Genomic DNA, 57,671 nt, shown 5'->3' on the forward strand with positions numbered 1-57,671 from the left:
TGCGAAGGCACGGCCGATGAAACCCTTGTGATAAGTTGTGGTTGCCATCGTCTTGCTCGCTTTCGTTTTCTCTTCGATGAGCAAAAGATGGGGTCTGCAAGGGTATATTGCAATGCACAATCGGGCACGCCAGCCATGCAACGAATGCAGGCCCGGCCGGTCATCAACCGGCCGGGCCTGCGGATAGGCCTTGGGAGGAGGCGCTATTAGTCCTCGTTCGCCGCCAGCTGCGACAGAACTTCGCCACGACCGCGTGCACGCAGGATCAGGGGCACGATCAGGGCCGCTGCCGCAATCACCAGCAGTACGGCTGCGATCGGCGAGGTGAACAGCACCGAGATGTCACCCTGGCTGATGGCAAGGGCACGACGGAGCTGCTGCTCGGCAAGCGGTCCAAGGATCAGGCCGACGACGACGGGGGCGATCGGATAGCCGAAGACACGCATCGCGTAGCCAAGCAGGCCGAAGGCGAGCAGCATGCCGAGCTCGTAGACCGACGGGTTGGCGCCGATGGTGCCGAGCGTCGCGAACAGCAGGATGCCGGCATAGAGCCAGGGCTTCGGGATCGTCAGAAGTTTCACCCAGAGCCCGATCAGCGGCAGGTTGAGAACCAGCAGCATGAAGTTGGCAATCAGCAGGCTGGCGATCAGACCCCAGACGAGCTGCGGATTGGTGGCAAACAGCAGCGGGCCGGGTTGCAGGCCATATTGCTGGAAGCCGGCGAGCATGATCGCAGCCGTTGCCGTCGTCGGCAGGCCGAGCGTCAGAAGCGGTACGAGCGTGCCGGCGGCCGAAGCATTGTTGGCCGCTTCCGGACCGGCAACGCCTTCGATGGCGCCGTGGCCGAACTCTTCCGGGTGCTTTGCAAGCTTCTTTTCAGCCGCATAGGACAGGAAGGTGCCGATCTCGGCGCCGCCGGCCGGCATCGCGCCGATCGGGAAGCCGATGAACGTGCCGCGAAGCCAGGGCTTCCAGGAGCGGGCCCAGTCGAGCTTGCTCATCCAGACCGAGCCGCGCACGGCCTCGACCTTGTCGGGGCCTTTTTCGCCCTGGGCGGCGATAAACAGCGTCTCGCCGATGGCAAACATCGCAACGGCAAGCGTGGTGACCTCGATGCCGTCGAGCAGTTCGGGAACACCGAAGGAGAGGCGCGCCTGACCGGTCAGCTGGTCGATGCCGACAACGGAAAGCGCCAGTCCGACGAAGAGCGCCGTCAGGCCACGAAGGGTGCTGTCGCCGAAAGCCGAAGATACGGTGACGAAGGCGAGAACCATCAGTGCGAAGTATTCGCGCGGACCGAAGACCAGGGCCAGCTTGACGATGTAGGGAGCGATGAAGGCAAGGCCCAGCGTCGCGATCAGGCCGGCAACGAACGAGCCGATGGCGGCGGTGGCAAGGGCCGGTCCGCCACGTCCGGCGCGCGCCATCTTGTTGCCTTCAAGCGCGGTGACGATCGAGGCGCTTTCGCCTGGTGTGTTGAGAAGGATCGAGGTGGTCGAGCCGCCATACATGCCACCATAATAGATGCCGGCGAACATGATCAGCGATCCGGCCGGATCGAGCTGGTAGGTAACGGGCAAAAGAAGGGCCACGGTCAGAGCCGGGCCGATGCCGGGAAGAACGCCGACGGCCGTGCCGAGCGTCACGCCGATCAGCGCGTAGAGCAGGTTCATCGGCTGGGCAGCAACCCACAATCCCTGCAACAGGAAATCAAAAGTAGCCATGGTCGACGGCCCTCTTAGAAGAACAGGTGTTCAAGCGGCCCTGCGGGCAGCGACAACTGCAGAAGCTTGGCGAAAATCACCCACACGGCGAAACAGAGCGCGATGCCGACTGGCAGGGAGAGCCAGAGCTTGCGCTTGCCAAAGCCACGCGCGGTGAGCGCAAAGAGAATGCCGGTGGCGATCGAGAAGCCTGCGACCTTCAAGAGCAGCATCTGCGCTGCAAGGCCCGCCACGATCCAGATGACCGGTGCGACCTCCTGGCGCTCGCGCTCTGGAAAATCGTTGCGGAACGCAGCGAAGATGGTCCAGACGGCGAGGGCCGCGAGACAGCAGGCAATCGCATAGGGGACCGTCGTCGGTCCGACCTGGGAGTAGCCGGCGGCACCTGCAAGGCGCGACACATCCCAGAAAATGAGTCCAGCGATAGCGGCGAGTACGGCCGCGATGAAGAGCGCCGCCCGATCCGGGCGACGCGTTGAAGTTGAAGGGTTATGCCCCGTGGTCATTTCACCAGTCCAATGTCCTTGAGAACACCTTCGGTCGCCGCAACATCCTTGTCGAGCTGGGCGTTGAAGGCGTCACCTGCGAGATAGCTGTCCTGCCAACCCTTGGTCTTCAGAACTTCCTGCCAGCCGGCGGACTTGGCAAGCTTCTCGATGTCGGCCGAAACGGCGGCCTTCTGCTCGTCCGAGAGGCCCGGAGCGGCAGCGACCATGCGCCAGTTTTCGACGACCACGTCGAGACCGGATTCCTTCAGCGTCGGAGCATCGATGCCGGCGACGCGCTCAGGACCGGATACGGCGAGCAGGCGAAGCGTGCCGGCCTTGACCTGCGATTCGAATTCGCCATAGCCCGAAATGCCGGCCGTGACCTGGCTGCCGAGGATTGCGGCAAGTGCTTCGCCGCCGCCCGAGTATGCGATGTAGTTGATCTTGGTCGGGTCGACACCGGCCGCCTTGGCGATCAGGCCAACGGCAATGTGGTCTGTACCGCCGGCCGAGCCGCCAGCCCAGGACACCGCGCCCGGATCCTTCTTCAGCGCTGCAACGAGGTCAGCCATCGTCTTGATCTCGGACGCTGCCGGAACGACGATCGCTTCGTATTCGCCGGTGAGGCGGGCGATCGGGGTGACGTCCTTGAGCGTGACCGGCGACTTGTTGGTGAGGATCGCGCCGACCATGACGTAGCCGCCGACGATCAGGGCGTTGGCGTTGCCCTTCTGCTGGCTTGCGAACTGGGCAAGGCCGATCGTGCCGCCGGCGCCTGGAACGTTCTGGACCTGAACGTTGCCGGAGATGCCTTCCTGCTGCAGCACCGTCTGGAGCGAGCGGGCCGTCTGGTCCCAGCCACCGCCCGGGTTTGCCGGAGCGATGATCGTGTAGTCAGCGGCAACAGCCGGCAGCGACATGGCGCCGGCGAGAATCGTTGCGAGGAAAAAGTGTTTCAAGGTCAGTCCTCCGTGAGGCGCGTTTTCACCGCGCACGTTGTTTCTGCGTGCGAACGGGAAGACGGCGACGGGATCTTGTGTCCCTTATCGCTTGACCGGATTGGTGGCTTCCTCCCAGTACGCAACCGGCTGCCCGCCTCCACGGGGGCCAGTGACCCTAAGGCAACATAGAAAGCTGACATTTAGCTGACATCAAGTCCCGAATGCGCTTTTCAGGCCGTGGGGTTCACGAAATCTTAGGTTCTTGCCGCCGCCGAGCGCGAGGTCGAGCCTTCGGGTCCCCGGGAAGTGCCCGCCGAAAGCCGCCCCAAACCCTGAGGCGCGGCGAATCGCATGCGACATTTGCCAATCTCCAGCCGGTTCCCGTTCCAAAAGCGGGAGCCGGCGCTATCTCCTTCATCAATCCATGCGCAGGCGGCCGAGCGTCGTCATCAAAGCCACCCGGGAGATGACAGCCATGGCGAAAGCAACGACGGCGGACAAGACGGGCAGTGCGCCGAAAGGGGGCGTCTCGCCTTCCGATCTGATCGACGCGAGAATAGCAGAGCTCGGCGACTGGCGCGGTCCGATGCTTTCGCGCGTGCGGAAGCTGATCAGGCAGGCCGACCCGGATGTCAGCGAGGAATGGAAGTGGCGCGGTGTCCCGGTCTGGGAACATGCCGGCATCATCTGTACCGGCGAGACCTACAGGGCCGTGGTGAAGCTGACTTTTGCGAAGGGCGCGTCGCTTGATGATCCCTCGGGTCTCTTCAACGCCAGTCTCGACGGCAATGTCCGCCGGGCAATCGATTTTCATGACGGCGACACCGTCGACGAGGAGGCGTTGATGGCGCTGATACGCTCTGCCGTCGATCTCAATCTTGGGGCCCGGGCGAAAAAGAAGAGCTAACCCGCTGAAGCAACGCAAAATTCCGTCAGGCGATCTGCGAGACGATTATCAGTGAAGCCGCAGGACCTCGTTCCACTTGGCGATCAGCCGTGACCGCTTCACCTGGTCGAGATAGACCATCAGGCCGGGGCTGACGGGCACGGGCCGCAACTGGCCGCCGAGCATTTCCTGCATCGTGTTGGCGGTGTTTTCGCCGGCGACCTCGGGGCTGACGGCCGGGATCTGCAGCTCGCGCGCCATGATCGTCTGCCCTTCCTTCGACATGAAGAACTCGAGATAGCGCCGGCCGAGATCCGGCGATGCGGAGGCCTGCGGCACAAGGCCGATCCGTGACATGACGACGGTGTAGTCCTTGGGCAGCACGATGCCGACATCCGGGTGCCGAGACGCCCAGTCGGCCGCGTAAGAACCGAGGATATTGTAGCCGAGAACGAAGCGGCCATCGGCAACGCGCTCAAGGATCGCTTCGCTGGTGGAGTAGAGCTTGACGCCGGCAGCTCCCATCGCCTGGATCACATCCCAGATGTCGCCGAACTGTTCCTGGTCGCGCGACATGAACAGGAAGCCGACACCTGATCGTTCGATGTCGTAGGTTCCGATCCGGCCAAACACATGTGAGCCCTGGTGCTTGAGATAATCGACAAATTCGGCCCGCGTCGACGGCGGCTTCTCCTTGGTAAAACTCGGCTTGTGATAGACGAAAACCGCCGGCTCGAAGGTCAGTGCATAGGCCGTGTTGCGCCAGTTGGCCCAGGCAGGCCAGCGGTCGCTCATCGGCAGGTCGCTGCGCTGGGCATAGCCGTCGTTGCTGAGCTTGACTTGCAGGTCCATGGCGGAGGAAAAGGCGAAATCTGCCGTCTTCATTCCCGCGTCGGTCTCCTTGATGATCCGGTCGTAGATCTCGCCTGTCAGCATGTCCTCGTAGCGCACGGCAACGTCAGGATTGGCCCTCTGGAAGCCGACGATCATCGGCTTTGCGAGCGGCTCGTCGAGCGACGAATAGACGACCAGCGTGCGCGCCTCCGGCTTGCCGGAAAGGGCCGGGAATATGATCGGAGCCGCAAGCAGCAGCTGGGGCCAAAGGGCGAAAAAAAGAAAAGAAATCAAGAACCGCATGAATCCACAATGCCTCAGTGTCGCACCGTTCACAAGCAAGGCGCCGCCGGATAAGGTGACGCGGGGAGTGACCATATTTGCGTATTTTGCTTGTTGAGGACAATCAGGACCTGGCCGAGGGGCTCTCGGCCATTTTGCGCGGCAGCGGCTATGCCGTCGACGTCGTGAGCGACGGCGCGTCGGCGCACGCGGTCGCAGCCACCGAGACCTTCGATCTCGTCATTCTCGATCTCAATCTGCCGGAAATGGACGGGCTCGATGTGCTCCGCGCCATGCGCGCCCGGCAGAATAGGGCGGCGGTGCTGATCCTGACGGCAAGGGGCGCACCTGAGGAGAAGATCAAGGGGCTCGATCTTGGCGCCGACGACTACATGATCAAGCCGTTCGACGTCGGCGAGCTAGAAGCGCGCGTGCGCGTGCTACTGCGCCGGCAGGCGGGCTTACGCGCATCGACCGTCAGCTACGGCAATGTTTCTCTCGACCTCAACACGCGCAGCTTTTCGTCAGGCGGTACGCCGATCGAGATTCCGGCACGGGAGCTCGGACTGCTCGAGCTCCTGTTCATGCGGGCGGGAAAGGTGGTCGCAAAGGATGCGATCATGCAGTCGCTGACCGGTTTCGACGACGATCTGAGCCCGAATGCGATCGAGCAATATGTCAGCCGGTTGCGCAAGCGGCTTGCGCCGCACGGGCTGACGGTGCGCACGGCGCGCGGCATCGGCTATTATCTCGACAAGTCGGCCGGGGCGGAATGAGGACGACGGTCTACTCCCTCCGCCGGCGACTGCTCGGCTGGCTGCTGATCTCCACCTTGGTCATTGGCGTCATCGCGTTGACCGACACCTATCGCGAGGCGGTGACCACCGCCAATGTCGTCTCCGACCGCGTGCTTGCCGGCTCCGCCTTGGCGATTGCAGAACGCGTGGTGGTGGCGGAGGACGGGTCGCTTGAGGTCGACATACCCTATGTCGCGCTGGAGATGCTGACCTCGGCCGCACAGGACCGGGTTTTCTACCGGGTCGACGGGCCGCCCGGCCAGTTCATCACCGGTTACCAGACGTTGCCGTCACTGGCGGAAGAGCCGGGCGCTTCGACCACTTTTGCCGATAGTGTCTTTCGCGGCGAACCGATCCGCATCGCGGCGCTCAGGCGTTCCGCCTCCACGGGCATCAATTCGGTGCCTTTCGTCGTGACGGTCGCCGAGACGACAATCGCGCGACGACAGCTGGCGCAGACCATCCTTGTTCGATCCGCCCTGCGGCTGGGCATGATGATCGCCGGTGCTGCGGTGATCGTCTGGATTGCGGTTACCTTTTCGCTGCGTCCACTCTATCGCCTAGGGGACGCGATATCGGAGCGCAGCCCCGATGATCTGCATCCGATCGGCGAGCGGGTGCCGAACGAGGTGCAGGGACTGGTCGATACGGTCAATTCGTTCATGGGACGGCTGGAGTCGGCGCTCGATGCCCTGCGCAATTTTACCGGCAATGCCAGCCATCAGTTGCGCACGCCGCTTGCGATCATCCGCACGCAGCTTGCACTCGCGCAACGCGCCGGCTCGATCGATGAGACGCGCAGTGCGGTCAAGAAGGCGGACGAAGCCGTTGCCAACGCCGAGCGTATCCTGGGTCAGTTGCTGCTGATGGCGAAGATCGACGCGGCTGGCAAAGACGAAACCCGTTTGCTGGAGCGCATCGACCTCGTCGAACTCGTGCGCGAGATTACGGCCGAACACGTGCCTGCGGCTGGGGACGCCGATATCGATCTTGGCTTTGATGGCGACGGCGAGGCTTTCGTTCGGGCCGAGCCGTTGCTGATCGGCGAACTGCTCAAGAACCTGATCGGCAACGCCCTGCTTTATGCCGGACGCGGCGCGGAGGTAACGAGCCGCGTTGTCGTTGGGGACGAAACGGTGTTGCTGGAGGTCGAGGACAACGGGCCCGGCATTCGCCCCGATCTGCGCGAAACCGTGTTTCGCCGCTTCGAGCGCGGCGGCAGCGAAGCGCCCGGCTCAGGCCTCGGCCTGCCGATCGTGGAGGAAATTGCCGAGCTCTACGGTGCGACGACCCGCCTGAGCGAAGGGGCGGACGGTCGCGGCCTGAAAGTGACCATCCGCTTTCCGGCTGCGTGATCAAGGCCGTTGCGTTCTTGCAGGCCTCGACGACAAAGGGCCGTCCTGTCTTCCTGAAGCGCTGCAGCGCCAATGCCCCATCCGGCGCTCCGACGTGGAGACCAGATGAGGGAAGCCGCAGCGGTGACGATCTCGCCGTTCCGCCGCGCAGGCTAAAGCAATCTGGGAGTTTCGCGCGTTTACCGGCCGCGCTGGCCGAAGAGGGTAGCTGTTTCGCGGGTCTGTACCCGCAGCATCGCGCTCCAGAGCTGGAAAACGAAACGCGGCTGAAACTGGCTCGCAAGCTTGCGCTGCGACAACATGGGAAGTCTCCAATAGTTTTGAACGGCTGCCATATAGTACATCGCAAAAGAAATTGCCAGAGCGTGGGCGAGGGGGCAGCCCTGCGCGCCGAGCATATGTGGAAAGTGCTCTGCGGGCCGCGAAATACCCCCACGAGCGAAAACAAAATGCCGGGATGATTTTCGTCATCCCGGCCAGTTGGCTTCACTGGGAGGAGAATTCTTCTTTGGGAAGTCAGGCCTTCTTGCGGTTCTTCTGTCGGTAGACGTCGATGACAACCGCGGCGACGATGATCAGGCCCTTGACGATTTCCTGATAGTAGGCGTCGACCCGAAGGAAGGTGAAGCCCTAGGTCATGACGCCGAGGATGATCGTGCCGATCACCGTGCCGGTGATGCGCCCGACGCCACCTGTCAGCGACGTGCCGCCGATGACAGTCGCGGCAATCGCGTCGAGTTCATACATCACACCCATGCCTGCCTGTGCCGTCTGGGCGCGGGCGGCGGTGACGACACCGGAGGAGTTCGCAATGCTTACCGAAGATGCCCTGCCCCGAGAACGCGACCCAAAATCCAGCCGATCGAGAGAGAGGCCGAAACAACGACTGAGCTTGTTGCAGCATCAGATCTGTTCTAAGGCAACGTAATGCCGTACTTGGCGCCTTCTAGGGCCAATTATCGCTTTGAAGGGATCCTGAAAGCGTATTTCACCTTCTATAAGGAGCCAGATAGATGGTGATTCTGCCGATGAAATTCTGAGGGTTACATTAAGTGAGCGTGCACTTTACAGACATCGTCGACGGGGGGATCCAACTCAGGCATTCGTCCACCCCTTTGTCCCGGTTAGGCCTACCAGAGCTTCGCGAAGTTATTCATGAGCTTAACCTCGTTTCTGATCGGCTAGGATGCGTCGCGTTCGAGGGGGACGGTTCCAGTCAGAATGATCTTGTAATATTTGCAGGAAATTTAGAGAGATTCTCTATGTTGTCCGCCGCTAGAGGCGTTGCATCACGCGTTTTTTATTTTCAAGATACTTCTAGTTGGTGGTACGGCGGGTCAAATCTTCTGCCAAATATTGAGGGAATACAGAAATTTCTTGTTCGGCATGTTGCCAATAGGCCGTGTCTATCCTTCGGGCAATCGTCTGGTGGATACGCGGCATTAGCTATGGGAGGGCTCATACCTCATATTGACGTGCTTGCGTGCTCTCCGCAAACATTTGCGGATGGAAATGTTAAAGAGCGATTACACCTAGCGCAGTCCCTCGCAGTGCAGCGCACCCCAGACCACCTCATTGACATTGCGGAATTGTATCGCTCATCTGGCAGAAGGGGGATGGCGGCTGCGATATTTGCTGCATCGGAGGCAGGTAATCCATTGCATAGTCATTTCTGGATCGATCATCTCCATTTGGCAAACATCGCAGGAATACCCTCAATAGATATTCACATCGGAGCTTCCGCTAAGCACTCACTCGTGTCCCAAAATGCTCGGCGCTTTTCCGAGGTGCTAAAGGATTTGCTGCGTTGTTCTGGGAAGAAAAACGAAGTTAAAACGAAGTTAGTCCGGCGCCTGGTGGACGACATCGCGACTGAGCATCTGGACCGCGAGTATGGATGAGCGGTTCTCTGACGCAAGCTTTCAACGTGAAGAACGACTAACGTTCGCGAGGCGGTAGGGCAATATCGTTCTGATTGAGCGCTTATTGCGCTTGTAGCGTCTGATTCGTATAACGGTTCAGTAAAAGAAGGCCCGTCAAACATTATGAATTTCTGCGTCTATCTCGACAACGGAGCGGAAGTGCACGGCTATTTCGTGCCAGACGGATTTTCGGCCTCCCCAAGAATACATGTGCGTATCAATGGTGATGAAACGCCAAAAATAATTCAGACGTGGATTTTTATTGAAGGAGCCAAAGCGCAAGGCGCGCATCAAACTGGTAATGTCGGCTTTATCCTAAGTGAGGATAATATACCAGGCTTGAGTAACGCATCTCAAGTCGAATTGTCTGAGCCGGACAGTGGTCTGGTGTTTTATCGGCGCGATCATGGAAGATCCTTCGTTCCGAAAAAGGTTCTACGACTGGAGACCGCATATGTGCCTCACAGTGAAGTAGATCTGAGTCTGAGGCCGTATTTCCAGTTTTGTGAACACCGAGTCGAGCACTATGGCTACGAAACCATACGGCAAATGTTGGAGATCATTCATCAACCATCCGTCTATGTATCCGGCAGAATGCTCCTCAAGAATTTTAAGCTATACATCGACTACAATATAGATACCACTATTATCTCTTTGAGAGATCCATTCTATGAATTGGCCTTGCGGTTAATTGTTTTTACTCGCGTAGGCAAACAAGAAATCAGCTTTGTATCTGCGCGCGACAAAACATTGTTCAAACCGGTAATTGAGTGGTTGGATGGCTTGGATGTAAAGAATGAAAGGGCGTTAAAATTGGCTATTCGGAAAGCCCCCAAAGACGCAATGAATTTGCTTTCTTCGCCATTCACCCAACAGTTGACAGCAGCAAACCCCTCCGAAACTCCGACGCTCAATGAAGTGTCCCAGGCTTTGGACGCCCTATCGCAGTTCACATTATTCGATGTCGGCGGGGATCCCGACGTATTTCCGAAAAACATAGAGGATTTACTTGGAGTGCCGCCTGGGACAGTGCGGATGCGGCCCCAGTTTCAGGCGGCGCACCAACTGGCTGATATGCTCCGAGGGTTTAGTCAAATACAGCATATCTTGGAGGCCGATCTTCTATTGTATCATTTCATACAGAAAGCGGGTGAACGCGCGGCACACGGATCGTGATTGGGCGGGCGAACATCGCCGCGGCAGGAGGCCCGCGCCTCATTGAAGAGCTCTGCTGTGACTTTGCAGGCCGACGTCTGTGTCAATTGGACCCACTATTCAAGGTGGATTGCGATCCTGGTCCGCAGGCGCCAGTCCTGGGTACGTGCGCGCCGCAACCAATACCTCCAAGAAGGGGCAGGTGCGGCGAGAATGCTGCCAAAGACCCGCCGGTTGCGCGCCTGCGGCCGGCGAGAGCTTGAGGCCTAGCTACGAGAGTGCGCAATCTTAAGCTGAAGACGGTGTCATCGAAACGACATGCCAAATCGAATCGTCAATTTCGAGTTGGCTCGTGCGAAACTACCGAGGTGTCGAAGTCTCGTCCACATTGCGGCTTTTCCCGGACGCTACACCTGGCGTCCGCTGGCTATTCCAGAGCGGCAGTTCTAACCAATTACGCGTCACTCAGTCGAGCTTTTGGCGTACCATCACCACCACTCCGCAAGCAACTGCGGACGTCGCGAGGCACGCGAGTAGACTGAGGAAAAGGGATAACGCAATGTTAGGATACTCATTGCTATCAGGGAGCGTAGGCTCAATAAAATTATCGACATAGATCAGTTGCAGCGAGCTGACTAGCTTCACCTTTTCGAGGTCTTCAAGAGCTGCTTTAAGCCGGGCTTCCGCCAATGACAAATCTAGCTTCAACTTTTCGAATAGTGTTGAGTATTCCGCGAGGTTTGTGCCTTCCCGATCTGTGCTTCCGGCAGCCTGAGCCCTCAAATCATTTGCCTGATCCTCGGCCGCTGCAATGCGTCTGTCCAGGTCAGCAATCTGCGGGGTGTTGATGGCGACCGTCTCGCTCAGAGCCTGCCGACGACTCCTCAACTCTGCGATATTGGACTCGACCGAAGTCAAGACAGAGGCGAGTCGCTGCGCTGAAAGCGCGATATCGAAAACCCCTGTCTGATTCTGCGTATCACGAAACTTCCCTCTGAGATCAGCGACATCCTTCGTAGCAAGATCAACATCCCGTTCGGTGGAACTGCGGAGATCTTGCCACATACCAGAACTTAGTTTGTTTACTCGCTCCTCCGAGAGGCGGAGTACAAGTTGTACCAAGTCCCGGGCGTCCTGCGGGGAGTAGGCCGTAACTTCAAGCTCAACGATACCACTCTTAGGGTTCACGTAAGTATGGGCATGCTTCTTCCAGTATTCCAGCATGTCGTCTTGCGTGGCGTCGGCTGACAACCGAGATAGGAAGTCGATATTAGAACCGCCAAACAAGCTATGAAGATCCACTTGCTTCTGCATGTCTTGAATAATTGCGGGGCTTGCCAGGTAGTTCAGCAGGATTGCGGTGTCCTGAACAATCTTTTCCTTAGGCTCGATGTTGTTGCTCGAATATCTATCACGCGAAAGAAGCGGCGTGGACGACCGAACGATGAACCGGACCTCTGACACATACCCTGGGCTCGCCAAGAATACGAAGTATCCGATGCTTGCGATCATTGGCAGGATAAGAGTTGTACCAATGAGAAACATGATCAATATCGAGAAAACACGATCGCGGGCACGAGGTGCCAAACCGGCAAGTCGGTATAGGTTGCGGCGGCTGCGGTTCTCAAAGGTCAACGCTCGAGCATAGGAACTCAACGCAGCGGCCACCCTTTGGCTTCGCTCCAGCGAGGTCACCGGCTTCGCTTCGATCAAACGGCCGTCGTCTTTTTGCATGTTTTCCGACAATATCTATACACCTACTTAACGATTGAGCCGCATATAGGTTGCTATTCCATCTTCAACGTTATCAAATTGTACCATTTGGCCGTCGATCAATACTATGGCGACGTCGCAATAATCTTTGATTGTCTCCATGTCATGTGAGATCATAATAACGTCCGACTTGGCTCGGCGTGCCCGAAACGCTTCTCGACAACGCCGCTGGAAGTTCGAATCGCCAACAGCTGTGATTTCATCTACCAGATAGCAATCAAATTCGATGGCCATGGAAAGACCGAATGCGAATCTTGCGCCCATCCCAGAAGAATAGGTCCTCAAAGGCTCGTTTAGGTAGCTACCGATTTCCGCGAATTCCGCAACGAACCGCAGTACGCGATTAAAATCCTCGCCATAAGCACGGGCAACGAACTTCAGGTTCTCCTTACCACTCAGCATGGGGTTCAATCCATTTGCAAATCCTAACGGCCACGAGACCCTCACTTGACGCCGGACGCGCCCTTTGTTGGGAAGTTCCGCTCCGGCGATCAGGCGCATAGTGGTCGATTTCCCAGCGCCGTTCACTCCGAGCAATCCGTACGACCTTCCGGATGCAAAATGCATGAACTGATTTCGTAAGATATAACGGCGATGTGCAGCCGTTTTATAATACTTTGTAACGTTATCCAGCGTAATCATCACTATACCCGATGATCTTCAATAGACATCCAGAGAAGCGTTGCGGTCATCCAGAGCGTGAGCAGTCCGACAGACAAGATAATCCAGCTAGAGAATCGATCAGGGTATTCTGATTCTTCCGGAGTATTCGAGTTTGAAAAGATCGACATGAACGTTGTCCGTTTCAGTGCCGTCGATTTGGCAGTATCAAGGTTCCGTACGTTGGCCTCATAAATTGCCTGTGTGACGATTCGTCGCGTCTCCAAGCGTGAGAATTCCGTCAAACTGCTCGATAACTGCGTATCCGCCCCATCAAGCGAGCCAGCCATATTGTTTTGACGCAGCTTGATCTGATCATCGATTGCTTGAATGGAGCGACGAAGCTCCCTGCCACGAGCGGTTTTGTCCGCACCAGCGGCCTCCAAAGACTTCAAGCTGACCGTCAACTGCAACTTTTGCTCGGTGAGCTTACCAATGATCTCACTCAACATCTTGGCTGAAGATAAGGGATCGAGGATCCCAGTTTTATTTTGGTAATCCCGTAAGTCGTCGAGCGCCACGCGATAGTCAGCCAAGCTAGCCGTTACGTCACCCTCGACCCTTGCGACAAGGTCCCCCTTGGCCTTCTCCGAGATTTTGTCAATCATTGCGTCGGCGCTACCCAGTGCAGCGTTTGCTATCAACACCGAGGCCTCAGGGGAAAATGCCCTAACGGTGAATACAATAATACCAGAGGGACCATCGACATAGGTATCAACATGCCGTCCCCAGTACTGAAAAAGCTCCTCAGATGTAGCGTTCAGGGATAGTCGTGAAAACCAGTCGACATCTTCCCGGGAAAAATATTGACGTAAGCCAATCTCTACATCCAGCTTCCTTACGATTTCCGGCGATTTTAGATAGTTCGCTACAATGTAGGAATCCTGTGTCAACGAGTCACCACCAATCATCGAACGTCCTTCGCGAGCCTGTGACGTATCGAACCTCTCGCTGACGCCGATAGTGCGCACTATCATACGCATCTCCGCGACATACTGGTTACTGGCTATTAGCCAGAAATAGAGACCGGCAAGTGCGCTGGGCAAGACGACGAAGAACAGCAGCGAATTTTTCTTGGTGAAAAGTAGTCCGAAGAGACGCGACACGATGCCAATCTCGGACAGCCGCATCGCTTCATCGGCTTCAAATGAAACAGCTAGACGATCCTTAGGATCATGCCCTATCTGAAGGCTCATTCTTCGTCCTCAAACGCACGTTAGGTGCAGCAGCCCGAACCGCGTCAAACACGCTTCCAGATGGCACATCCCACGATTACATTCAACTTCCAAAATGTACCCTGTGACATCTGATGGCTTCTGCTGAAGCTCGTCGTCCTTACAGCGTCTCGTCTCTCACCGATATGCCGATTGGTGTGGCGCAATAATGGCCACCCGACCCGCATCTGGTTTATCAGGCCTCAAACAGCTTTTGATCCAACGACAGGCGAGATGCAACAGCAGCGGGTATTTTTTGGTGGTTTGCACCGAGGCAGTGTCCTGCAACGAGAGCAATTCGCTGGGCCGCCCTCGCAAAGCGGTGCCTTAGTGTTAGGTTTCCGTAGCTCTCATCCACCTGCTGCCAAAGGGCTTGAATCGCAAACTCACCTGCTGTCCACAGGGCGCGACCTGGGTTAGGCGACAGCTGGTAGCCGAAATACTTGGAAAAGTTCCGTGACTCGTCAAACGCGCGGCACAGCTGTTCGAAAAAACCGTAGTCGTGTGAGTGGTAGACGATAGCGTTCGGGGAGTAGGCCTTGCTGTAGCCGGCTTCAATAATGCGTCTTGCCCAGATCTGATCTTCGGCGAATTCGACATCGGGATAGGGTATCTGCTGCCAAATCGATTTTCGCAAAAGGGAGTTATTGTCCGAGTAGAAATGCAACATTTGGCGCCAGCCCACGTCGGCCTTGTACCTGGTTGGATCGAGGTCGCGTGAAACCACCAGTGGATGAGCTAGGAAACCCGCAAAATGCTTGTCGAGGTCGCTTTTCGTAAAAGGTGAAGCGGTTTGTTGAGCAATATGGCGACCGAACACCCCGGCAATCGTGGGGTCTTGTTCAGCTGAGGAAACCAGATTTAGGAGCCAATACTCATCGACGGGTTCTGCGTCGTGGGTGAGGAACGCAACGAACTCAGCGTCGGCGAGCTCAACGCCAAGGTTGCGGGTCTTGCCGTGGCCGAATTCACTCGGCCCGATTTCAACTAGCCGAACGTCACTCAGCCCTCGCAGGTAGTCAGATGTTCCATCCGTAGAGCCTGAGTCCACCACGATAATCTCGTAGCGCCACGGCGTCCGTTGAGTCCGAACTTTATCCATCACTGTCGGCAAGACGTGCATGGCATTTTTCGTTGGTATAACTACCGCACAACGATATCTGGTCATTCGGCGATCTTCCGGCTGGCGGCATGCTCAATACGCTCTTGGATCGCCGCCTCAATCATGCGCGCTGATTTCTCCCAAGAAAGTTCCTGAACGTAAGATAGAGCCTGCTCTTGAAGTCGCTGGCGCTCTCGTGGGTCACTCAGGAGTCGCTCCAGCGCGTCAGCGATCCCATCAGCCGTTGGTTTGGCAAAAGTCATCACCTCCTGAGGAAAGATGGACCGCACCGTGTCGAGATCTAGATCTATGACCGGAAGACCGCAGGCCATCATCTCTTTGTTGACCAGCGAATGGTTCGTCGCCGAGAAAACAACGCCGACCGTCGCTTCTCGGTAAAGCGTAGCAAGTTCATCGCCGCTTAAGACACCATGGTCGCGGTATGGGAACGGCACGTTCAATTTGCCGAGCTGCCAACCGAAAAAATCGACTTCAAAAGAAACGCCGCGCTGATGCAGAACCTCAAGTGCTAGAAAGGCAAGCTCCACGGCGCGACGCGGTGTAACGTAACGCGCATATACCGCGATTCGCGATTTATGACGAGCCTGGTCAGATCCGCCGAGGCTGTAGATATGCCTGTCATAGGCTAGCGGCCAAGACATTGACCACCTTCCGAAACCTTCCGACATCCTTCTGTGCAGCCAGTCACCTGCACACAAGCAGTCGAAATCAAAATGGTATGTTGCTTCGGTCAATAACGCTTCAGCGCCAGCAGGATAAAAGGCTGGCTCAAAATCCTGTACGAAGTAAAACTTCCTTGTGAAACCCCGCATTGCTTCTACCGGATAACAGGTGAAGCGATCAGTTGCGATCAATGCGTCACCGATAACGTCCGGTGCGACACCCGTGAAAAGCTGTACTTTACCCTGAAAAGGCTGGAAATGCGTGTTAATTGCTTCGAGGACATCCAACTCTGTTTTGTGTACTGTCGGGTTTTGAACAAGAAACTGGACATCATGGCCAAATCGCTCAAGATAACTCGCAATGCGGAAAATCGTCATGTGGCCACCGGCCCCGGGCAAGAAATCGGGAATGACCCAGGCGATGCGCAGTCGCGATAGTTCCATACTGTCGAGCGGCGGCGTACCGCCGGAAGGTGCGTAGTCGATAAATGACTTGAGGTGCTCGATGCGGCGTTCGAGAGGGGTGTTTCTCGGTCGGCCCGGGATCAACATACCCCAGACCCACCGCGTTACAGAGCGCAATGACACAGACTACCCTTTGTTTATCGAAAGATGGTGCCTCAAGAGACAGATTCTGACAAATACATCCAGAAGTGAGGTCTTCGCGAGCTGGGTCTGAGACTCACACACTCGGCCTCGTGTGACGGCGCATCGGCTTACGTTGTGCATTTATTGACCTCGTTGCCACCACGCTCTACGGGACGAGGACATGATAAGCAATACCCCAGCCGGGGCTTGGAACGCCGTAAGGTCTTGATGGTCGGCTACGCCTATCCCTTGATATGGCCGATACTGCGATGCTGGTGAAACCGTATAACCATAACGGAAGGGCTGGAGCGCTCAGCGACAAGAGCGCAAAAAATGCCTTCTACCTTTACACATATGGATCGGCTCGCTAGTGATGTCGAAGTTTTGGATGCTAACGTTGTAGGCGGGCGAGGATGAATTTTGAGCGCACGAGTATCGCGGATGTTGTCGTCGTAGAGCCAAAGAAATTTGGCGATTCCCGAGGCTATTTCATGGAAACATTTCGCCAGGTGCTGTTTGCGGAGCATGTCGGAGCCTTCGAATTCGTCCAAGATAATCAATCATTTTCCGCCGAAGTCGGCACGGTGCGGGGATTACACTTCCAAACGGAGCCCAAATCCCAAGGTAAATTGGTGCGTTGCATTGCTGGGGCTATTCTCGATGTCGCAGTCGATATCCGCTCTGGGTCACCCACCTATGGCGCGCATGTTGCGGTGGAGTTGACAGCAGAAAACGGCAAACAGCTCTGGGTGCCGCCAGGTTTCGCTCACGGTTTTTGCACGCTCAAGCCGAATACTGAGATTAGCTACAAGGTGACGGACTATTACAGCGCCGAGCATGATCGCGGACTATTATGGAGTGACCCGAGACTTGGAATCGACTGGCCTGTCGATGTCGAAAAGGCGGCCCTTTCTGACAAGGATAAAAGACAGCCGTCGCTCGCCGACCTGGGCTCGGTTTTCACTTATTGAGGCTCTTCATTGCTGCATTCCTCAAAGGTCGGCCGTCTGCTTGCTACGTTGGTTTCTACTAGGACCTATTCCACGATAATGTACGGAGAAATTTTCAGATGCGCATAATTGTAACAGGTGGGGCAGGTTTTATTGGGTCTGCCGTCGTGAGACACCTCGTTCTAAATAAGGGTGACGAGGTCCTGAACTTAGATAAGCTCACGTATGCAGGCACAGAGACGTCGGTAAGAGCGGTGAGCAATCGTGAAGGTTATCGTTTCGTGCAGGCTGACGTGTGCGATCGCGCAGCGGTCGCACAGTTGATTGAGAACTTCCGCCCAGAACGTATCATGCATCTTGCGGCAGAAAGCCATGTCGACCGCTCGATCACTGGCGCCAAAGATTTCATCGACACCAACGTGATGGGCACTTTCACAATGCTGGAATGTGCTCGCCAGTACTGGTTGACCTTAAGCTCCAAGGAAAAAGAGGCGTTCCGCTTCCTGCATGTCTCCACTGACGAGGTCTATGGCTCGTTAGGCGACGAAGGGCTGTTCACTGAACAGACCCCCTACGATCCAAGCTCTCCGTACTCGGCCTCCAAAGCGGCATCCGACCACTTGGCCAAAGCTTGGGCGCGTACCTATGGAATGCCAGTAGTAGTTTCGAACTGCTCGAATAATTACGGCCCCTATCATTTCCCAGAAAAGTTGATTCCATTGATCATCCTCAACGCCCTTGGTCAAAAACCGCTGCCGGTCTATGGTAGCGGCACCAATATTCGCGACTGGCTGTATGTCGAGGATCATGCTCGTGCACTTGATATCATTGCGGAACGCGGGAAAATCGGCGAAACCTACAATGTCGGCGGCCGAAACGAGCGCCGCAACATCGATGTAGTCATCCGGATCTGTGAATTGATGGATCGTCTGCGTCCACAAGCGCAACCCCATTCCAGTCTGATAACCTATGTGACAGACCGTCCCGGCCATGACGCTCGCTATGCAATCGACGCAAATAAGCTCGAAACTGAATTAGGCTGGAAAGCTGAAGAGAACTTCGATACCGGGATAGAGAAGACAGTGCGCTGGTATTTAGAGAACGAATGGTGGTGGTCTCCGCTTAGGCAGGATTATTCCGGGTCTCGCCTCGGTCTACTTTCCGAAAAGAAAGCCTCCGTATGACGGGTCGTAAACGATTGATTGTGACGGGCCGGGAGGGCCAGGTCGTGCGATCGCTATTGGAACGTGGCGGCCATGATCGACGCTTTGAGGTGATCCCGCTCGGACGCCCGGAGCTGGATCTCTCAGCGCCGGATACAATTGAGGACGTCCTGCGCGTCGCCCAGCCGGATGTGATTGTATCTGCCGCTGCCTATACAGCGGTGGATCAGGCGGAAGGCGATGAAGAAGCCGCGACGGTGGTCAACGGCTTAGCAGCCGGTAGAATTGCGCAAGTGGCGGCGACGCTGGGCGTACCGGTCGTCCATCTCTCGACCGATTATGTCTTTAACGGTGCAAAATCCTCACCTTATCTGGAGACGGATCAAGTGGCACCCGTTGGCGCTTATGGGCGCTCGAAGCTTGCCGGTGAACAGGCCGTGGTTGCCGCAACATCAAATTTCGCAATCCTGCGTACAGCTTGGGTTTATAGTCCCTTCGGCGCGAACTTTCTGAAGACGATGTTAACGCTCGCTGAAACCCGCAAATCCTTGAACGTTGTCGATGACCAGCTTGGAAACCCGACTTCAGCACTCGATATTGCGGAGGCTGTGCTCGACGTTGCGGCGAACCTTATTGCAAACGATGATCTGGCTCTGCGCGGTATCTTTCACATGACAGGTTCGGGAGAGGCAAGTTGGGCCGATTTCGCGGTGGAGATCTTTGCACAGTCGACGCTCGTCGGAGGTCCGAGTGCAGAGGTTGGCCGCATTCCATCAAGTGCCTATCCGACGCCCGCAAAGCGCCCGGCAAACTCGCGGCTCGACTGTACGAAGCTTGCGGACGTCCACGGTGTTAGGCTTCCCGACTGGAAGCATTCTACTGCAAAAATTGTCGAGCGGTTAGCTCAAGCTAAACACTAGGGAAAACTACGTATGAAGGGCATAATTCTTGCGGGTGGCAGCGGTACCCGCCTTCATCCAATGACCAGGGTCATATCTAAGCAACTGATGCCGGTTTACGACAAGCCAATGATCTTTTATCCGCTCTCGACGCTGATGTTGGCTGGGATTCGCGAGATTCTGATCATCTCAACACCCGCAGACATGCCAATGTTCGAGCGCCTTTTAGGGGATGGTTCGCAATGGGGGGTTGCTCTAAGCTACGCGGCTCAACCTTCACCCGACGGTCTGGCTCAGGCCTACATCATTGGCGCAGATTTCATCGGTGACAGTCCATCGTGCTTGGTCCTTGGTGACAACATTTTCTATGGTCATGGTATCACGGATCTCTTCACCAGCGCCATGAAGCGCCCAGCGGGTGCGACGGTTTTTGCATATCATGTCAACGATCCGGAACGTTACGGCGTCGTGGAATTCGATAAACAGATGCGGGCCATGTCGATCGAAGAGAAACCCACTACGCCACGTTCCAGCTGGGCCGTTACGGGACTGTACTTTTACGACAAGGATGTCGTCCAGATCGCCGCCAATCTTAAGCCTTCGCCGAGAGGTGAGTTGGAGATCACCGACGTTAATCGCGCCTACTTGGAGCGAGGTGACCTGCATGTAGAGCAGATGGGCCGTGGTTATGCTTGGTTCGATACGGGGACGCCGGACAGTTTGCTTGATGCGTCCGAATTCGTTGCCACGCTGGAACGTCGGCAGGGCTTCAAGATCTCGTGCCCCGAGGAGATAGCCTTCCACAAAGGCTTCATCGATCGTGACGGGCTTGCGAAGCTAACCGAATTGTACGGCAAAGGCGACTATGGCAAATACCTGAGAGAAAAGGTGTTGGCGCATTAGGCTTGTTCGTAAGGCTGGTGCAGCAGATTCCAACAAGCATTTTCGGTGATGGAGCATCCTCGTCTAAGTTTTGTAACGACAAATGAAGGCGTCAGGGCACTGGTTTTGCATTTGCCCTTGGCTCTTTGCTAAAGCAGCCGCTTAGGGCGTTTGCCATGAGCTTCAATCCGTGCCGTAGGATTGGGATGCTTGTAAAAGGTACGGTCTGCGGTTCATCGCCGAACGTAATGCGGAGCTGATACCAACTCATGCGAGCGTGTGAGTGAAGCGAGCGTAGATATCATTGGCAGACTATCTATGCGCCGACGAAGCGTTCTTGACAAACAACTCTTGCCGTCGGATCGCTCCCCATTCTATCCTTGCCGGGAAGCTGTCAGCAGCCTTCTATGTCTCGGTACAAGGGCACGGCCGTGCGGCAAAACTGGGGTCTGAGTCTGTCAGCCTTCGAGGGCGCATCAGCAAGTCATGTTGGAGGAGGCAATGACTCGCGTTGACGCAGTCTGGTTGCAGCATCGCTCGTGTCTTCGTTATCACACCGGCTTGACGACACTACAAGCTAGGTAGCGTGACTAGCTGATCGTTATTGAGACCCGTTCGATATGGCGGTAGGTGCTTTGCAATGTCTGTTGAATGGAAGAATGTGTTGAAAAAAGCGATGAACCAAGCACAGAAGATTGTTGCTAAGGCTTCCGAAAAGGTCCCACTTCTAAAAAACATGAAGCTCGAGAAAGCAATCACGCGGTACTTTGATCGTGCTTGGTATCTGCGCCAGCATCCGGATGTCATGCAATCGGGGATGGATCCAGCGCTGCATTTCATGCGGTATGGCTGGCGAGAAGGTCGAAATCCGTCAATCTACTTTGATGTGCTGTACTACTTGGACGCTAACCCCGATGTCCGCGCCTCGGGGGTGAATCCGCTGAAGCACTATGTTTCCCACGGCTGGTCCGAAGGCCGAGATCCCCATATTCTTTTTGACGTAAGCTGGTATCGGGAGACCAATTCCGATGTAAAGGATGCTGGATTAGAGCCGCTCTTGCATTTCGTCAATCACGGCGCAGAGGAAGGGCGTAGCCCACATCCACTTTTTGACGCACAGTGGTACTTGGAGACCAACCCAGGTGTGGCTGATTCTGGCCTGAACCCATTCTCGCACTATCTGTCGATAGGCGCCGCAGAGTTGAGAAGTCCACATCCTCTTTTTGATGCAAGTTGGTACGCAGAAAAATATCCGACCAATCGTCGTGCTTGTGTCAATCCCCTATTCGACTATATCGAAGTCGGTGGAATTTCTGGAAGGGATCCAAACCCGTACTTCAAATCCGCTTGGTATATCAGCCAGCATGAGATCCTGAGGCAAAGCAACAAAAATCCTTTGCTGGACTACGTCACCCAAGGGCAATATGAAGGGCGCGATCCGCATCCAGATTTCGATTCCGAGTGGTACCTCCTCAACAATCAGGACGTGAAGGCGGCCCAAAAAAACCCGCTCGCGCACTATCTTACGGCAGGACGCCATGAAGGGCGCTCCCCATCGGAGCCTGGGCCGAGGTCGGAGTTATGCCACGTCCTTCAGATACCATACGAGGTACGCCGCGTTCCCCAGGGATTTGAGGGCAAGGATTTTTGTCTATTCGTGACTTTTAGCGCGAACGGACGCATCGCCGATCATGTACTGAGATACTTCAATGCTCTGAAAAGCTGCGGTCTATCCATGATCGCCATCGTTGTCACAGAGGGACTAAGTGTCGCTTTGCCGAACAGCCTATTGCAGAGCGACGGCCTCATTGTCCGCAGAAATCATGGTTGGGATTTCGCAGCTTGGGCAACCGCGCTCGCTGCGCTGCCCGGATTGTGGAAATCGAAATCGATCATCTTCACGAACGATAGTATCTACGGCCCTACGTCCGTTCGAAAACTGAAAAACATTGTAGACCAATTTCTGAACGGTACCAGCGACATATTTGCGCTAACTGATAGCTACGAGAATAGGCATCACATGATGTCGTATTTCATCGGCTTGAAAAAAGAAGGTTTGAAGTCTCCCGCTGTTCGAAACTACTGGAAGAGTGTCAACAGCTATAAAGATAAGAACCATGTGATACACCAGTATGAGTTATCAACGCACGATCATTATCTCAAAAGTGGATTGAATATTGAAATAGCATTTCCATCGAAAAAGTATTCCCCAGGGGATAATCCGACTCTACATCACTGGCAGGATCTTCTGAAGCGCGGTTTCCCCTTTATCAAAGTGCAAGCTCTCAGAGACAATTTGCCCAATGTAGACGTGTCCGATTGGAGATATGCCTTAGAGAAGTCACCGGATTTGGTTGCCGACATTGATAAACATTTGGTGGCGCTGGCGTCTAAATCCGAAGATTCTATGCGATCGTCGCGTCCAATCCCAAAAGGCCTTAACCGATACAAAATTCCGTCCAACCTGACCAATGATATAGGCGCAGTAACAGCCATTCGTCCAACTGACTCCACGGATTACGTTCTCGAATTGCCATTCGAGTTCCGCACGAACATCAAAGATTTACCCGATCGTGTTGCGGTGATAGCCCACGTATATTACGTAGATCTGGCCGCCGAGCTCATGGAAGAGTTTGAGAAAATCCCTGTCCCCGCCGATCTTTTCATATCAACTGATCGTGCGGATAAGAAGCAGGATTTGCTAAAGCTGCTGAGAAGCTATCGAAATGGCAGTGTCACCGTCGAAGTCTTCCCAAACGTTGGTCGTGACATTGCTCCGATGCTCGTTGGCTTTAGAGACGTATTCAGCAATTATGGCTACTTCTTGCACGTTCACTCGAAAAAGTCTCCATATGGATCTGCACACGAAGGATGGAGAGAGTATCTTCTAGGAAACATTCTTGGGGAAAGCGAGAACATACATTCGATACTGTATCTTCTAAAAAACACCACTACTGGTATTGTATTCGCTGATCATTTCCCAGGTATCAGGAACTTGCTCAACTGGGGCTATAATTACTCTACAGCAAAGTCGTTGCTCAACCGAGCAGGGATCAAGCTTGATGGCAGTTTCATCCTCGAGTTTCCCTCAAGTTCGTTCTTCTGGGGTAGGTCAGATGCCATAAGGCCGCTTTTGGACCTTGAGCTTCGCTGGACAGATTTTCCACCAGAGGAGGGTCAGTTTGATGGCACGCTTGCACACGCGATTGAGAGGTCGTTGCTTTACTTCTGCGAAAGTGCTGGGCTTGGCTGGTCAAAGGTCGGGATCGCGAAACATGTACCTGGAGACCGTCTGGTCCCAGTGCTCTCTGCCGATGAACTCAATTTCTGTATAATGCGGACTAGTCACGCATTGCTGGGTAACGAGTATCGTCGCGCAAACTACTTCGAGAAATACGGAGAGGTAGTTCCTGCATTGGGTCGTAAGGATCAAAATACACGTATTAGATTTAACTTGGTATTGCCTACCATTAAGCCTGAGGAGACGTATGGCGGGATCTCAACCGCTGTAAAAATATTCAAAACTATCTGTAGCAAGATGGGCCCTGACGTCGACTTCAGGATTATTGTTACACATAGCCCGGTAGATATGCATGCCTCAATGAACTTCCCGGACTATAGCGTAGTTTTGCCGGATAGCCCCTATGATCATATGAACAAGACTATCGTCAATGTGTTTGACAGGCGGTCTACGAGGAGTATAGGCGTTCGCTCTGGCGATGTATTTATGACGACAGCTTGGTGGACCGACAAATACACTCAAAAAATCCTGGAACTGCAAAGGAGTTTTTTTGGCGTATCCCAGCCTAAGCTATATTTTATTCAGGACTTCGAGGTTGGCTTTTATCCTTGGTCGACCCGGTTTGCTTTAGCAGGATCGACCTACAATAACTTGACTGATGGGATTGCGCTTATCAATTCAGAGGAGTTGGCGCAGTTCATGTCAACTCAGGGGATGAACTGTGAGGGCTATGTTGTCCGATACTCAATGAACGATACACTTCGTCAGGCCGTCTCAGCAAAACCGAAGCAACGGATACTTTTATTTTACGGCCGACCTAGCGCCTCTCGAAACTGCTTCGAGTTGATTTGCTTGGCCATCGCCACTTGGCAACGGCGAAATCCGGAGTTGGCCACAAAATGGCGAATCGTGTCAGCCGGAGAAGCTTATGATCCTGAATTAGCGAAACCCATCTTCAATGCCGAAGTCCGAGGTAAGCTATTGCTGGACGAATACGCTGAGTTGCTTTCCGTATGTTCGGTTGGTGTCTCATTGATGATCTCGCCCCATCCTAGTTACCCGCCACTCGAAATGGCTGCAGCTGGCCTTGTTACGGTGACGAATGATTACGAGAATAAGAGAATGGGTTTGCGGAGCGACAATTTTATAAGCTTGGAATACCTAGACGTAGATGTATTAGCACAAGCAATAGAAGATGCGATCGATAAGGCAGAGGCGAATATTGGCCAGAGTTTTTCATTAGGAGAAATTCGCGACCAGCCATGTGACCTACCTGATTTTGATCCTGCCTCGGTCGCTAGCCGTCTGTTAGCACTTGCTAGAAATCGGGCGCACGGCCCTCATGGTCGGCATGACGGCGACTTGCCGCCGAGAATGCCACATCAATCGTGAACCCAATTCGCGGTAACGAAAAGTTGCCGCGAACTTGAGATTAAGTTAATGTGAGCTTTTTTCTGTTGTTCGCTGATTATGTAGACGGGATGGCTCCCTATTGTTAATCCTTCGATGTTTTAGGTATCTTCGCAACGTTCTCAGGTTGTCGGGCGCAATATACTTTTCTGGTGGACGTTCAAACAAACGAGCGCGCTATTTGGAGGTGTTAAATGTAGCGCTGTATCTGCGAAATAGAAGTGAGTGGGCTAACTACCATTCGCCTTTTTTTGATTGCCGCAATTATTACCAGGCCAATCCAGACGTAAGAGATGCAGGGCTGGAGCCAATATCACATTATTTGGAGCATGGATGGCGTGAACTCCGGTCACCTTCGCAGTATTTCGATGCGTCCGGTTTCTCCGCAGCCCATCCGCATCTCAACGGCCAACGTCACGATCTTGCAGAGGTGTGTCTGCGTTTGTACGGTTCCTATGCTTGGAAGGTTGATGGGGAGATCGTGCCAGTCCGCAATGCACAAACGTCACGAAAAGGCTTTTCGTTGCGTGAACGTACCCGCCTGTTCAACGTCTGGCAGAAGTATCGACGTTTTTTCGATGCCAACTTTTATCTCTTGGAATATCCTGACGCGGCTACAACTACGAATGAAGCATTCGTGCATTACATGCACCGGGGTTTTTCCGAGGATCGTAACCCGCGACGGGATTTTGACGGTCACCACTATCGCAAACGGCATGGACTGTCACGCGGAGAAAATCCCTTCCGACACTGTGTAGATAGCCTGAGAGATGCGACCGCGTTTCCCGCCAACAGTCACGATTGGCTTGCCCTGCGGGTTGACTCAGTTGAAGATCGGAACGTAACGACTGACACTCTTGGGTTATATCTTGAAGAAAACCGTGAGCGGCCAAGTCTATGTGTTCACCTTCACTGCTTTTATGTTGACCTGTTACACGAAGTGATAGACCGAATCCGGTTGATCACCATTCCATTTCCTCTTGTTGTGACTGTTTGTAGTGAGGTTGATGCCGCGGCGGCGCAATATCTGTTAGCCGATATTATGCTTCATCGAGAACTTCACATTATCGTCGTCAAAAACAGAGGGCGAGATATCGCTCCATTTTTGATTGATGCCAGCGCCATTTGGCGGAAGTCGGATTTGGTTTTGCATCTTCATACAAAAAAAAGCACGCATATATCGTGGGGCGATAGTTGGCGCAGATATTTGTTCGATCGTACTATCGGTGGGGAAGAGATATTGGGATGGGCTATTGACTATTTGAGTAACCATCCATCCACCGGCCTGATCTATCCGGAAAACTACTGTATGATCAGGTACTTCACCGAGAAGGAGCAGAATCATTGCGCTATCCGCTCTGTCGCGGAAAGGCTTGGATTAGAGTATGACCTTCTAACACCGCGCGCGTATCCTGCTGGATCTATGGGGTTTTATAGGGTGAGTGCGCTTGTCGGTATCCTCGATTCTGAGGGGTTGGAAGACCTTTTCGAACAGGAGATGGGGCAACTTGATGGTACGGCAGCACATGCTTTCGAGCGATTGCTTCCCGAGGTGGTTCGACAAGGAGGGTATGAAGCTACGCCCTATGCCACTGGCCCGTAGTCGTTAGGGCATTAGTTCATTAGTTGCGGTTAGGCGAGCTTTGGAAGTTTGGCCAGGGAGTTCCACCATTCGAACGGCCTCGCCACTCCACTTGTCTGCTTCCGCCCAAACAAGCATCGAGCGGATCTGCGCCGGGGCGCATAAACTATCAACCGGTAAGAATTCAAGCATCCGGTGAACGCTGCAGTTCATGATCGGGAAGTCTGGGCGTGTGATTCACCGGCACCGGCCGGATAAGATCAAGGCGCAGATGATCTCGGAGAACCTTCGGCTCGACGCAGTGGTGAAAGAAGTCGCAGAGCGCCATGGATTGTAGGCAACCACCTTGCCGTTTGGCGGATGATGGCGCGAGAGGGTAAACCGGTTCTTGCCAATGGCAGGGGAGTGCTGGAATGCAACCGTGTGCCGCTCACACCTTAAGCGAAATCCATCGCCCGACGCGCGGACATAGCCGTGAATGGACGGTTATCTGCGATGCCTGGACATCAATTCATGATTTGCGGCCTGAGTAAACGCTCCAAAAGGAGACCGATCGGCAGCGTAAGTATGCACCACATCATTACATAGGTCTTATCCAGATATTGGGTAGGGTACCCTAGATAGTACGCACTTCTCATCCACTCAACTAAGTGGAATACAGGATTGAAGCTACAGAAATAAATAACCTCCTCAGGAAACGATGTAATGTATATCGGTGCGTTAGAGCTCAGATATACGACAACCATAAATAGTGAGTAAATCATAGCGAAGAATGGGAATATAGCCGCTATTACACTTGCTATGATGCCTACCCCAATCGACAAAGCAGCTGTGCAAGCCATCGCGAGTAAAGCTTGCTCAGGTGATCTTGGTACGACATTCGACCCCGTTGCCACGAGGATTGTCCCAATGAAAAGTGTGGCCAAAACAATGCCGATGATTTCTAGAAATGATCGGGCGAGCATGATGTCAATCAATTTCACTGCTGGGAAGGCGAGCATGTTTTTGTTTGCAACAACTGAGATCGACATGTAGCGAGAGATATAACTAAACGTTAGAGCCGGAACCAACCCAGTCGCAAAAAAGAGAGCAAGATCCTCTCCAAACACGGCGTTGCGGCCCGTAAAAGAGTAAATAAGCAGTAGGATCAACATATGGGCGACTGGCATAATCGGGCCCATCAGAAACCCTAGTCCATGGTTGAAGTACCGGCTCCGGATGTCGCGCAGGACCACCGCGTGCATCACGCTTATCATCCTGATTAAAGCGACTCTGTCACTGGTCCCGACCGGTGTCGCAGCGCGTCTCATTCCTGGCGTCCTCAAGAAAGTGGATATCGTCTGCACCCCTGTATCGCTAAATGGGCAGGTACGCTACGAAAACAAGTTGGAGCGTTCCTGCCGCCGAATGGGTTGGAGCGGCAGTATTCTATGCGATCTCGGTGAGCATCACGGGTACGGAGCAATCATCCACACCGCTTCGGCCAGGGCGATTCGATGAGCCATGAATGCGTATACCGGCGTGTCGGCTTCGTGCTGGGGGATGATCTTGGCTGAAATGCTGCGGCCACTGTCATTTCCGGGTCATTCCGCTATCGGCTATTCGATTATGCCGATCCGCAGACAGCTGCGCTAGTGAATCTGCGACAATGAGGGAAACGGCGACCGTCGCCACAACAAGGGTCGAAAGCTTCGACAACCCAGAGCCCGGGTAGGTGCGGTAGCTTCGAACGCGAGGTCGCTGAAAGACCAGCCTAGACCGCGAACAGTTGGGTATGACTGCGCGATCTGCGGGCCGCAGTATATGTAGAATCTCACCAAGATAGGCGAGATACCTGGTCGCGAAAAACAAAATGCCGGGATGACTTTCGTCATCCCGGCCAGTTAGCTTCACTGGGAGGAGAGTTCTTCTTGGGAGGTCAGGCTTTCTTGCGGTTTTTCTGTCGGTAGACGTCGATGACAACCGCGGCGACGATGATCAGGCCCTTGACGATTTCCTGGTAATAGGCGTCGACCCGAAGGAAGGTGAAGCCCGAGGTCATGACGCCGAGGATGATCGTGCCGATCACCGTGCCGGTGATGCGCCCGACGCCACCCGTCAGCGACGTTCCGCCAATGACGGTCGCGGCAATCGCGTCGAGTTCATACATCACACCCATGCCAGCCTGCGCCGTCTGGGCGCGGGCGGCGGTGACGACGCCGGCCAGCCCCGCCAGCATGCCGGCAATGGCGTAGACCTTGATCAGGTGCGCCTCGACATTGATGCCGGAGACGCGGGCTGCCTGCACGTTGGCGCCGATCGCATAGGTGAACTTGCCGTAGCGGGTGTAGCGCAGCGCGATGTGAAAGATGAGGGCGACGACCAGGAAGACGATGACGGGCCAGATACCGGTGCCAATGAAGTTGAACTGATCGGTCAGGCCCGAGACCGGCTGGCCCTTGGTGTACCACTTGGAGATGCCGCGTGCCGAAACCATCATGCCGAGCGTGGCGATGAAGGGCGGGATCTTCGTGCGGGCGATGAGCTGGCCGTTGATGAAACCGGCGAGCAGCCCGATGCCGATGCCGAGCCCGATCGGCACGATAGCCGGCATGTCGGTGAGCGACGGATAGAGCGCGCGCGGCCAGGTGGAGGCCTGGGCCACACTTGCCGAGATCATCGCGGTCATGCCGACGACGGAGCCCGAGGACAGGTCGATGCCGCCGGTAATGATGACCTGGGTCACGCCGACGGCGATGATGCCGATCACCGAAACCTGCAGGATCATGATCGTCAGACGCTGCGGGTTCATGAGAAAACTCTGCCCGACGAAAATCCAGCCGAGGATCTCATAGACCAGCGCGATACCGATCAGGACCAGGAAGATGTTGAATTCAGGCGGCAGGCGGCGCTTCGTCCCTGAGAGCGGTGCGCTCGCGCCCTGTGCGGCGACATTGGTGTCCATTTTCAGTCCTCCCTTTGGGGTCCTATCCCGCTCAGCTCGCAGCGAGCTCCATGACCTTGATCTGGGTTGCTTTGGCCCTGTCGAGGAAGCCGGTGACCCGGCCCTCGTGCATGACCATGATGCGGTCGCTCATGCCGAGCACCTCGGGCATTTCCGAGGAGATCATGATGACGGCGACGCCGTTGCGCGCGAGTTCGGTAACGAGGCGGTGGATCTCCGCCTTTGCGCCGACGTCGATGCCGCGTGTCGGCTCGTCGAGGATCAGGATGCGCGGATTGGTGAGCAGCCAACGGCCGATCAGCACCTTCTGCTGGTTGCCGCCTGAAAGGTTCTCGATGCGCTCCTGCAGATTCGGCGTCTTGACGCGCAGCTTGCGGCTCATCTCCTCGCAGGCCGCCGTGACCTGTTTCTCGGTGACGAAGCCGCCCTTGACGAAGCGGTCCTGAAGCACGGCGATCTGCATGTTTTCAAGAATGTCGAGGATCAGCAGACAGCCGGTGTCCTTGCGGTCCTCCGTCAGAAACGCCATGCGGTTCCTGATCGCCGTGTTCGGGCTGTCGATCGAAAGGGCCTTGCCGTCGATCGCAATCGTGCCAGAGCTTGCCGGCGTGACGCCGAAGAGGGTTTCGGCGACGTTCGAGCGCCCGGAGCCGACAAGGCCGGCAATCCCGAGGATCTCGCCGGCGCGCACGTCGAAGGAGACGTCGCGGAAGACGCCGTTGAGCGCCAGGTTCTTGACCGACAGGACGACGTCGCCGATCGGCACTTCCTCCTTCGGAAACATCTGGGTGATCTCGCGGCCGACCATCATGCGGATGATGTCGTCGCGGGTGACATCGCTCGAGGCATGAGTGCCGATGAACTTGCCGTCGCGGAACACCGAGAACTCGTCGGCGATCTCGAACAGCTCGTTCATCTTGTGGGTAATATAGACGATGCCGATGCCCTGTTCGCGCAGGTCGCGAATGATCTCGAAGAGATGTGCGACCTCCCGCTCGGTCAGTGCCGAAGTCGGCTCGTCCATGATCAGCACGTCGGATTCGTAGGAGACCGCCTTGGCGATCTCGACCATCTGGCGGTTGGCGACCGAGAGGTGGCGGACCTCGATCTCCGGATCGATCTTAATCTTCAGACGGTCGAACAGGCGGGCGGTGATGCGGTTCATCTCACCGTGGTCGACAAAGCCGAAGCGGTTCTTCGGCTCGCGGCGGATCCAGATGTTTTCTGCCACCGTCATGAATGGCATCAGGTTCAGTTCCTGATGGATCATCGCGATGCCGTTTTCGAGCGCATCAAGCGGCGACTTCAGCCGGATTTCGACGCCTTTCAGCTTCACGTCGCCCTTGTCGGGTGTGTAGATGCCGGCAAGAATCTTCATCAGTGTCGACTTGCCGGCGCCGTTTTCACCCATCAGCGCATGCACCGTGCCGCGCTTCAGCTTGAACTCGACATCGTCGAGTGCAACGACACCGGGGAATTCCTTGCGGATGCCTTCCGCAGAAAGAAGATATTCGGCCTTGGGTACGGCGCCGCTGGCGCGGACGGCTGCCATCGTTGTCGGACTGAGCGTCATGTTCCTTGCCTCCCCCGTCGTTTCCGGCTGTCGCGGAAAGTCCTCATCGCTGGCGGGTGACCAGCCTATTTTACCGCATGCGGCATCCATTGGACGCAGGCATTTGCGGGCGGACCTGCATTTTGTGGGAGCGCGGGTTGGCCGCGCTCCCGATTGAGGCGATCAGTTCTTCGCCTGGTACTTGTCGAGGTTGTCCTTGGTCACGAGTTCGAAGGGAATGTAGACCTTCTTCTCGATCGCTTCGCCCTTGGCGAGCTTCAGTGCGGCATCGACCGAACCCTTACCCTGGCCGGCGGCGTTCTGGAACACGGTCACGTCGAGGTCGCCGGCAGCCATTGCTGCAAGCGCGTCCTGCGTTGCGTCGATGCCGCCAATGACAACGCTGTCCATGGAGCGGCCAGCGGCCTTGAGCGCCTGGATCGCGCCGATCGCCATTTCGTCGTTGTTCGAGATGACGGCATCGAATTCAAGACCGGCGGAGAGCCAGTTGGTCAACAGGTCCGACCCTTGCGTACGGGACCAGTTGGCAGTCTGCTCTTCGACAATCTCGATACCCTTGCACTGGTCGGTCGCCACCACATCGTGAATGTCCTTGGTGCGCATGCGGGCTGCCTGGTTCGACAGTTCGCCCATCATGACGACGGCCTTGCCCTTGCCGCCAAGCATCTTGCAGATTTCCTGCGTCTGCAGCGTGCCGGATTCCTGTTCGTTCGAGGCGACGAAAGCCTGCTTTTCCGGCAGCGTGTCGACGTTAACAGGCTCGCGGTTGACGTAGACGAGCGGAATGCCGGCGTCTGCCGCGATCTTCGACATGGCAGCCGTCGCATCGGTATCGACCGGGTTGACGATGATGGCGGTGACGCCTGCGGCGATGAAGTTCTGGATCTGGCTCTGCTGCTTCGACACGTCGTTCTGCGCGTCTTCGATCTGCAGCTCGACCCCGTCGAGCGTCTTGGCGTAATCGGACATGCCGTTGCGCAGGACGGTCAGGAAGTTGTCGTCGAAAAGGGCCATGGATACGCCGATGGTTTTGGCATGGGCCGCCGTCGACATCATGACGGCCAGCGCTGTGCTCAGCACGAATTTCTTCATTGTCTTCTCCTCCACAATGGTGCCCGGCGACACCTTCTCCTGCCGGGGCGCAATCCCCCAGGATTGCGTCTATTCACTTCGAAGGCGGCACTCCCGCTACGCCTTCCATCAAAACGGAACAAACGAACCAGTAATTTGCAAGTACGGAATATGTATTCCATTTTATGACGGCGCCGTCAAGTGCCGTTGCGGCGCCGCTGTTGCTTTCCGATGGAGGCTCGTGAGTTGTCAGATGCGGGACCGGATGTAGTCCATGCTGGCGCGCAACGAACCCGCGGGATCGGCGAGATTGTGGACTTCCGCGGCGAACGGCTCAAACGAGAGCGGACCTTGATAACCGTCGGCGCGCAGGCCCGCGATCTGTCCGACATTGTCGAGAAGGTCGCCCTCCTCGACGAGGACGCGATGTGAGTCGCGCAGGTCGGAGACGGAAACATCGGCATCGGTGACGCCGGAAATGTGGACGAGGCCCGTCATCTCCGGATAGGTCGCAGGCTCGCCGGCGAGATGATGATGAAAGGTGTCATGGACGAGGCGGAAGGTGGCTTCGCCGCCGACCGACCGGATCGCGTTGACAGCCTCTGTCTTCGAACGCAGCGAGCAAATCTCGAAGCCCAGCGGCTCGACGAGCCCGATGACGCCGGCCGCGTCAAGCGTCGGCTTGAGCGCGGCGAGCGCCTCGCGCAGGTTGGCCTGCCGCGCGCCATCCGCCTGGCCCGATCCGTCGTTGACCGGAACGAGGACGAGGGCCTGGGCGCCGCAGTCGCGCGCGTAGCGGATGAGTTCGTCGGCCTCCGTTTGCCGCGCGTCGTTCCATTCGTTGAAGCGTTGAAGGGCATTGATCGAAATGATCGTGATGCCATGGCGCCTGGCAAGCGCAGCGACATCCGTGGCGGTGGTTCCGTCGAGAATGGCATTGCCTGCGAGGTCGTTGCGGATTTCGACGGACGACAGGCCCAGTGAGCGAGCGAGTTCAAAAAAGGCGGCAAGCGGAAGTCCGGGCGTCGTCATGTGGTTGAGGGCGAAGGGCAGGGCGGTCACGGGAACATCTCCTCCAGTGGGATTGTGCGCACATCCGTAAATAGAACGTTCATTCCATTTATAGGGACTTACGAAAATCGCCAACCGGTTGCGAGAGGATGATCGTCAAGGAGCTCAATCGGCTTGCATTTCTGCAAGGTCAGGTTTCGCCAATGATGGAAAACTATCAGGTTGTCTAGATATTTTCGGGCGTAAACAGGTCGAAAGGCAGGAAGGTTTGTCCAGGAACGCCGGTCGCGCCCTTGCTGATCGCCTGGACCATCAGGGCGATTGTCTCACGGGCAAGGATGGACGTCGGTGTGGCGATCGCGAGCGTCACGACATTGTCGGCGAGTGCTGCGCGCGACTCCGGCGTCAGTTCGTTGACGACGCCGATCAGTTTTCCCTCCAGCTTTTCCTCGCGGATGGCTGCGATCGCGCCCTCCATGCCGCCGCCGCAGACATAAAAGCCGATGAGGTCGGGATGGCGTTGCAGGAGGTTCAAGGTCGCCTCGTGGGTGATCTCGGCCGTGTCGAGATTGACCATGGTGTCGAGCACCTGAAAATCGGGCGCGTGTTCGCGGAAATAGGAGCGGAAACCGATTTCGCGCAGTTCATGGCCGAGGAAGCGATGGCTGCCGACGAAGGCCGCGACCTTGCCTGGGCGTTTCGCCGCCTTGGCGATCATCCATGCGGCCGTGCGACCGACCTTGTGATTGTTGAGGCCGACATAGCCTTCCCGCACGCCGGCGGCAAAGTCCGACAGCAGTGAGAAGACGGGAATACCGCGCGCCTTGAGGTCCTCGATCGCCGTCGTAACGGCCGGGAAATCGGGCGCGACTAGGGCGATTGCCTGATTGCGGGCGGCTGCCGACTGCAGTTTCTCGATGATGGCACCCGGCGTCGAGCTGGTTACGAAATCGATCTGCGGCGAGATGCGGGCATTTGAGAATGATAGCGTGGCGCCATCGATCTCCTTGGCCACGGCCTGGTAGAAAGACTGCTCCGGTTTTTGCAGCACGAAGCCAAGCTTGTATTGCGGCAGATCTTCAAACACCCGCTGCCGGATCAGCCCGACGGCGTGATAGCCGATCGACTTGGCTGCCTCGTAGACACGGCGCGCCGTTTCCTCGCGCACCGGATGGCGTCCGTTCAGCACGCGGTCGACGGTCGCGACACTGACGCCGGCGGCCTGCGCGAGATCGGCGATGGTCGGGCGGTTGCTCATGACGCTCCTGATAGGTTTTCATCATCTCCGAAATGCAAGAGATGCCATCATTTGATAGAATATATCATTGCTGCATTGAGCCCTTGCAAAAGTCAACCTATCGTCATGGCACGAGATGAGGTTGCGCCGGTGAGACCGGACCGGATTTGAGGGAGGAGCGCAGATGACGATGGTACCGACAAAGCGGGATTACAGCCTGCTCGGGCGGGACGCGCAGGCAGCCGTTGCCAATGGGCTGTCTGCTGCCGAGTGGTACCACACCGATATTCCGCGCAAGCAGATGAAAGAGCTGATGAAGCGCGAGGACGGACCGGCCATCCGCGACACCGCGATCTGGCTCGGCTCGCTCCTTCTCTTCGGTGCGCTCGGCGCGTATTTCTGGGGCACCTGGTGGGCGGTTCCGTTTTTTCTCGCCTATGGGGTGCTCTACGGCTCGGCATCCGACAGCCGCTGGCACGAATGTGGCCATGGAACCGCGTTCAAGACGATGTGGATGAATGACGCCGTCTACCAGATCGCCTGCTTCATGATCATGCGCAACCCCGTTACCTGGCGCTGGAGCCATACCCGCCACCACACCGACACGGTGATCGTCGGCCGCGACCCTGAGATCGCCGTCATGCGGCCGCCGGATCTCATTCGTCTCGTGCTCAACTTCTTCGGCATTCTCGATGTCTGGCACGCGATGATCGACATGGTCCGCAATACGTTCGGCATCATCAGTGCGGAAGAAGCGACCTTCATTCCTCAGATGGAGCAGCCGAAGGCGATCCTCGTCGCACGGATCTGGTTTGCCATCTATGCGGCGACGATAGCAGCCTGCTTCTCCCTCGGTTCGATCCTGCCGTTGATGCTGATCGGCCTGCCGAGACTGTATGGCGCTTGGCATCACGTGGTGACCGGCCTGCTTCAGCATGGCGGCCTTGCCGACAACGTGACCGATCACCGGCTGAACAGCCGCACCGTCTACATGAACCCCGTCAGCCGCTTCGTTTACTGGAACATGAACTACCATGTGGAGCACCACATGTTCCCGATGGTGCCCTACCACGCGCTGCCGAAGCTGCACGCCATGATCAGGCACGATCTGCCTGAACCGAGCCCATCGATGCTGCACGGCTACCGCGAGATGATCCCGGCCTTCCTGCGGCAGCTTCGCAACGAGGATTATTTCCTGAAGCGCCAACTGCCGGCGACGGCCAAGCCCTACCGGGAAGAATTTCACAGCGACGCGATCGTGCACGCTGCCGAGTAATCAACGACTTGAAACAACGGGAGGACATCATGAGCGGCAACTGGATCGAAGTCTGCGCGGCTGACGATATCGACGAGGAAGACGTCATCCGCTTCGACCACGAAGGACGCACCTTTGCGGTCTACCGTAGCCCCGACGACGAGTATTTTGCGACCGACGGGCTCTGCACCCACGAGCACATCCATTTGGCCGACGGGCTTGTGATGGACGACATCATCGAATGTCCGAAGCACAACGGCCGCTTCAACTACAAGACCGGCCAGGCCAAGGGCGCGCCCGTCTGCGTCAACCTCAAGACCTATCCGGTCAAGGTCGAGGCGGGAGCCGTGTTCATCGCGCTCGCCTGACGACATCGTCATCGTGTTTGGCTCGCCTGGCGGGCAGGGAGGTTGAGATGGGTTGCATCGTCATTGTCGGCGCCGGCGAATGCGGCGCAAGGGCGGCCTTTGCGCTCAGGGAAAAAGGCTACGACGGCAAGATCACCTTGATCGGCGCCGAGCCGCATCTTCCCTATGAACGGCCGCCGCTTTCGAAGGACGGATTGAGGGACGAGACGCCGCCGAAATACGTCGCCGACGCGGCGAAATACATGGCCGCCCGCATCGATGTCCTGACCGACGCCCCGGTCAAGGCCATCGACCGTCAAGCCAAACACGTCGTTCTGGTCGATGGCGGCAACATTTCCTATGACCGGCTGTTGCTGGCGACGGGTGCGCGTGCACGAACCTTTCCGGGGCTTGATGACGCGTCGCCGCGTATCCGCACACTCAGAACCCATGCCGACGCCGAGGCGATCCGCCGCGACATTCAACCGGGGCGACGGATTGCGATCATCGGCGGGGGCTTCATCGGCCTCGAACTTGCGGCGTCGGCGCGCCATCGTGGCGCCGAGGTCGTGCTGATCGAGGGGCTACCGCGCGTCCTGTCGCGCGGTGTGCCGGAGGAGATCGCGGTGGTCGTGACGGAAAAGCATCGTGCAGAAGGCGTCGACATCCGCTGCGGCGCAAAGATCGAGAAGATCGATGCGGACGATGTCGGCGCTCGCGTCGTTCTGGCCGGCGGTGACATCGTTGCAGCCGATCTTGTCGTTATCGGCATCGGTGCGGCCCCGAATACGGAGCTCGCCGCGACATCAGGTCTTTCCGTGGAAAACGGCATTGCCGTCGATGCAACACTCAGAACCAGCGACCCCGACATCTATGCGGCGGGTGATTGCTGCTCCTTTCCGCTTTGCCATTACGATGGTCGCCGCGTGCGGCTTGAAGCCTGGCGCAATGCGCAGGACCAGGGAACGCTGGTTGCCGGCAACCTGCTCGGTGCGGAAGAGGCGATTTCGAGCGTGCCGTGGTTCTGGTCCGATCAATATGACCTGACGCTTCAAATCGCCGGGCTTGCCGACCATGCTGTGGCAACCGTGCGACGCGATCTCGGTGACAGCGCGTTCATCCTTTTCCATCTGGATGAAACCGGCCGGCTGCTCGCCGCCTCGGGCATCGGGCCGGGAAATGCCGTGGCACGCGATATTCGCCTCGCCGAAATGCTCATTGCCGCAGGAAGGCGGCCGGACCCGAAGGCGCTCGCCTCGCCCGATATGAAGCTCAAGGCATTGCTGGCCGCCTAGGCGCGCACCTTGCCTCCGCACATTGTTTCGCTCATCGACCCCAGGAGATTTCTTGATGAAAAGCCGCCGTCCGACCGTTGCAGACCTCCTGTCGATGAAAGGCAAGCGCCAACTCACCATGCTGCGTGTCGAGACGCTCGACGAGGCCGAAGCGGCAGAAGCTGCCGGCATCGACCTCGTCTCCGTGCCGCCGGCGCTTCTCGGCCCGGAGTTTCGCGAGGTGGCGCCAAGCGTCTTTGCCTTTCCGGGCCTCGAATATGGTGACTACGTTACAGCCGAAGACTACATGCGCGCGGCGTTCAGGGCGCTGAAGGCCGGCGGCGACGCAGTCTATTGCGCTGCCGGGCTTTCCACCGTGCGCCGGATGCGGGAGGAGGGCATTCCCGTCTGCGGCCATGTCGGTCTTATTCCGTCCAAGGCGACCTGGACCGGTGGCTTCCGCGCGGTCGGGAAGACAGCGCAAAGCGCGCTCGAGATCTGGCGGCAGGTCAAGGCGCTTGAGGAAGCCGGTGCCTTTGCGGCCGAGATCGAAGTCGTACCCGGTGAGGTCGCATCCGCCATCAGCGCCCGGACCTCGATGCTGATGCTGTCGATGGGGGCAGGGACTGGCTGCGATGCCCAATATCTCTTTGCCGCCGATGTGCTCGGCAGCAACCGTGGTCATGTGCCGCGCCACGCCAAGACCTATCGCAATTTCGCGGCCGAGTTTGACCGCCTTCAACACGAGCGGATCGCCGCTTTCTCCGAGTTTGCCGAGGACGTCCGGTCTGGCGTCTACCCGCAACAGCGCCATCTCATCGGTATGGAGGGGGCGGAACTGCGCGCGTTTCTGGCGGAACTGGAGCACGGCAAGGACTGAGCGACTTGCGCCGGAGAGGGCGGTTGGTATAGTCCAGACACCAATTCAACTCTCCGAGACGGATCCCGATTTGAGCGCCCTTATCCAGGACAGCCTCACATTTGTTGCCTTGCTTGCCGCGATCTATGCGGCGACCGTGTTGCTCTATTTCATCCTCGGATACGGCATCACCTGGCTCAACGATCGCAACCCCGAACGCCGCATCCAGAAGACGCGGCGCGGCGAGAAGCGCAAGGCGATCGAGATCCGCCAGAGCATGGCCTCGATCCTCGTCACCTGCACCTCGGTCGCGATCGGCCTCTTTGTCCAGTACAAGGGCTGGACCCTGTTTTCTCCCTGGGAGTTCAGCTGGTGGACGGCCGTGCCGCTGTTCGTCATCTGCATGGTGCTCTTCGACGCCTGGTTCTACTTCGCCCACCGCCTGCTGCACACCAAACTCTTCTACAAGTACCACCTGCTCCACCACCGAAGCGTCGCGCCGACGGCCTGGAGCAATGATTCGATCGGGCTGGTCGATACGGCGATGTGCCAAGGCTACTACGCCGTCATCACCTTCCTCGTCCCGTTCCCCCCGATCATCCTTCTGGCGCACCGCCTGTTCGACCAGATCAACGGCACCTTCGGCCACGCCGGCTTCGAATATTTCGCGTCACGCACGGCGCGCTATCCCTCGCCGATGCTTTGCACCACCTACCACGATCAGCACCATGCGGAGTTCAAATACAACTACGCGAATTACTTCTCGTTCTGGGATCGCGTAATGGGAACGGTCGCACCGAACTACGATCGCCGGGTGGAAGCATTCGAGGGCGAGGCGCCGGCGCTCAATTTGCGACGATCGTTAGCCGGGAAAGACATCGCGGAACGGCGTGTGGCCGACTAGTGTTCGGTTAAACGCCAACTAGCACTGGTGATGGATCAACGATTTCACTAAGCGTCTTGCCGACAAGTTACTGACTGGATCGCGGATCCTTGAGCTACAGCTAGTACGCGGGCTCCTTCATGAGAAGCCCGCGTACTTTTGGAGGTTATGTAACAAGGTTGCCCACCACCGCATCGAGTGCCTCTCTCACGTTGATTCGCGCTTCTTTAGCATCCGAGCTTTGGCATGTGGTCAAGATCGACGTGTACTTGGCAAATGGCGTCACTGATACGACGTGGTCGGGATTCACGTACACGGGAGCGTTGTTGTCTCCGACCAAAGTGAATCTTACCAATCTCATTATTCTACCCCTGTCTGGCGCCTAGCGTTAGGTGCGAATGAAAACCAGCATAATTTCTCGCTCACGTAAGTAACTCCGCTTCTTATTAATGGCCACACGACACGCTGATGGCGCCTTTGTCTCTTAGGTGAAGCGGATGCAGAGTGCCTAGATAGAGCTGTTCGGCGGGAAATATGTCTCGACGATGACGCGTCGAACAGACATGGAAGATCCTTCCTCACGCGCATGTGGTTGCTTCGCGTCGACATTCTTGTAATGGCTTCATCTGAAATGTGGTGGCGACCGTTTGATTGGAACATAATGAGAGAGGTCGACGAAGGCGAGTGTCATGTCGCGCTTGTAGGGGCCGCGAGCCTTTACGCTGATCGGCCAATTGTCGTTTCTGTGCACGATCCCGACCACCGGTTTGGACGCCGCCCACAGCTTCTTTTCAAGCGACGTGATCGGACGCCGTCCACCGTTCTTCGCTCCTTCCTGATTGATAGCACCGGTCGCGGACGCTTCTACGGTTGGACACCGGTGCAGTTGGATGCCATTGCGTTGGCCATTGATCCAGAAACCGCGAACCACCTATCTACTATCGAGCCGGAGATAAGGATTCGGCGCTTATGCTTAATTGAGCTGGCTGTTCTGATCGCGTGTCGACGAACCTTAATCTTCTTTCAAATCATCCGTCTTTTCCTCGCCGGCAATAAGAAGGGCGCAGCGTTTCGGTTCGTTCGGCAATGCGATGCGCTCTCCGCTCCTGACTACAGCGATTGGTTAGAAGCCCAAGCACTCGCCGAGAAGAATGAAGCTCGCATGGATGGACAAGTCTCCCAAAGGAGCCTGCGGGTACTTGTTTCTATTGATGGCGGTGACGCGCTCGGCGTCGCAGAAACCAGAGATTCGTTGAATGCCCAGTCTTGGCGGTGCTTTCAGGAAGCCACTTCGGCGGATGTCGAGAAGCTGATTGAATTCAACAAGGCAGATAAAGACACACTCTGGATACGGCTTCCGGGCGGCGTGCGCCTTGCTGAGCGCGCACTCGAGAGATTGGTTGAGCCATTCGCCCTCTCTGAAAATGTTGCGATATGTTATTCTGACGAAGACCGTATTAGCGCTCGAGGTGAGCGCTTTGCCCCCTTCTTCAAGCCCGCTTGGAACGCGCCACTCGTGCGCTCGGGCTGGCTTCCATTGGAGGGTGCGGTTTTTCGCGTGGTCCACATACCGAGAGGCGTTGCTGTGGAAAGTGCCTCCAGTGCAGAGATTGCGCTCGCAGTTGCGCAGGCGCGGACAGGTGATATTTTGCATTTGCCACGGGTGCTACTGCACCGTGGGCAATCGTGCTCTTCAACCCCGATCCACGCCGAGGTTCAGCCGAGGCGCGAGCGGCCAGCGGTCAGTATAATTATTCCGACGCGGGACAGGGCTGAGCTGCTTGAGGCTTGCCTTAAGGGACTGTTCGAAAACACCGCCCCTGCAGATCTTGATGTCATCGTCATTGACAATGAAAGCACCGAACCAGCCACGTTGGCGCTGTTCTCGCGGTATCAGCAGTCAGGGCTCATCCGTCGGATAGCTCTTCCCGGAGCTTTTAATTTCTCTCGCGCCTGTAACATTGGTGTCGATTCAGCCCAGCACGACCTCATACTTTTGCTGAACAATGACGTGGAACCTATTGATTGCCATTGGCTCGAGTGTCTAGCGGGTGAGCTTGATGATCCCACTGTCGGAGCTGCCGGAAATTTGCTCCTTTTTCCCGATGGCTTCGTTCAACATGGCGGAGTGACGCTCGGTGCGGGGACAGTCGCGCGACACAGCTTTCACTTCCGCGATCCAAAGGACGGTAGCGACAGGGGGCTTTTGCGCCAACGTCGTGATATGTCAGCTGTCACTGCGGCCTGTTTGCTCACGCGCAGGGACCTGTGGCACCGCCTTCGCGGCATGGACGAACAAAATCTGACGGTCGCATTCAACGATGTGGACTACTGCCTGAAACTCCGGGAAGCAGGCTTCCGTATTATCTGGACGCCGGCAGCGGCTATGTTGCATAGAGAGAGCGTCTCGCGTGGTGCCGACGACACGCCGCAGAAGCTTAAGCGCTTCGCGGAGGAGGAGCGCGCCATGCATGAGCGCTGGAGTGATGCGTTGAAAGCAGACCCTTACTACAATCCGAACCTCTCGCTCATTACCGAAGAATTCGTTCTCGAAGCTCATCCGAGAACTCTTGCTGCGAGGTCGAGTGCTTGAGCCGCTTGCGCGAACGGTTGGCGCGCTGGATCGAGCGGCGGCTACCTCAGCCGCGGCTGCGGGAAGGTGCCACCAACCGGCCAAGACGGCTGGTGAAGCGGATTATCGTTTTCGGCCGGATGCCGAACCCGACCTTCGACTACTATCTGGCCGCGCGCCTAGAGGCGCAAGAAATGCCGCCGTATCAGGTGGTCGACATCCGTAGCGGTGAAACAACTGCGCTGGAAGCCGAAGGAACCTTTGTCATTCTGTGCCGCTACGCGTCACCTTCCGTGCTGCGTTGGATCGAGATCAACGCAGAACACCTTGCCGGCGTAGGACTGTTCGTAGATGATGACATACCTGCTGTTGTGACGGGCAATGATGCGGATTTATTCTATCGGCTATTCCTTTGGTATCGCGCTCTTTGGCCCCTTCGCCGTCTGAATAGGCATCTAGACATCGTCTGGGCGTCAACGGCAAACCTCGCAGCAAATCTGGCGTGTGCAAGGGCTGTGGTACTGCCGCCAGCGCCGCCGTTGGCGCTAAGTCAGGCAGCGCGAAGCGATCGTGAAAGACAGGGTCAGCCGGGTTCGGCGATCTTGATTGGGTATCATGCAACCGGAGTGCACTTGGAGGAGCACCATTTCCTCAGGCCCGTGATTGCGGAGATTCTGCGCGAAAGACCACAGGTTCGGTTTGAGGTGTTTGCAGATCGGCGTGCGAAATCAATTTGGCGAGGCCTCGAATGCGTGGAGATCCGGGAACCAATGGCCTGGATTGAATACATGGCGGACGCGAACACCCAGATAATTGACATTATGCTGGTACCGCTGGCGCCTTCGCGAGTAAATGACTGCCGCGCGGCTACCAAGCGTATTGACATAGTGCGCTACCAAGCGGCTGCGGTGTTTTCCGAGGGGGCGGCATACGGTTACTCCAATGAGGGCACTGAGCTGCGACTTCCCTACAACGCGAGTTTGTGGCGTGAAACTATTCTGAGGCTGGTCGACGATTCGGAGTTGCGTGAAACAGTAGCTGCCGCCACGCACCAGGCTGTCATGCAATTGGCATGGGCAGCTGTTCCGGGCCTTGAGTCGCTCAAACCTGACAAAGGGTCCAATTTTACGCTCTAAGTAGGCGCGATTTTTCGCTCGGAGCGCCGATTAAAGTCTTGCCATGCGCCACTTACTAGAAACTGTTAGAAGGTTTTATCCGGTACGGCGACACTACCAGCTTAGACGAGCATCGGATCGCCTCTCGGCTCGATTCGCGGTTGACTTGAAGGAACCTAGCTCGAAGCGATGCGATGGCTTCACCGTATGGGAGGGGCTTTCGGAGCGTGGCCGGGCAGTTTCCATCTTCGCCACTTTCGCCGAAAAATGAATAGCAGGTTCATTTAGACATTGTTGGACGACCGATTGGAATCGGTTTAGCCCGCGAGGGCCCGTGACAACTATGCGGAATTTTAATCGGATGATTTTAGATCGATAGGTCAACTGTTTACGACATTGCGGACGTGCATCGAAGCTGCTATCTAAAGTACATGCTAAGGTTAACAGCCAACGATGAAGCTTTTTCGACGAGAAGTATATTTTGAATAATGGTACGTTAAGCTCAAATACAGCGATGAATGAAGTGCCATATCGCGGTTCTGTTGATGAATTGACTTCAAGTGGCATTCGGGGGTGGGTTGCTGATGGCGATTGCAAGCCTATCCATCGACTTTCGGTTGAACTTGATGGCGTCGGGCTCGGACAGGTTTCGGCTAATCTCAAGCGCCCTGACGTCTCGGCAGCACTAGATACAGACGGTAATTTTGGTTTTGAGCTGAAATTTAATCGCTCGGCACTCGTCTCAGGGTTGACGTCAGGTGGACGGACAGAGTCGGGAATGTCGAGGATGGTTTCGTTGCGGGTCTTTGCCGATGCGGCTGTCCTGGGTCGAAAGTTGAGTGGCCATGCGGCTAGTCCGACTCTAGTTATGACGTTGCGAATGACCTTCGCGGAGTGGCTCGAGCATACTGGTTTACAACTAGTTGAGGACATTTACGAGTCTCGGAAGTCCGTCTACTCGCGTATTGCGTTAACTATTGATCAAACGGAAACCGGTCTCAAGTCAATTGCTTTGGAGCAGGAGCCAGAACTCATTGCGACATCTTTGATTTGGCGGGGGCATGCTGATTTCGCAGAGCTGAGTCGCCAGGAGATTGTCGGGAGGTATTTCGATCGCGAGTACTATCTTCGGCAGTACCCGGACGTACAGGCAGCGAACATCGACCCACTCGAGCACTATCTTCGATCTGGCTGCAGAGAGAACCGTAATCCCCACCCGCTTTTTGATGCCAAGTTTTATATTGCAAACCTTAGTTTGCTAGGAGACGAGAGGAAGCATCTCGCAGAATCTGATCCTTTCTACTTTTTCCTAAAGTTCGGGGCTGTGGTCGACGCCGATCCGCACATTGGTTTCTGGATGGATTGGTATCGTGCGAAGTACCATTTTCCCAGCCGCTTGCACCCATGGATCGACTACGTCAGTGGCGGTTGGCATTTCGGGCGTGAACCAAACCCAGGCTTCGATAGTACGCTGTTCTTTGCAAAGTTTGGCTCTGCCTTAAAGCAGGATCAGACGCCACTATGTGTCTTTTTTGACAAAAAAGAAGAGAGAGATCTCGTTCCTCACCACCTGTTTTGCAATTCCAAGGTGCTGTCATGTGGTCAGAAGCACGACGCAAATTCACTTAACCGTTATCTTTCTTTTTTGGGCAGTCGTAGATCTTTATCTAGTGTATATAGCCCCCTTATAGATTTGGATTGTTACCAAAATTATGCAGGAGTTTCTGTAGAAAATTTGCAAAACTTACTTCTTCACTATTTGGTTGAAGGTGAGATTGAAGGGTTCAAGCCGAATTATCTTTTCGATCCCGCCTGGTATCGTATAAAATACCACATTGTTTCGGACATTCGAGGGCCGTTGCTGGATTATCTAGCCTCAGGCGAAGCAAAATTGCGCGATCCAAGTAGGTATTTTTCGACCCGATACTACCTATTCATGTACAAGGATGTCGCTTTGGCGGGAATGCACTTGCTGAAGCACTTTCTCTCCAGCGGCGATCGCGAGCGCCGAAGACCTCATAAGCGCTTTGATCCTTTTTGGTACGACAAGATAGTCAAACTTACTCCAAACGAGGACCCGTTTCGGCGGTTCATGAATTCGCCCCTTGCCGCATCTCCCCATCCCGCGATTGTTGTGGGTGATAGGGCAAGTGCCAGCGAACTGCGGGAGTGGCTACACGATCAGTCTGAAGGGGGAGCCCAGAGGTCACCATTTGGCGTGCGAACAGTATTCGAGGTAGGCAGTGGGCAATCGGAAGCTAGCTTTCCTTATGCTAACGCATTAGGCCGCTCGATTGATGAATTCGAAGATTCGGTCACGCATTTTGATCCGCTGCAAATTCCTAAGCTTCGTCTGAATGAGACGATAGTCCGAAGCTACCCATATTTTGACCTTGCAGCTGCCAACAAGCTGCAACAAGAGGTTCGGCGCCGATTCGTGAAAGAAGGACAGGCGCGGCCCCTTCCGTTGGTCAGCGTAATTATGCCTGCAAGAAATCGGCAGTCCGTGATTCTGCGCGCAGTATCGTCAGTCTTGAGACAAACGTACGACAACTTTGAGCTAATCGTGATTGATGATGGATCGACCGACGGTACGATCGATCGCTTAGCTACAGTTTCGGACAGCCGCGTTAAATTGGTTGAACAAGCGCATTCCGGCGTTTCAGCGGCCAGAAACAAGGGGCTGGAGGCGGCAACTGGGACCTACCTATTCTATCTTGATACGGATAATCACTGGGAGCGGTGTTTCCTCGAGATTATGGTAAAATCCATGATCCTTGAGAATGTCGATGCTGCGCATGCGGCGCTGCGGGTCTATAATGACCGTGGTCAAATCTATTACCGTGGCGATGTGTATGATGTGCTCGCCATGGATCGTGAAAACTATATCGATATGAACGTGTTCGGACATCACCGTCGGTTCGTCGACGAGGGAATCCGATTTGATGAATCGCTTGCGCGGTGCGTAGACTGGGACTTGATTAGGCGAATCTCTCTAAAATCACCGTCTTACTATGTCGCCTTTCCTGGCTGCAACTATGTGGATGATAGCGGTGAGCTAAAGAGAATTACCAATACTGAGTTGGTAGGAGATTTCTATAAATTATCAATTGAGCAGATGGCGCTCCCCCGCCAGGTCACCGGTCAAACAATGGTGCGCCCGCCAAAATACTCGATAATCTGGTCGATACAGCCTGGCGAACATCACTGGGTTGCGACACAGGTGTGGGATGCTGTGCGCCATTTGTCGAAGGGTGAGCACGAGCTTATCATTATCAACAATGCCTTGCCCGACGCCATGACCGCACTTCTGGCGGAACTTTCAATGTCGGTACGTGGCTTGAGGGTGATCCACCTTTGGCGAACGTTTATGTTCTTTCCCGCGGCCAACTTAGGCGCGAAACTGGCTTGTTCCGAAAGATTGTTTTTTTGGGATGGTAGGCTGCGATATGACGGGGATCAAATTGATAAACTGATGACGGGATTTAGCCCTTCATTTGACGTCTGCTTTCCCCTAGTGGTCGATAACGAGGGCAAGGCGGTCGAAGGGCTGTTTACTGTATCCCATGATTCGGCGTGTCTCCAGGCCATCGCCGGCATGCAGATTATCGATAGAAATGTCGGAGATGCGTTCGGCGTTGCTGCACGACATTTTCCTGTCGCGATAAGCAAGAGCGCCTTTGAGAGGCAGAATGGCTTTAGCTCGAATCTTTGCCTAAACAATGGACTGGTAGGTTTCGTCGTCGAGTCGTGGCGCCAAAATACTCATAAGGTAGTGATTCACCTTGGCTCGCGGTTCACCGCCGAACGGGAGAGGAGTACGTGCGGAACGAGTATTGCACAGGCGCGCGAGCAAGAATGGTTCATGCAAAACATTGGTCCGCTGCCCAGAATCGAAATTTCGTTCACGAAGGTCCGAACGAAGCCTTCTGCTGTGCCGCAAAAGTATCATGTGTCCCATGGGTTGCTTGAGGCGGCGCCGATTACCCTGCCAGCCAATCTGCGCATCACTCGTTCCGGTTCTAAGTCGATTCAAATCCGGTGCCCGGCGCCAGCTGGACCAGCTAGCCAAGCTTGGGGAGACTATCATTTCGCTCTCTCTTTGAAAACCGCATTTGAGTGCTTAGGACATCGTTGCGAGGTGCGTCTGCGTGATCATTGGAACTATCCTACGCATGACGTAGATGTGGTGCTTCATTTGCGCGGGATTGTGGACGTCAAGGCGGTGCCGGGCGCCGTTAACTTTTTGTGGCTTATAAGTCACCCAGATAAACTGCGAGCGTTCGAGCTTGAGGGCATGTCCGGGGTTTTTGTTTGCTCGGAAAAATCGCGACTGGACGTCCGTCAAAGGTATGGGGTCAGCTCGTCTATCCTTCCGCAGGCGACAGATGCTCATCGCTTCTCATTCCTGGATGAAGGGACTGTGACGTCGATTTCGCAGCGCTTCTTGTTCATCGGAAATTCACGGCGCGAGCCACGCCAAATCGTTTTGGATTCCGTGAAGATGGACTTGCCGCTCGATATTTATGGGCAGGATTGGGAGTTTTTTGTCGACGCGTCCTATGTTCGAGGGAAGCACATCGACAATTCCAATCTTGCTCATTGGTATAGATCAGCGCTGTGTGTTTTGAACGATCATTGGCCTAGCATGGCACGTGCAGGGATTATTTCGAACAGATTGTTTGATGTGGTTGCCTGCGGAGGAGTGGCGATTACAGATGAAATAGCGGGAGTTCAGGAGATATTCGGTGAACACGTGAAAGCATACTCTGGTCGGCGAGACCTGGAATTTTTGACAGAGAGTGTTAACGAGTGGGCGCCAACGCTATCGCAAAGACGCGAAATGAGCGCCGAGCTGTTATCAAATCATTCGTTCGATACGCGCGCGCGGCAGATTATAGAATACTTGGCCAAAGCTTGAGTGTAGAGTTTATTATTATGACAGATGTTAAGCCAATTGCCTTTTATCTTCCTCAGTTCTATCCAAACGCCATCAATGATATCAATTGGGGACAGGGTTTCAGTGAATGGCGGAGTGTGGTGAAAGCTAAACCGTTGTTCGATGGACACTTCCAGCCACGTCTGCCCGGCGCGTTAGGTTTTTACGATCTCCGTAGTCAGGAGGTGTTTGAGGAGCAAGCTGACTTAGCCCGTGCTGCCGGCGTTTTCGGCTTTTGCTTTTACTACTATCGGATGGGAAGCCGGCGCCTTCTAGAGCGGCCACTTCATTCGTATTTAGACGGGGGGCGCCCAGATTTTCCATTTATGTTTTGTTGGGCCAATGAAAGCTGGACGCGAGCGTGGGATGGTAAGTCTGACGATTTGCTGCTCGAACAATTATACGACGACGTTACGAAACAGGGGCTTATTGCCGACCTTGTCGAGGCGACGAAGGATCCGCGGTATATCCGGATCAAGGAGAAGCCATTCGTGCTCATCTACCAGGTTGAGCGGATCCCTGACCGTAAGCTTTGGTTAGAAGAACTTAGGCAGGCGGTTTGGTCTCGGACTGGGCAGGAACTGACGATAGGATGTGTCTTCTCACCTGGTCTCAGACTCGAAATGTTGCGGGACGTCGATTCAGTTGTACAGTTCCCGCCGCATCGTCTACCTCGCAATCTCCCTCGCAAATTGATTGATGTCGAAACGGTCAGCCCTTTCGATACGTCTCGCGAAGATTATTTCGAATCTTATGACGCCATCGTTGAGGCCGCGCTAACGCGCGTGGACGGTTTTGAAAGGATGTATCCCGGAGTGACGCCTGATTGGGATAACTCTCCGCGCAGGTCGAAGAATGCTCATGTCGTTGTTGGTAGCACGCCGGCAAAGTTTGCAGCCTGGGTCCGAAGGGCCAGCGATGTGAGCCGCGAAAAGTTCCAATCTGGCAGTATTGATGCGCCGCTTCTGTTCGTTAATGCTTGGAATGAATGGGCTGAGGGTGCCGTGCTGGAGCCAACGGAAAGTTTGGGTACGGCATACCTTTCGGCGCTTACCCAAGGGATCTGTGCAAGCTCCGTCTAAATTGTAGACTCGGTAAATGTAGGAGGCTATTTTATCAGCGGAGATACCTCGTATAAGAGTTGCGGGTGCTTAATGCCCGCTCTTGGAATGTGATCCCAATGTACGAGCCCTTTGCAAAAATCCGAAAACATGTGCCAGGCTACAAATTTGAGGTTGTTTTCGACGTTGGAGCCAATGTCGGAAATCTAACAAAACAGTTCCATGAGGAACTTCCGTTGGCGAGAATATTTGCGTTCGAACCGGTGTTGTCAACGTATGAGGCTGCGTGTGTGCAGACCATAGATTGTAGCGGAGTGACCATATTAAATTTAGCGCTCGGCGCGTCAGAGGGGACGGCTCACATGACGATCGGAGATAACTCTGAGATGAACAGAGTCGATCGGCGTCGTGGCGATCATGTGGTGCAGATGAGCACGGTTGATCATATTTGTTCGGGTCGCCAGATTTCCGGCATCAGCTATCTCAAAATTGATACGGAAGGGCATGACCTCGAGGTATTGCGGGGGGCGTCGCATATGCTCCAAAATACCGACTTCGTAGAATGCGAGGTTAGTCTCAATAGATACAACAAATACCATGTTTTGTACGATGATGTGAATGGCTTCCTCGAACCATTCGGCTTTGGTGTTTTTCATTTATTTGAACAAACGATGGAGTGGATTGCAAAGGCACCCATTCTGCGGCGTGCAAATGTCGTTTTTGTGAGCTCAAGAATTTACGGGAATGTCTAATGTCGACATGTTGTCGACGGTGTCGTACCCAACCTACCAAGAGTGCAGGCGGCATTATCTATGGCGCGAAAATCAGTGGCGACGGAGGCTGCTCGCAGGCACTGGATTGGGGGAAACAATAGAAGTTGCAGTTTGAGATGGATCACGCTCGAGAGAGTAAGGGTAGTAGGTATAAGAGCCCAATCTGTTCAAATCTCTACCGAAACCGGGAAGTTTATCTCGTTTAGGCGCTGCATTCGCAGGACATGCTAGCGCGAGTTTGCAACATGCGCTCGTGCAAGATAACGTGCGCTGCGGACGCGGTAGAGGACATGGATTTTGTCAGGTTTTTTCAAGAAGTACGAGGGCTTCTGCCCTATATGCCAAAAGCACGCATCATTCCAGGCGTCCGGCGAGTGGTTTCGAGGCCGATTGATCTGCTCAACATGTCCTAATGGGTCGGTTCCCAGAGAGCGTGCTTTGGCGCTCGTCTTGGAGGAAACGTTTCCACATTGGCGATATTTGCAGATTCACGAATCGTCTCCGATAAGCCGGGGGATTTCGGTCAAGCTCGCCCGTGAAGCGAGACACTTAGTTCAAACTCAGTTCTATCCGGATCTTCCACGCGGATCGACCGAACGGGAATTCAGAAACGAGGATCTACAGAAACTCACGTTTGAGGATAGGGCATTCGACCTTTTTATTTCGCTGGACGTTTTGGAACACATTCCGGATCCAGAGGCGTGCATCAATGAAATTTGGCGTACCCTGAAACCTGGCGGCGCCATGATCAGCACGTGGCCCGTCCGCAACAATCAGGTTGACGCCGTCGAACGGCGTGTCGTCTTCAACCACGATGGAACGCTGACGCACCTCAAGCCCGAGGAGTGGCACGGCAATCCTGTCAGCGACAAGGGTGCACTTGTGACGGTCGATTATGGCTACGATATCCATAAAAAGATAGCGGAGTGGAAGCCATTCGATGTCCGTGTGTATCGCTTTGCCGATGCGACGCATGGAATTTTGGGAGAATACACCGAAGTGTTTCTCGCTCGCAGACCGCTGAACTCATAACGTCAGATGATGTGCGTATCGTTCCGGTTCGGGATACTAGTCAGGCACGAGCATCACGACGCCAGTCAAATAGTTGTGACGGATGTCATCCGACCAGCGCCGCCGAAACTGCCGCGGCGCACCCTCGAGCCGTTCCGGAACGGCTTCGATCATATGGAAGTTTCTAGTTCCAGAGCTAGGCGCAGACATAGAAGCTCACAGTTTGTGAATCGTCCGTCCGCAATACAGGCGCCAACGCTACCAACGCCAGATGGGGTCAGCTTGTCGCTTACGTTTGATGACGGGATGTGAAGCCAGCGACGGCATGATGCCGTCGGGGCATGGTGGGCTATGATTGGAATGGCGCTCGAGCCGCCGTATGAAGATCGCGCTGTTCGTCGTGATCTAAGTCAATTGCCCATATCCATGGCGTGGTTCCTCGAGTGTCGAAACGAGAAACAAGATGCGAATGCGATTCACTACATTTCTCCCGAACGGCGCGGCCGCCTTACCACGGAAACAAACTGAGGTGCAATGCTGTGGAGGCTACTGCAGCCGATGACAACTAGCGGCTGCTGAAGATTCCAAGCTTGATCGGGCGCATGTTTTCTACTCTGTTAGCCAAGAGACCTACCACTAGCAAACAGAAAGGTTGTTACTGGGGCTTTTGCAAGATGATGACGTCTTGCCCATCATCGCAATGTTCGTGGTACCCGGACCAAGTCCCGTTCAAAGAGTTGACTATCTTAAGTCCAGAGGAAGCGTTTGCTGCCTCTATGGCGCCCTTCGCAAAAGCCGTCGCCCCGCGCGGAGACTCTGGATTGTTGATATAGCATCCCGGCTCGATCTCGTGCTCAAATCGCAGATCCCACTGGGTGAGGTTCGTTTCCCTCGCCTTCGCAAGGATTGCGTCATCCATGAAAAAGCAGGTCGCGAAAACCTTTCCCGCCAGGCGCTAAAATTCGATTGAATTCCTTCAGGTAGTGGCCGATCTCATTTCGGTACATGTGAATGAATACCGAAAAAAGAAAGATCTTATCTACGCTCCGCGCCCCCGCCGGCAACCGAACGTCCTCCACCCGCATTTTCCCGGTTGGGTGGTGTAGATCGTCTTCTATATCGAGGTGGTGGAAAGAGAAGTTTGCATACTTCGACGCGACATTCTCATTCAACCAATCAACAGATGGCCTGATCAAATCGATCCCTTGATACACACCGGTCGTGAGTGTTTCAGCAAGTGGAATGGCGTCATGCCCGATCCCACAACCAACTTCAAAGACACGGTCACTCGGGCGAATATCGATCCAATGATGGATTAGGCTCTGATGATGAAGGGCTATCTCACCAAAGTTTTCCGGCCCACCACCCGTCTTGTTCGCCAGGTGAACAGGGACATCATAGTCCCTGTATTTGAATGTCTGGTGCTCCATCTCGACCCGCCCCTTTTTCGTTGCGCTCTGATGATGCAACCTTTTCGATACCAGTGTCAAAGTTGGTTCTCCTCATCAGGGCGTCACCAATTGTTACCGAGGAGTTGCTTCCCGAGGATTCCGCCAAGAGCTGGAAAGTAAGGTCGCCCGACTGGGTGATACGCAGGACGCCACTTGGGCAGTGCGAGACAGTAGCGCCAGCGGCTTTCGCGTTGCGCTCAGAGATCGACGATCTGTCCACCCGAACGCTGCCAGGGCTGTTCCGGAGAAACCCAGGTAAAACACCAGGTCTCCTGCAGTGCCGCCTTTAAGTGCACGCACAAAGCCAGAAGTGAGATATCTCTCGCCTTTGCATATCTTCAAGCTCCCGTAAGTCGCGACGGCCCCGGCCGTGGCAGTAATTGTCACTGCACCTCCGTTTTCGACATTGGCGATTTCTATGTTGCCTGCAGTGATTGCTGCCGCCCGAGCTATCCTCATAAACCAGCGCTACTGCATTCGGGAAAACACCTGTTGCAGTGATGCGGCTGGTCTTTAGGAACGTCGAAGACCCGCTAACAAGTACCGTTTTCGAGGGAGCCGTGTGACGGATGTCATCCATGGTCACGCGAACCTAGTTCTTCACGTCGACCCCGTTCCACTGACCGTTAACTGCAGCATCAGATGCCTGGTTGATCAATGCAAGATTTTTAATCGAGCTGTCGTCGCAACCGAAGACTCAAGCGCGTCGATTTCACTGCTCGGCCAGCCGTTGGCAATGCGCTCGAGGGTCTGACTGAGCCAGTTAAGCGGATCGATATTGTTCATCTTCGCAGTCCGCAACAGCGTCGCGATGGTTGCCCAGGTCCGTCCCCCGCCGTCGCTACCGGCGAAGAGGGAGTTCTTTCTCGTAATCGCCTGGGGTCGGATTGCTCGCTCGACGATGTTGGAGTCGAGCTCGATGCGGCCGTCGGTCAGGAAGCGCTCGAAGATGGCGCGACGCGAGATCGCATAGCGGAGCGCCTCAGCCAGTTTCGATTTACCGGAGACCCGCGGCAGGGTCTTCTGCCAGAGGCGTAGAAATCGGTGACAACCACCGCAGAGGTTTGCTGACGCGCCGCGACACGGGCCTCGGGGCTTTTGCCGCGGATGGTTTCCTCGATCTGCCAGAGCGTCGCCGTTGCAATCTCGGAGCTTTTGCAGCGCGTGCTGCTGACCTCGATGAGATACGTGGATCGACACCCAATTACGTTGACGGGCACAGTCGCCCGATAGGTCCAACGGGTTCGGTCGATTCCGGTCCGACCGGATTGCCATCACTTCAATCGCCGTCGCATTACCGAAATTCGGGCACGGTTGCCTCACGCAGTCGCGCGATAATTCTGGCCGGTGGTCATCACTGCTCATGCGACCCTTGCGGTCTTATTGGCCAGCGCGACCGTTGCGACATTTAAATGACGCCGAGATAGAGATGGCCGAGTTTCGCTGGTCTACAGTTTCGACACGAGCCGCCCAGACAGTCTGTTGGCAGGACAGACGTTCCCGATGAAGAATCGCGACATCATCTATCTTTCTATCTTTCTATGTTTCTATGTTTCTAGGTTCTATGTTTCGCCTTTCGCCTCACCTTACGACAGACATCTCGAAGCTGCTTGGCATCGCCGGCAAACCGCTGCAGGTAGCAAACACAGGCGTAAACGCAGTGAACAATGCTATAGATATGGGCGACTGACGCTCAAGCTGCATAGCACGCCAAGCATCCCTGCTAACGAGAGGGGCTTTTCTTGCCCGATATTATATGACGTCTTCAACGCACCACGAAAGCAGCGGCGGCAGTGCCCTTCGCGAATTCAGACCACGACGAACAGCAATGCGCTCGCGATTACAAGCAATGCGCCGATCGCTGCTACAACAATCGTTATTAGTTCCCGATCGCGCTTGGGGTGCTTGTCCATGCCGGCCCTCTCGTCTACCGTTCCGCGACTTCTCTGACGACGTCGCTGCTTTCGCCGCAACATTCGGTGGCGATTTCCAAACAGCGTTGCCGTTCCGGGGCAATAGCCTCAGCGAACATCTTCGTCGGGTCGCGTGCCCGCGCGTAAGGTGACGGGCCGAAAGGCTCCATGCTGCTCTGGCAATTTCGTCAGGGACCATGATTCGCCTCGGTTGATAATCAACTGAGAGTAGGCGGTTTCGCTTTTCTGAGACGTGCGCTCGTATTAGGCGATCCTGTTCGATCAGATCGGCCAATTGGGGAAGCCGGGCCGGCGCGTACGCCATCCCTGTGACAACTGGCTAACCCGGTTCTCAAAGCTTCGGTTTCAGATCGCTTTGCTTACGAGATAGGTTGTGAAGACGGACATATTAGTCCGCAGTCGCTTAGACAGTCTGTCAGATTTGAAGCCCTTTTGAGGTGTACTGCAATCCCGCCGCCTTCCATGCAACAGTTGTCAGCCACCGATGCGGGGCAATCCATCCGGTACGATCCATGCCGAGCTGCTCGAAGTGGGTGTACCTAAAGCCGTGATTGTCGAGCTCGTCGATCATAGGAGCGTATCGCTTGTCTTCTGTGGTAATGCGCTCCGTATTGTCGATTACGATTATCCCGTTGGCTGCCAAAAGGTCTTGCCTCAATGCCTCCTTAAGGCAGAGGAGGCGGTCTCGCCCGTCGATAGATATCAAGTCAAAATTGGCGCCACCTACAAGCTCTGCAACCTTGGTTGAGTATGGTCGCGGGAGAAGGTGCACGCGCGCGTGATCTATCCCTTCGATTTCTAAGTGGCCCGTCACTTTCTTGCTCCACGCGGCGTCGTGTTCGAAGCTTATGAGTACCGAGGACTTGAACGCAAAAAAGAGCGTGCTTGCCCCACAACCGAACTCCAGAACTCGGGGCAATTGATGCGTCCGATCCTTCGTCCCGGCTGTGAAATTGCAAATGAATTCGACGGAGTCATCCGTCATCCAAGGCACCGAGCGCATGTGTTCCCCCTTAGCAGCAGCATTGGCTAGGCGTTCATTTCGGGCGGCGGTATTACCAAGTTTCCCGGAATGAAAGAAGGCGATCGACTTTTTCTTCTAGGGCCTAGCAGTCGCGTTCTTGTTTGGCGATCATTGCGGCGCCGTAGCTTTCGATCAAGTTAGTAAGCGCGAGGAAGTTTCCATCAGCAAGTTTCTTTCGATTGGGGAGCCGCATCATTACGCTCGCGCGTCCGATCCGATCAAAGTCCACCTCCTGAGTCTTATCTGGCGATCTATCAATTACAACGGTTAGAGCACGGCGAAAGGGCTCGTGCACTTAAACTTTTCCACGCCCACAGCATCCATTCTCTCTTATGCAACCGCCCCAAGGGGAAAGCAATCATAAGCCAATAGCGGAATGGAGGCCGCGTCTATCGCTTCGCCACTGCTGTGTGCGGAAATTGCTCTCGCGCAGTGCGTTTCACGAGGCCAAGGCCTAGGGCACGAATATCAGCGGTGATGGAGGTGGGACGCACACCCTAGGTTCGGATGAGGTGCATTCCCGTGGCTGATCTCGATTGAGGCCCTGAGAAAAGTAGACCATTGAACCGGTCGTCCTCTCGCCCATTCCGTCGATTCTAATTCCGCGTGCGTTTAGGCGTGCGTCGGTGAGACCCGGTGGGGCTGAAACTTTAAGGGGAGATGCCGCAACTGGTCTAGGGCCTATGATTCGCGCATCAGCGACCAAGAGCGTATCAGTGTCGAACAAGACGCGCCGAGGCGGTTCTCCGGGAAAATTGATGGTTACGCTGGCTATCGCGCTGTCGCTAAAGCTCAGATCTCCAAACGTTGGCAAATTTGGCACCGTTCCTAGGCCCGCAGCAAGCGATTGGTTGCCGGCGGCCGCAATGGTTGACCGACGCCACTCTCCTGCGGATGGTGATGCGGCAACAATAATGTTTTTCCCGTCGGGACCATAGCGAGTGTACGTCACTATGGGGACCCCGGCAGGCGTCACACTGACTCGCGCTGAGTTGAGTAGACCCTGGTTTTCTCCGGTGGCTTCGATCATCGTGCTGCTGCCCGGGTCAATTGGCGTCGTAATCGGCTTGCCGTTCTGGTCTGTCCAGCTCACAAAATCGCGGGTGCGCGCATAGGTTATCGCATAATTGGTCGCCAAGTCAGGGGAGCGTCGCCAAACGACCGCTAAATGAACGTAGCCATCTTTCGACACTCGGAAGACGGAAGGGTAGGCGCTCGTCGGCGAACCTTCCCAGGTCGAGGCAAAGATTGGAGCGCTAAGCGCGCGTCGCCAGGTTTCTCCGTCACGCACATTCACGAACCATCCGCCGTCACCGCTTAAGCCGTTACGGTACACGAAATACAGATTGCCGTCCGACCCGTTGATGAAGTTGGGATATGTGACCTTGTCCTCATCACGGCCGATCATTGGAGACATGGAGATGTCGCTGATGTTACCCGGTCTAGCCGACACACCGTAGACCAAAGGGCTGCCGTGCATGTTGGCGGCAATGTGAAGTTGTCCGTTCCGGTCAAAGGCAAGGGCCACCCTATTGTGGCTGTCCCAGCCCGAAAATTGAGACGGTAGACGGGAGCGACACACGACACTCGAATTAAGATTGAGATCCGCAACGGTCAGCCACCTATCGGCATCGTAGTAGCCAAAGTAGACCACGTCGCCGCGAGCGATCGCATCAAATGGGACGGTCGCGCCGGACCAACTGCTATCGATTTGTATGCCCTTGCGGCCGTCACCAACAGACACCGGAATGCCTGCTTCACACGTAGAAGCGCTGGACTGATTGTAGCTGAGCAAGTGCAGTAGAACGGTCCCAGCGAAAATTTTTTTCGGAAGTGATTTGATCATTTTAGAAGCCGGAGAATGTTGACTTAACTGTGCTCCTCTCCATCGAGTCAACATGGCGATATGTGGGCGCTCCAGGTAAATCTTGCGCTGGATTTCATCGAGGACTACCCACGTCTTTTCGACTAACCCACCCAAGGACATCACGTTAAAGACCGCCTGCCGCTAGAATGGCTTCAGCCGATTATGATCTGATGAACCATCATCGCGCGTTTGAGTACTCGATAAGGCGCACTATCACTTCAACATCAACATCAACATCAACATCAACATCAACGGATTCGGACGTGGTCGGCGGCGACTACACGATAGCTGACAACGTGGACACGGCCGACGACGATTACCGGCAAGTTTCCGATGACCGAAACTCAGGGGCACCATGCCGTGTACGTCATTGCGTACCTGGCCGTATTCTATGAGCTCTCGGTCGCCTCGAGACGATCCATCCGAAGGCTTAACCGAACATAGGCGTCAAACAGACAAAACGTGGGGCATAACTCTGATCAGGTGGAGTGATGAATACACTCGATCACAAATTTGGCGGACGAGCTACTAATTTCGCAATTGCGCGTATCGACACCAGCTATGGCGTCCGTCTTTCAAGCATGGCATGTCGCTGAACATAGTTCTTTGGAGGGGAATACGTGCAGGATAAGGCTGAAACAGGGCAACCACGTGATCTGCTAGAAGAGACTTTGGCAACCGCCGTTCAGGACCAGCGAACTGTCGATGAGCAAAGGAGAAGTACTGCGCCCCTGTTAGATGGGATGTCCTTTCACGAGAGCATCAGACACGACGATGATCGCGGTAGCGTCACCGAGATATATGATCCCAGGTGGGGTTGGCATCCCGATCCGCTCGTCTTTTCCTACGTCTTTACGATCCGGCCCAGAATCGTAAAGGGATGGGGACTACACAAGCAACATGAGGACCGTTACTTTGTCTTGAGCGGAGAATTGGAAC

The 57,671-nt window shown here is 55.5% G+C and carries 40 protein-coding genes and 2 pseudogenes; 21 read left to right on the plus strand and 21 right to left on the minus strand.

What is annotated here, in order from left to right; genetic code table 11:
- Positions 1-206: 206 nt before the first annotated feature.
- Genes VGO12_RS31310 through VGO12_RS31320 form a run of 3 tightly spaced genes read right to left on the minus strand, consistent with a single transcriptional unit; the run spans position 207 to position 3,171 of the window.
- Positions 207-1,724: a tripartite tricarboxylate transporter permease gene (locus VGO12_RS31310; protein ID WP_327516635.1), complete on the minus strand. Its 1,518-nt coding sequence runs from the start codon at positions 1,722-1,724 to the stop codon at positions 207-209.
- 14 nt (positions 1,725-1,738) lie between these two features.
- Entirely contained in the window at positions 1,739-2,230 is a 492-nt protein-coding gene (locus VGO12_RS31315) for a tripartite tricarboxylate transporter TctB family protein (protein WP_327516636.1), read from the minus strand.
- Positions 2,227-3,171, minus strand: a complete 945-nt coding sequence (locus VGO12_RS31320; protein WP_327516637.1) for a tripartite tricarboxylate transporter substrate binding protein — start codon at positions 3,169-3,171, stop codon at positions 2,227-2,229. The genes VGO12_RS31315 and VGO12_RS31320 overlap by 4 nt, the downstream gene beginning before the upstream one ends.
- A gap of 457 nt (positions 3,172-3,628) precedes the next feature.
- Here VGO12_RS31320 and VGO12_RS31325 point away from each other — a divergent pair, with 457 nt between their 5' ends.
- The gene (locus VGO12_RS31325) at positions 3,629-4,060 is read left to right on the plus strand and encodes a DUF1801 domain-containing protein (RefSeq protein ID WP_327516638.1); all 432 of its coding nucleotides are present in this window, start codon (positions 3,629-3,631) and stop codon (positions 4,058-4,060) included.
- A gap of 48 nt (positions 4,061-4,108) precedes the next feature.
- Here the strand turns inward: VGO12_RS31325 and VGO12_RS31330 are convergent, their stop codons facing one another.
- Positions 4,109-5,176, minus strand: coding sequence for an ABC transporter substrate-binding protein (locus VGO12_RS31330; RefSeq protein ID WP_327516639.1), 1,068 nt, complete (start codon positions 5,174-5,176; stop codon positions 4,109-4,111).
- Positions 5,177-5,253: 77 nt separating this feature from the next.
- Here VGO12_RS31330 and VGO12_RS31335 point away from each other — a divergent pair, with 77 nt between their 5' ends.
- Positions 5,254-5,931, plus strand: coding sequence for a response regulator transcription factor (locus VGO12_RS31335; RefSeq protein WP_327516640.1), 678 nt, complete (start codon positions 5,254-5,256; stop codon positions 5,929-5,931).
- The gene (locus VGO12_RS31340) at positions 5,928-7,307 is read left to right on the plus strand and encodes a sensor histidine kinase (RefSeq protein WP_327516641.1); all 1,380 of its coding nucleotides are present in this window, start codon (positions 5,928-5,930) and stop codon (positions 7,305-7,307) included. Before VGO12_RS31335 ends, VGO12_RS31340 begins: the two co-directional genes overlap by 4 nt.
- 179 nt (positions 7,308-7,486) lie before the next feature.
- Here the strand turns inward: VGO12_RS31340 and VGO12_RS31345 are convergent, their stop codons facing one another.
- Both VGO12_RS31345 and VGO12_RS31350 read right to left on the minus strand, forming a co-directional pair.
- Positions 7,487-7,609 (minus strand): hypothetical protein, encoded by a 123-nt coding sequence (locus VGO12_RS31345; RefSeq protein ID WP_327516642.1) that lies wholly within the window; start codon positions 7,607-7,609, stop codon positions 7,487-7,489.
- Positions 7,610-7,823: 214 nt separating this feature from the next.
- A pseudogene (locus VGO12_RS31350) lies at positions 7,824-8,120 on the minus strand (ABC transporter permease); the annotation flags it as partial.
- Positions 8,121-9,388: 1,268 nt separating this feature from the next.
- Between VGO12_RS31350 and VGO12_RS31355 the strand changes: the two are divergent.
- Positions 9,389-10,405: a hypothetical protein gene (locus VGO12_RS31355; protein ID WP_327516643.1), complete on the plus strand. Its 1,017-nt coding sequence runs from the start codon at positions 9,389-9,391 to the stop codon at positions 10,403-10,405.
- Positions 10,406-10,849: 444 nt separating this feature from the next.
- Here the strand turns inward: VGO12_RS31355 and VGO12_RS31360 are convergent, their stop codons facing one another.
- The 5 genes from VGO12_RS31360 to VGO12_RS31380 form a co-directional block, all read right to left on the minus strand.
- On the minus strand, positions 10,850-12,130 hold the full coding sequence (locus VGO12_RS31360; protein ID WP_327516644.1) for a hypothetical protein: 1,281 nt from the start codon (positions 12,128-12,130) through the stop codon (positions 10,850-10,852).
- Between the two features lie 15 nt (positions 12,131-12,145).
- A complete protein-coding gene (locus VGO12_RS31365) occupies positions 12,146-12,799 on the minus strand; it encodes an ABC transporter ATP-binding protein (RefSeq protein WP_252160648.1) in 654 nt (217 codons plus the stop codon).
- 2 nt (positions 12,800-12,801) lie between these two features.
- Entirely contained in the window at positions 12,802-14,013 is a 1,212-nt protein-coding gene (locus tag VGO12_RS31370; RefSeq protein ID WP_327516645.1) for a hypothetical protein, read from the minus strand.
- A gap of 214 nt (positions 14,014-14,227) precedes the next feature.
- On the minus strand, positions 14,228-15,199 hold the full coding sequence (locus VGO12_RS31375; protein ID WP_327516646.1) for a glycosyltransferase family 2 protein: 972 nt from the start codon (positions 15,197-15,199) through the stop codon (positions 14,228-14,230).
- Positions 15,196-16,368 (minus strand): glycosyltransferase family 4 protein, encoded by a 1,173-nt coding sequence (locus tag VGO12_RS31380; RefSeq protein ID WP_327516647.1) that lies wholly within the window; start codon positions 16,366-16,368, stop codon positions 15,196-15,198. The genes VGO12_RS31375 and VGO12_RS31380 overlap by 4 nt, the downstream gene beginning before the upstream one ends.
- Positions 16,369-16,817: 449 nt before the next feature.
- Here VGO12_RS31380 and rfbC point away from each other — a divergent pair, with 449 nt between their 5' ends.
- The 6 genes from rfbC to VGO12_RS31410 all read left to right on the plus strand — a co-directional run bounded on the left by rfbC (position 16,818) and on the right by VGO12_RS31410 (position 26,552).
- Complete coding sequence (gene rfbC / locus VGO12_RS31385; RefSeq protein ID WP_327516648.1) at positions 16,818-17,375, plus strand: dTDP-4-dehydrorhamnose 3,5-epimerase; 558 nt, start codon at positions 16,818-16,820, stop codon at positions 17,373-17,375.
- Positions 17,376-17,473: 98 nt separating this feature from the next.
- A complete protein-coding gene (rfbB, locus tag VGO12_RS31390; RefSeq protein WP_327516649.1) occupies positions 17,474-18,538 on the plus strand; it encodes a dTDP-glucose 4,6-dehydratase in 1,065 nt (354 codons plus the stop codon).
- Positions 18,535-19,437: a dTDP-4-dehydrorhamnose reductase gene (rfbD, locus tag VGO12_RS31395; RefSeq protein ID WP_327516650.1), complete on the plus strand. Its 903-nt coding sequence runs from the start codon at positions 18,535-18,537 to the stop codon at positions 19,435-19,437. Before rfbB ends, rfbD begins: the two co-directional genes overlap by 4 nt.
- A 12-nt stretch (positions 19,438-19,449) precedes the next feature.
- A complete protein-coding gene (rfbA, locus tag VGO12_RS31400) occupies positions 19,450-20,319 on the plus strand; it encodes a glucose-1-phosphate thymidylyltransferase RfbA (RefSeq protein WP_252160641.1) in 870 nt (289 codons plus the stop codon).
- 619 nt (positions 20,320-20,938) lie between these two features.
- The gene (locus VGO12_RS31405; protein ID WP_327516651.1) at positions 20,939-24,931 is read left to right on the plus strand and encodes a rhamnan synthesis F family protein; all 3,993 of its coding nucleotides are present in this window, start codon (positions 20,939-20,941) and stop codon (positions 24,929-24,931) included.
- 205 nt (positions 24,932-25,136) lie between these two features.
- On the plus strand, positions 25,137-26,552 hold the full coding sequence (locus tag VGO12_RS31410) for a rhamnan synthesis F family protein (protein ID WP_327516754.1): 1,416 nt from the start codon (positions 25,137-25,139) through the stop codon (positions 26,550-26,552).
- Positions 26,553-27,037: 485 nt separating this feature from the next.
- Here VGO12_RS31410 and VGO12_RS31415 read toward each other — a convergent pair whose 3' ends face one another.
- The 6 genes from VGO12_RS31415 to VGO12_RS31440 form a co-directional block, all read right to left on the minus strand.
- Entirely contained in the window at positions 27,038-27,775 is a 738-nt protein-coding gene (locus VGO12_RS31415) for an ABC transporter permease (RefSeq protein WP_252160901.1), read from the minus strand.
- A gap of 674 nt (positions 27,776-28,449) precedes the next feature.
- Positions 28,450-29,475 carry an ABC transporter permease gene (locus tag VGO12_RS31420; protein WP_327516652.1) on the minus strand — a complete coding sequence of 342 codons (1,026 nt, stop codon included), beginning with the start codon at positions 29,473-29,475 and terminating at the stop codon, positions 28,450-28,452.
- Positions 29,476-29,506: 31 nt separating this feature from the next.
- Positions 29,507-31,048 carry a sugar ABC transporter ATP-binding protein gene (locus tag VGO12_RS31425; RefSeq protein WP_327516653.1) on the minus strand — a complete coding sequence of 514 codons (1,542 nt, stop codon included), beginning with the start codon at positions 31,046-31,048 and terminating at the stop codon, positions 29,507-29,509.
- Positions 31,049-31,210: 162 nt separating this feature from the next.
- Entirely contained in the window at positions 31,211-32,140 is a 930-nt protein-coding gene (locus VGO12_RS31430; protein WP_327516654.1) for a sugar ABC transporter substrate-binding protein, read from the minus strand.
- A 228-nt stretch (positions 32,141-32,368) separates the two neighbouring features.
- Positions 32,369-33,181, minus strand: a complete 813-nt coding sequence (locus tag VGO12_RS31435) for a TIM barrel protein (RefSeq protein WP_327516655.1) — start codon at positions 33,179-33,181, stop codon at positions 32,369-32,371.
- 175 nt (positions 33,182-33,356) lie between these two features.
- Positions 33,357-34,388, minus strand: coding sequence for a LacI family DNA-binding transcriptional regulator (locus VGO12_RS31440; RefSeq protein ID WP_327516656.1), 1,032 nt, complete (start codon positions 34,386-34,388; stop codon positions 33,357-33,359).
- Positions 34,389-34,551: 163 nt separating this feature from the next.
- On the opposite strand from VGO12_RS31440, the gene VGO12_RS31445 reads away from it, so the two are divergent.
- The 11 genes from VGO12_RS31445 to VGO12_RS31495 all read left to right on the plus strand — a co-directional run bounded on the left by VGO12_RS31445 (position 34,552) and on the right by VGO12_RS31495 (position 50,477).
- Entirely contained in the window at positions 34,552-35,643 is a 1,092-nt protein-coding gene (locus VGO12_RS31445) for a fatty acid desaturase family protein (RefSeq protein WP_327516657.1), read from the plus strand.
- A gap of 29 nt (positions 35,644-35,672) precedes the next feature.
- Positions 35,673-35,990, plus strand: a complete 318-nt coding sequence (locus VGO12_RS31450) for a MocE family 2Fe-2S type ferredoxin (RefSeq protein ID WP_327516658.1) — start codon at positions 35,673-35,675, stop codon at positions 35,988-35,990.
- Between the two features lie 47 nt (positions 35,991-36,037).
- Positions 36,038-37,264, plus strand: coding sequence for an NAD(P)/FAD-dependent oxidoreductase (locus tag VGO12_RS31455; protein ID WP_327516659.1), 1,227 nt, complete (start codon positions 36,038-36,040; stop codon positions 37,262-37,264).
- A gap of 55 nt (positions 37,265-37,319) precedes the next feature.
- Positions 37,320-38,123, plus strand: coding sequence for a 3-methyl-2-oxobutanoate hydroxymethyltransferase (locus VGO12_RS31460; RefSeq protein WP_327516660.1), 804 nt, complete (start codon positions 37,320-37,322; stop codon positions 38,121-38,123).
- Positions 38,124-38,193: 70 nt separating this feature from the next.
- A complete protein-coding gene (locus VGO12_RS31465; protein ID WP_327516661.1) occupies positions 38,194-39,006 on the plus strand; it encodes a sterol desaturase family protein in 813 nt (270 codons plus the stop codon).
- A 640-nt stretch (positions 39,007-39,646) separates the two neighbouring features.
- The gene (locus VGO12_RS31470; RefSeq protein ID WP_327516662.1) at positions 39,647-41,578 is read left to right on the plus strand and encodes a glycosyltransferase family 2 protein; all 1,932 of its coding nucleotides are present in this window, start codon (positions 39,647-39,649) and stop codon (positions 41,576-41,578) included.
- Positions 41,575-42,693: a hypothetical protein gene (locus VGO12_RS31475; protein ID WP_327516663.1), complete on the plus strand. Its 1,119-nt coding sequence runs from the start codon at positions 41,575-41,577 to the stop codon at positions 42,691-42,693. Before VGO12_RS31470 ends, VGO12_RS31475 begins: the two co-directional genes overlap by 4 nt.
- 460 nt (positions 42,694-43,153) lie before the next feature.
- The gene (locus tag VGO12_RS31480) at positions 43,154-47,593 is read left to right on the plus strand and encodes a glycosyltransferase (RefSeq protein ID WP_327516664.1); all 4,440 of its coding nucleotides are present in this window, start codon (positions 43,154-43,156) and stop codon (positions 47,591-47,593) included.
- Positions 47,594-47,610: 17 nt separating this feature from the next.
- Positions 47,611-48,693, plus strand: a complete 1,083-nt coding sequence (locus VGO12_RS31485; RefSeq protein WP_327516665.1) for a glycoside hydrolase family 99-like domain-containing protein — start codon at positions 47,611-47,613, stop codon at positions 48,691-48,693.
- Between the two features lie 98 nt (positions 48,694-48,791).
- Positions 48,792-49,424 carry an FkbM family methyltransferase gene (locus tag VGO12_RS31490; RefSeq protein WP_327516666.1) on the plus strand — a complete coding sequence of 211 codons (633 nt, stop codon included), beginning with the start codon at positions 48,792-48,794 and terminating at the stop codon, positions 49,422-49,424.
- Between the two features lie 459 nt (positions 49,425-49,883).
- Positions 49,884-50,477, plus strand: coding sequence for a class I SAM-dependent methyltransferase (locus VGO12_RS31495; RefSeq protein ID WP_327516667.1), 594 nt, complete (start codon positions 49,884-49,886; stop codon positions 50,475-50,477).
- A gap of 890 nt (positions 50,478-51,367) precedes the next feature.
- On the opposite strand, the gene VGO12_RS31500 is transcribed toward VGO12_RS31495, so the two are convergent.
- The 4 genes and pseudogenes from VGO12_RS31500 to VGO12_RS31515 all read right to left on the minus strand — a co-directional run bounded on the left by VGO12_RS31500 (position 51,368) and on the right by VGO12_RS31515 (position 56,711).
- The gene (locus tag VGO12_RS31500; protein WP_327516668.1) at positions 51,368-51,946 is read right to left on the minus strand and encodes a class I SAM-dependent methyltransferase; all 579 of its coding nucleotides are present in this window, start codon (positions 51,944-51,946) and stop codon (positions 51,368-51,370) included.
- A gap of 615 nt (positions 51,947-52,561) precedes the next feature.
- Positions 52,562-53,064 (minus strand): annotated as a pseudogene (locus tag VGO12_RS31505) (IS66 family transposase); the annotation flags it as partial.
- Between the two features lie 1,192 nt (positions 53,065-54,256).
- Positions 54,257-54,844, minus strand: coding sequence for a hypothetical protein (locus VGO12_RS31510; protein WP_327516669.1), 588 nt, complete (start codon positions 54,842-54,844; stop codon positions 54,257-54,259).
- Between the two features lie 475 nt (positions 54,845-55,319).
- Positions 55,320-56,711, minus strand: a complete 1,392-nt coding sequence (locus VGO12_RS31515) for a BNR repeat-containing protein (protein ID WP_327516670.1) — start codon at positions 56,709-56,711, stop codon at positions 55,320-55,322.
- Positions 56,712-57,671: the final 960 nt, after the last annotated feature.

The organism is Ensifer sp. (genome assembly GCF_035999135.1).
Classification (GTDB): domain Bacteria; phylum Pseudomonadota; class Alphaproteobacteria; order Rhizobiales; family Rhizobiaceae; genus Ensifer.

Bases quoted from the DNA above. Each gene is read 5' to 3' on its own strand.
- VGO12_RS31310 (WP_327516635.1), bottom strand. From the start codon at position 1,724: ATGGCTACTTTTGATTTCCTGTTGCAGGGATTGTGGGTTGCTGCCCAG.
- VGO12_RS31315 (WP_327516636.1), bottom strand. From the start codon at position 2,230: ATGACCACGGGGCATAACCCTTCAACTTCAACGCGTCGCCCGGATCGG.
- VGO12_RS31325 (WP_327516638.1), top strand. From the start codon at position 3,629: ATGGCGAAAGCAACGACGGCGGACAAGACGGGCAGTGCGCCGAAAGGG.
- VGO12_RS31330 (WP_327516639.1), bottom strand. From the start codon at position 5,176: ATGCGGTTCTTGATTTCTTTTCTTTTTTTCGCCCTTTGGCCCCAGCTG.
- VGO12_RS31340 (WP_327516641.1), top strand. From the start codon at position 5,928: ATGAGGACGACGGTCTACTCCCTCCGCCGGCGACTGCTCGGCTGGCTG.
- VGO12_RS31345 (WP_327516642.1), bottom strand. From the start codon at position 7,609: ATGTTGTCGCAGCGCAAGCTTGCGAGCCAGTTTCAGCCGCGTTTCGTT.
- VGO12_RS31365 (WP_252160648.1), bottom strand. From the start codon at position 12,799: ATGATTACGCTGGATAACGTTACAAAGTATTATAAAACGGCTGCACAT.
- VGO12_RS31370 (WP_327516645.1), bottom strand. From the start codon at position 14,013: ATGAGCCTTCAGATAGGGCATGATCCTAAGGATCGTCTAGCTGTTTCA.
- VGO12_RS31375 (WP_327516646.1), bottom strand. From the start codon at position 15,199: ATGACCAGATATCGTTGTGCGGTAGTTATACCAACGAAAAATGCCATG.
- VGO12_RS31380 (WP_327516647.1), bottom strand. From the start codon at position 16,368: ATGTTGATCCCGGGCCGACCGAGAAACACCCCTCTCGAACGCCGCATC.
- rfbC (WP_327516648.1), top strand. From the start codon at position 16,818: ATGAATTTTGAGCGCACGAGTATCGCGGATGTTGTCGTCGTAGAGCCA.
- rfbB (WP_327516649.1), top strand. From the start codon at position 17,474: ATGCGCATAATTGTAACAGGTGGGGCAGGTTTTATTGGGTCTGCCGTC.
- rfbD (WP_327516650.1), top strand. From the start codon at position 18,535: ATGACGGGTCGTAAACGATTGATTGTGACGGGCCGGGAGGGCCAGGTC.
- rfbA (WP_252160641.1), top strand. From the start codon at position 19,450: ATGAAGGGCATAATTCTTGCGGGTGGCAGCGGTACCCGCCTTCATCCA.
- VGO12_RS31405 (WP_327516651.1), top strand. From the start codon at position 20,939: ATGTCTGTTGAATGGAAGAATGTGTTGAAAAAAGCGATGAACCAAGCA.
- VGO12_RS31415 (WP_252160901.1), bottom strand. From the start codon at position 27,775: ATGCACGCGGTGGTCCTGCGCGACATCCGGAGCCGGTACTTCAACCAT.
- VGO12_RS31420 (WP_327516652.1), bottom strand. From the start codon at position 29,475: ATGGACACCAATGTCGCCGCACAGGGCGCGAGCGCACCGCTCTCAGGG.
- VGO12_RS31425 (WP_327516653.1), bottom strand. From the start codon at position 31,048: ATGACGCTCAGTCCGACAACGATGGCAGCCGTCCGCGCCAGCGGCGCC.
- VGO12_RS31430 (WP_327516654.1), bottom strand. From the start codon at position 32,140: ATGAAGAAATTCGTGCTGAGCACAGCGCTGGCCGTCATGATGTCGACG.
- VGO12_RS31440 (WP_327516656.1), bottom strand. From the start codon at position 34,388: ATGAGCAACCGCCCGACCATCGCCGATCTCGCGCAGGCCGCCGGCGTC.
- VGO12_RS31445 (WP_327516657.1), top strand. From the start codon at position 34,552: ATGACGATGGTACCGACAAAGCGGGATTACAGCCTGCTCGGGCGGGAC.
- VGO12_RS31450 (WP_327516658.1), top strand. From the start codon at position 35,673: ATGAGCGGCAACTGGATCGAAGTCTGCGCGGCTGACGATATCGACGAG.
- VGO12_RS31455 (WP_327516659.1), top strand. From the start codon at position 36,038: ATGGGTTGCATCGTCATTGTCGGCGCCGGCGAATGCGGCGCAAGGGCG.
- VGO12_RS31460 (WP_327516660.1), top strand. From the start codon at position 37,320: ATGAAAAGCCGCCGTCCGACCGTTGCAGACCTCCTGTCGATGAAAGGC.
- VGO12_RS31470 (WP_327516662.1), top strand. From the start codon at position 39,647: ATGAGAGAGGTCGACGAAGGCGAGTGTCATGTCGCGCTTGTAGGGGCC.
- VGO12_RS31485 (WP_327516665.1), top strand. From the start codon at position 47,611: ATGACAGATGTTAAGCCAATTGCCTTTTATCTTCCTCAGTTCTATCCA.
- VGO12_RS31490 (WP_327516666.1), top strand. From the start codon at position 48,792: ATGTACGAGCCCTTTGCAAAAATCCGAAAACATGTGCCAGGCTACAAA.
- VGO12_RS31510 (WP_327516669.1), bottom strand. From the start codon at position 54,844: ATGCGCTCGGTGCCTTGGATGACGGATGACTCCGTCGAATTCATTTGC.
- VGO12_RS31515 (WP_327516670.1), bottom strand. From the start codon at position 56,711: ATGATCAAATCACTTCCGAAAAAAATTTTCGCTGGGACCGTTCTACTG.